This window comes from Actinocrinis sp. (genome assembly GCF_035605935.1).
Classification (GTDB): domain Bacteria; phylum Actinomycetota; class Actinomycetes; order Streptomycetales; family Catenulisporaceae; genus Actinocrinis.
The window spans coordinates 1-53535 of the sequence record NZ_DATNGK010000306.1 but is presented as its reverse complement, the minus strand read 5'-3'; the positions used below and the strand labels follow the sequence as shown (position 1 = coordinate 53535).

The 53535-nt window shown below is 68.9% G+C and carries 46 protein-coding genes; 24 read left to right on the top strand and 22 right to left on the bottom strand.

Annotated features, from left to right (window positions below):
• Together rhaD and rhaI are read right to left on the bottom strand one after the other, a co-directional pair.
• On the bottom strand, nt 1–1434 hold a 1434-nt coding region (rhaD, locus tag VN779_RS24980; RefSeq protein WP_325727551.1), incomplete at its 3' end, for a bifunctional rhamnulose-1-phosphate aldolase/short-chain dehydrogenase.
• Between the two features lie 8 nt (nt 1435–1442).
• A complete protein-coding gene (gene rhaI / locus VN779_RS24975; RefSeq protein ID WP_325727549.1) occupies nt 1443–2609 on the bottom strand; it encodes an L-rhamnose isomerase in 1167 nt (388 codons plus the stop codon).
• Between the two features lie 274 nt (nt 2610–2883).
• On the opposite strand from rhaI, the gene VN779_RS24970 reads away from it, so the two are divergent.
• The 5 genes from VN779_RS24970 to rhaS all read left to right on the top strand — a co-directional run bounded on the left by VN779_RS24970 (nt 2884) and on the right by rhaS (nt 9040).
• Nucleotides 2884–3900 (top strand): LacI family DNA-binding transcriptional regulator, encoded by a 1017-nt coding sequence (locus VN779_RS24970; RefSeq protein ID WP_325727555.1) that lies wholly within the window; start codon nt 2884–2886, stop codon nt 3898–3900.
• A 257-nt stretch (nt 3901–4157) separates the two neighbouring features.
• Nucleotides 4158–5744, top strand: coding sequence for a sugar ABC transporter ATP-binding protein (locus tag VN779_RS24965; protein WP_349260935.1), 1587 nt, complete (start codon nt 4158–4160; stop codon nt 5742–5744).
• 68 nt (nt 5745–5812) lie between these two features.
• A complete protein-coding gene (locus VN779_RS24960; RefSeq protein ID WP_349260934.1) occupies nt 5813–6844 on the top strand; it encodes an ABC transporter permease in 1032 nt (343 codons plus the stop codon).
• A 55-nt stretch (nt 6845–6899) separates the two neighbouring features.
• Entirely contained in the window at nt 6900–7892 is a 993-nt protein-coding gene (locus tag VN779_RS24955; RefSeq protein WP_349260933.1) for an ABC transporter permease, read from the top strand.
• A gap of 71 nt (nt 7893–7963) precedes the next feature.
• Entirely contained in the window at nt 7964–9040 is a 1077-nt protein-coding gene (gene rhaS / locus VN779_RS24950; RefSeq protein ID WP_325727540.1) for a rhamnose ABC transporter substrate-binding protein, read from the top strand.
• A gap of 88 nt (nt 9041–9128) precedes the next feature.
• Here rhaS and VN779_RS24945 read toward each other — a convergent pair whose 3' ends face one another.
• Complete coding sequence (locus tag VN779_RS24945; RefSeq protein ID WP_325727538.1) at nt 9129–10304, bottom strand: cellulose binding domain-containing protein; 1176 nt, start codon at nt 10302–10304, stop codon at nt 9129–9131.
• A 371-nt stretch (nt 10305–10675) separates the two neighbouring features.
• On the opposite strand from VN779_RS24945, the gene VN779_RS24940 reads away from it, so the two are divergent.
• The gene (locus VN779_RS24940) at nt 10676–12145 is read left to right on the top strand and encodes a cellulose binding domain-containing protein (protein ID WP_325727536.1); all 1470 of its coding nucleotides are present in this window, start codon (nt 10676–10678) and stop codon (nt 12143–12145) included.
• A gap of 74 nt (nt 12146–12219) precedes the next feature.
• On the opposite strand, the gene VN779_RS24935 is transcribed toward VN779_RS24940, so the two are convergent.
• From VN779_RS24935 to VN779_RS24925, 3 genes are all read right to left on the bottom strand, one after another.
• The gene (locus tag VN779_RS24935; protein WP_325727553.1) at nt 12220–14016 is read right to left on the bottom strand and encodes a carbohydrate-binding module family 20 domain-containing protein; all 1797 of its coding nucleotides are present in this window, start codon (nt 14014–14016) and stop codon (nt 12220–12222) included.
• Nucleotides 14017–14169: 153 nt separating this feature from the next.
• Nucleotides 14170–15285, bottom strand: coding sequence for a substrate-binding domain-containing protein (locus VN779_RS24930; RefSeq protein WP_325727534.1), 1116 nt, complete (start codon nt 15283–15285; stop codon nt 14170–14172).
• Nucleotides 15282–17192: a heparinase II/III domain-containing protein gene (locus tag VN779_RS24925; RefSeq protein WP_325727532.1), complete on the bottom strand. Its 1911-nt coding sequence runs from the start codon at nt 17190–17192 to the stop codon at nt 15282–15284. The genes VN779_RS24930 and VN779_RS24925 overlap by 4 nt, the downstream gene beginning before the upstream one ends.
• 193 nt (nt 17193–17385) lie before the next feature.
• On the opposite strand from VN779_RS24925, the gene VN779_RS24920 reads away from it, so the two are divergent.
• From VN779_RS24920 to VN779_RS24875, 10 genes are all read left to right on the top strand, one after another.
• Entirely contained in the window at nt 17386–19521 is a 2136-nt protein-coding gene (locus tag VN779_RS24920; RefSeq protein WP_325727530.1) for a DUF2264 domain-containing protein, read from the top strand.
• The gene (locus VN779_RS24915) at nt 19518–20834 is read left to right on the top strand and encodes an ABC transporter substrate-binding protein (protein WP_325727528.1); all 1317 of its coding nucleotides are present in this window, start codon (nt 19518–19520) and stop codon (nt 20832–20834) included. The genes VN779_RS24920 and VN779_RS24915 overlap by 4 nt, the downstream gene beginning before the upstream one ends.
• Before the next feature lie 180 nt (nt 20835–21014).
• Complete coding sequence (locus VN779_RS24910) at nt 21015–21944, top strand: sugar ABC transporter permease (protein ID WP_325727526.1); 930 nt, start codon at nt 21015–21017, stop codon at nt 21942–21944.
• Nucleotides 21944–22852 (top strand): carbohydrate ABC transporter permease, encoded by a 909-nt coding sequence (locus tag VN779_RS24905; RefSeq protein ID WP_325727524.1) that lies wholly within the window; start codon nt 21944–21946, stop codon nt 22850–22852. The genes VN779_RS24910 and VN779_RS24905 overlap by 1 nt, the downstream gene beginning before the upstream one ends.
• Before the next feature lie 2 nt (nt 22853–22854).
• Nucleotides 22855–23532 carry a hypothetical protein gene (locus VN779_RS24900; RefSeq protein WP_325727522.1) on the top strand — a complete coding sequence of 226 codons (678 nt, stop codon included), beginning with the start codon at nt 22855–22857 and terminating at the stop codon, nt 23530–23532.
• 97 nt (nt 23533–23629) lie between these two features.
• A complete protein-coding gene (locus VN779_RS24895; RefSeq protein ID WP_325727520.1) occupies nt 23630–24814 on the top strand; it encodes a glycoside hydrolase family 88 protein in 1185 nt (394 codons plus the stop codon).
• Between the two features lie 57 nt (nt 24815–24871).
• A complete protein-coding gene (iolB, locus tag VN779_RS24890) occupies nt 24872–25699 on the top strand; it encodes a 5-deoxy-glucuronate isomerase (RefSeq protein WP_325727518.1) in 828 nt (275 codons plus the stop codon).
• Between the two features lie 14 nt (nt 25700–25713).
• Nucleotides 25714–26478, top strand: a complete 765-nt coding sequence (gene kduD / locus VN779_RS24885) for a 2-dehydro-3-deoxy-D-gluconate 5-dehydrogenase KduD (protein WP_325727516.1) — start codon at nt 25714–25716, stop codon at nt 26476–26478.
• Nucleotides 26479–26546: 68 nt separating this feature from the next.
• Nucleotides 26547–28037, top strand: coding sequence for a ricin-type beta-trefoil lectin domain protein (locus VN779_RS24880; protein WP_325727514.1), 1491 nt, complete (start codon nt 26547–26549; stop codon nt 28035–28037).
• Nucleotides 28038–28153: 116 nt separating this feature from the next.
• The gene (locus tag VN779_RS24875) at nt 28154–28513 is read left to right on the top strand and encodes a VOC family protein (RefSeq protein WP_325727513.1); all 360 of its coding nucleotides are present in this window, start codon (nt 28154–28156) and stop codon (nt 28511–28513) included.
• A gap of 35 nt (nt 28514–28548) precedes the next feature.
• On the opposite strand, the gene VN779_RS24870 is transcribed toward VN779_RS24875, so the two are convergent.
• Complete coding sequence (locus VN779_RS24870; protein ID WP_325727511.1) at nt 28549–29715, bottom strand: MalY/PatB family protein; 1167 nt, start codon at nt 29713–29715, stop codon at nt 28549–28551.
• A gap of 186 nt (nt 29716–29901) precedes the next feature.
• Between VN779_RS24870 and VN779_RS24865 the strand changes: the two genes are divergently transcribed.
• Entirely contained in the window at nt 29902–32139 is a 2238-nt protein-coding gene (locus VN779_RS24865; RefSeq protein ID WP_325727509.1) for an alpha-galactosidase, read from the top strand.
• A gap of 164 nt (nt 32140–32303) precedes the next feature.
• Here the strand turns inward: VN779_RS24865 and VN779_RS24860 are convergent, their stop codons facing one another.
• Entirely contained in the window at nt 32304–33053 is a 750-nt protein-coding gene (locus tag VN779_RS24860) for a DUF6518 family protein (RefSeq protein ID WP_325727507.1), read from the bottom strand.
• Between the two features lie 63 nt (nt 33054–33116).
• Nucleotides 33117–33836 (bottom strand): SGNH/GDSL hydrolase family protein, encoded by a 720-nt coding sequence (locus VN779_RS24855; RefSeq protein WP_325727505.1) that lies wholly within the window; start codon nt 33834–33836, stop codon nt 33117–33119.
• A gap of 23 nt (nt 33837–33859) precedes the next feature.
• Here VN779_RS24855 and VN779_RS24850 point away from each other — a divergent pair, with 23 nt between their 5' ends.
• Nucleotides 33860–34606, top strand: coding sequence for a 4'-phosphopantetheinyl transferase family protein (locus tag VN779_RS24850; RefSeq protein WP_325727503.1), 747 nt, complete (start codon nt 33860–33862; stop codon nt 34604–34606).
• An 883-nt stretch (nt 34607–35489) separates the two neighbouring features.
• Here the strand turns inward: VN779_RS24850 and VN779_RS24845 are convergent.
• From VN779_RS24845 to VN779_RS24785, 13 genes are all read right to left on the bottom strand, one after another.
• A complete protein-coding gene (locus VN779_RS24845; protein ID WP_325727501.1) occupies nt 35490–35780 on the bottom strand; it encodes a phosphopantetheine-binding protein in 291 nt (96 codons plus the stop codon).
• A gap of 40 nt (nt 35781–35820) precedes the next feature.
• Nucleotides 35821–36747, bottom strand: a complete 927-nt coding sequence (locus tag VN779_RS24840; protein ID WP_325727499.1) for a 3-oxoacyl-[acyl-carrier-protein] synthase III C-terminal domain-containing protein — start codon at nt 36745–36747, stop codon at nt 35821–35823.
• 50 nt (nt 36748–36797) lie between these two features.
• Entirely contained in the window at nt 36798–38423 is a 1626-nt protein-coding gene (locus tag VN779_RS24835; protein ID WP_325727497.1) for a class I adenylate-forming enzyme family protein, read from the bottom strand.
• Between the two features lie 54 nt (nt 38424–38477).
• Nucleotides 38478–39473 (bottom strand): alpha-ketoacid dehydrogenase subunit beta, encoded by a 996-nt coding sequence (locus VN779_RS24830; protein WP_325727495.1) that lies wholly within the window; start codon nt 39471–39473, stop codon nt 38478–38480.
• Entirely contained in the window at nt 39473–40435 is a 963-nt protein-coding gene (locus VN779_RS24825) for a thiamine pyrophosphate-dependent dehydrogenase E1 component subunit alpha (protein WP_349260931.1), read from the bottom strand. Before VN779_RS24825 ends, VN779_RS24830 begins: the two co-directional genes overlap by 1 nt.
• 7 nt (nt 40436–40442) lie before the next feature.
• Nucleotides 40443–41351, bottom strand: a complete 909-nt coding sequence (locus VN779_RS24820) for a phytanoyl-CoA dioxygenase family protein (RefSeq protein ID WP_414639750.1) — start codon at nt 41349–41351, stop codon at nt 40443–40445.
• Nucleotides 41352–41383: 32 nt separating this feature from the next.
• Nucleotides 41384–42517, bottom strand: coding sequence for a 4-hydroxyphenylpyruvate dioxygenase (gene hppD / locus VN779_RS24815; RefSeq protein ID WP_325727489.1), 1134 nt, complete (start codon nt 42515–42517; stop codon nt 41384–41386).
• A gap of 122 nt (nt 42518–42639) precedes the next feature.
• Complete coding sequence (locus tag VN779_RS24810) at nt 42640–43914, bottom strand: beta-ketoacyl-[acyl-carrier-protein] synthase family protein (RefSeq protein ID WP_325727487.1); 1275 nt, start codon at nt 43912–43914, stop codon at nt 42640–42642.
• Nucleotides 43911–44465 (bottom strand): beta-ketoacyl synthase N-terminal-like domain-containing protein, encoded by a 555-nt coding sequence (locus VN779_RS24805; RefSeq protein ID WP_325727485.1) that lies wholly within the window; start codon nt 44463–44465, stop codon nt 43911–43913. The genes VN779_RS24810 and VN779_RS24805 overlap by 4 nt, the downstream gene beginning before the upstream one ends.
• Nucleotides 44466–44533: 68 nt before the next feature.
• Nucleotides 44534–45709 carry a beta-ketoacyl synthase N-terminal-like domain-containing protein gene (locus tag VN779_RS24800; protein ID WP_325727483.1) on the bottom strand — a complete coding sequence of 392 codons (1176 nt, stop codon included), beginning with the start codon at nt 45707–45709 and terminating at the stop codon, nt 44534–44536.
• Nucleotides 45702–45941 carry a hypothetical protein gene (locus VN779_RS24795; protein ID WP_325727481.1) on the bottom strand — a complete coding sequence of 80 codons (240 nt, stop codon included), beginning with the start codon at nt 45939–45941 and terminating at the stop codon, nt 45702–45704. Before VN779_RS24795 ends, VN779_RS24800 begins: the two co-directional genes overlap by 8 nt.
• Nucleotides 45942–45943: 2 nt before the next feature.
• Nucleotides 45944–46213 carry an acyl carrier protein gene (locus VN779_RS24790; RefSeq protein WP_325727479.1) on the bottom strand — a complete coding sequence of 90 codons (270 nt, stop codon included), beginning with the start codon at nt 46211–46213 and terminating at the stop codon, nt 45944–45946.
• A gap of 168 nt (nt 46214–46381) precedes the next feature.
• Nucleotides 46382–47857 (bottom strand): class I adenylate-forming enzyme family protein, encoded by a 1476-nt coding sequence (locus VN779_RS24785; RefSeq protein ID WP_325727477.1) that lies wholly within the window; start codon nt 47855–47857, stop codon nt 46382–46384.
• A gap of 802 nt (nt 47858–48659) precedes the next feature.
• Between VN779_RS24785 and VN779_RS24780 the strand changes: the two genes are divergently transcribed.
• The 6 genes from VN779_RS24780 to VN779_RS24755 form a co-directional block, all read left to right on the top strand.
• Nucleotides 48660–49586 (top strand): methyltransferase domain-containing protein, encoded by a 927-nt coding sequence (locus VN779_RS24780; RefSeq protein WP_325727475.1) that lies wholly within the window; start codon nt 48660–48662, stop codon nt 49584–49586.
• Complete coding sequence (locus tag VN779_RS24775; RefSeq protein ID WP_325727474.1) at nt 49583–49930, top strand: hypothetical protein; 348 nt, start codon at nt 49583–49585, stop codon at nt 49928–49930. Before VN779_RS24780 ends, VN779_RS24775 begins: the two co-directional genes overlap by 4 nt.
• A complete protein-coding gene (locus VN779_RS24770; protein ID WP_325727472.1) occupies nt 49927–51135 on the top strand; it encodes a glycosyltransferase in 1209 nt (402 codons plus the stop codon). The genes VN779_RS24775 and VN779_RS24770 overlap by 4 nt, the downstream gene beginning before the upstream one ends.
• 46 nt (nt 51136–51181) lie before the next feature.
• Entirely contained in the window at nt 51182–51946 is a 765-nt protein-coding gene (locus tag VN779_RS24765) for an ABC transporter permease (protein WP_325727470.1), read from the top strand.
• Between the two features lie 52 nt (nt 51947–51998).
• The gene (locus VN779_RS24760) at nt 51999–52955 is read left to right on the top strand and encodes an ATP-binding cassette domain-containing protein (RefSeq protein ID WP_325727467.1); all 957 of its coding nucleotides are present in this window, start codon (nt 51999–52001) and stop codon (nt 52953–52955) included.
• 1 nt (nt 52956) lies between these two features.
• Nucleotides 52957–53535, top strand: a 579-nt coding sequence (locus VN779_RS24755; protein WP_325727465.1) for an NAD-dependent epimerase/dehydratase family protein, incomplete at its 3' end; no start/stop codon positions are given.

The window sequence follows — 53535 nt, the reverse complement described above, 5'->3', positions numbered from 1 at the left end:
GACCGCCTTGTCGCTCCCGCCCAGCTCCTTGGCCACGGCCGCGGCGCCCTGCGCGTTGAGATCCGCGACGACGACGCACGCGCCTTCGGCGACCATACGGTGCGCGATCGCCTTGCCGATGCCGCTGCCCGCGCCGGTGACGAGCGCGATGCGTCCGGCCAGCGGCTTGGGCTTCGGCATCCGCTGAAGCTTGGCCTCCTCCAGCGCCCAGTACTCGATCCGGAACTTCTCCGACTCCGGAATCGGGGCATAAGAGGACACTGACTCGGCGCCGCGCATCACGTTGATCGCGTTGACGTAGAACTCGCCGGCCACGCGCGCGGTCTGCTTGTCCTTGCCGAAGGAGAACATGCCGACGCCCGGTACCAGCACAATCGCCGGGTCAGCGCCGCGCATCGCCGGGCTGTCGGGCGCGGCGTGCCTGGCGTAGTAGGCCGCGTAGTCCTCGCGATAGGCGGCGTGCAGCTCCCGCAGTCGTGTGATTGTCTCGTTCAACCGGACAGTCGGCGGCAGGTCGAGTACGAGCGGGCGGACCTTGGTACGCAGGAAGTGATCCGGGCACGATGTGCCGAGCGCCGCGAGCCGAGGGTGCTCGGCGCGAGCCAGGAAGTCGAGCACGACCTCGCTGTCGGTGAAGTGACCGACCTGCCGATGGTCGGTGGAGGCCAGACCCCTGAGGACGGGCGCTAGCGCGGCGGCGCGCTCGCGGCGCTCGGTCTCCTCGAGCGGTTCGAATCCCGCGACAGTCGCGCCGAACGGCTCGCTCTTGCCGCGTTCCACCAGGAATCGCTGCGCGGTCTGAATGATGCGCAGCGAGTTGGCCTCGCACTCCTCGCTCGTCGCGCCCCAGGCGGTGATGCCGTGACCGCCGAGAATGCAGCCGATCGCCTGCGGGTTCTCCCGCTTGATCGCCGCGATGTCCAGCCCGAGCTGGAAACCGGGGCGCCGCCACGGCACCCACACGACCGTCTCCCCGAAGCACTCGGCGGTCAGCTTTTCCCCGTCGGCCGCGGTCGCCAGGGCGATTCCGGAGTCAGGGTGCAGATGGTCTACGTGCGCGGCGTCCACGAGCGCGTGCATCGCGGTGTCGATGGAGGGTGCCGCGCCACCCTTGCCGTGCAGGCAGTAGTCAAATGCGGCGACCATCTCGTCTTCGCGCTCCACGCCGGGATACACCTCGACCAGAGCGCGCACCCGGTCCAGCCGCAGCACCGCCAGGCCCGCCGCAGTCAGCGTGCCCAGATCTCCACCGGAGCCCTTGACCCACAGCAGTTCCGCCTCAGCGCCAGTCACCGGGTCGATCGCGGCGCCCTTCGCCGAGGTGTTGCCACCGGCATAGTTCGTATTGCGCGGATCAGAACCCAGACGGTTCGACCGTCCGAGCAGCTGCTCGACAGTGCTCGTATTCGCGTTGTCCACGCTCGCGGTGCTCATCTTCGGGCTCACGCTCCCCAACCAGCCTGGGTACCGCCGACGCGCTGCGCCACGATCTGCTCCCGCCAGCCCGAGGCTCGGTAGGCCGTGACAGGCGCTGGATCAAGGCCCTGCTCCTCGCGCAGTTCGGCGAGCAGCGGGCGAACATCCGTGTTGTACGCGTCCATCAGCACCTCGTATGCGCCGAGCACGTCGCCCGCCTGCTGCGCCGCACGCAGCGCTTCGGTGTCGACGAGCAGCGCCTTGGCCGCGGCCTCCTGCACATTCATCACCGAGCGGATCACCGCCGGGATCTTCTCCTCTATGTTGTGGCACTGATCGAGCATGAACGCGACACCCGCGTCCGGCTCAAGCCCGCCGCCACGCACCACCTCGTGCACGATGCGGAACAGCTGGAATGGGTCGGCCGCGCCCGCCATCAGGTCATCATCGGCGTAGAAGCGGGAGTTCAGGTCGAACGCGCCCAGCTTCCGCTCGCGCAGCAGGAACGCGACGATGAACTCGATATTGGTGCCCGGCGCGTGGTGCCCGGTGTCCACGACCACTGAAGCTTTCTCGCCGAGCTTGAGCGTGTGCGCGTACGCCGTGCCCCAGTCCGGCACATCGGTGTGATAGAACGCCGGCTCGAACAGCTTGTACTCCAGCACCATCCGCTGGTCATCCCCAAGGCGCTCATACACAGCCGACAGCGCCTCGAACAGCCGGTCCTGGCGCGCCGCGATGTCGTCCTGGCCCGGATAGTTGGTGCCGTCGGCGAACCACAGCTTGAGCGCGCTCGAGCCAGTGGCGTCCATCACGTCCACGCAATCCAGCAGGTGCTGCAGAGCCTTGCGACGCACTGCCGCATCCGGATGGCAGACGCTGCCGAGCTTGTAGTCCTCGTCCTGGAACGTGTTCGAGTTGATCATCCCGATGCGCAGGCCGAGCGAGGCCGCGTGATCGGCCAGCTTTCCGTAGTCCTCCACCCGGTCCCACGGAATGTGCAGCGAGACGGTCGGCGCGGCCCCGGTGAACTTGTGCACCTGCGCTGCGTCCGCGAGCTTCTCGAACGGATCGCGCGGCACCCCTGGCTGCGGAAAGACCCGGAAGCGGGTCCCCGAGTTGCCGAACGCCCACGACGGCAGTTCGATCTGCAACGCGGCCAACCGCGCTTTGACCGTCGACCGGTCACCCATCACCGTCACCCTGCCCTGTCGCCGTAAGCGTCTTGCGCGCACCCAGGTGCCGCGCAGCCGCCGCGCTTGCATGAATCGTTTCAGTGACGCAACCTAGATCCAGTGCCCGGGGCTGTCAAGCAGACGCGGGCCAACCGTCCCACCTCTTCGATTTAGACCCTTTCAAAAGCCCGGTTCAATTCGAGCCCGGCCCTACCATGTGAGCGGACGCGGTTCGCTCGAAACGGGCCGCGCGCAACAGCTCGCGACCCGGTGAGGAGCCGTCTTGGCGCGCATGGTGGGCATCAAGGACGTCGCGCGGCAGGCGGGTGTCTCGGTCGGCACGGTGTCCAATGTGATTAACAGGCCCGACTTGGTTTCGGAGCAGACGCGTATTCGGGTTCAGGCGGCCATCGACCTGCTCGGCTTCGTGCGCAGTGAATCGGCCAGGCAGTTGCGGGCCGGGCGCAGCCGGATCGTGGCGATGCTCGTGCTTGACATGGCCAACCCCTTCTTCGTCCAGGTGGCTCGGGGCGCCGAACGCGAGGCGCGGGCAGCCGGCCTTGGCGTGATGCTCTGCAACAGCGCCCAGGACCCCTTCGAAGAAGCCGAGTACCTGTCCCTGTTCGCCGAGCAGCGGGTACGCGGCGTGCTCGTCACCCCGGCCGATCCGACCGGCGCGAACCTGGCCGCCTTCCGCCGCCGCGAGATCCCGTTCGTGCTGGTGGACCGGTCAGCGCCGGTAGGGGAGTGCTGCTCGGTCTCGGTGGACGACGTCGCCGGCGGATACCTCGCGGCCGATCACCTGCTCGACAAGGGTCACGTCGGGCTCACCTACGTCAGCGGACCGATGCACCTGGCGCAGTGCCGCGACCGACGCACTGGAGCACTGGCCGCGCTGAAGGACCGGTCGCTGCCTGAGGACGCGCTCACTCACATCGAAGTGCCGCGGCTCGACGTCGACGCCGGTCGTGACGCGGGAGCGCGGCTGCTCGCGCTGTCGCGTCGGCCGACCGCGGTGTTCTGCGCGAACGACCTGCTCGCTTTAGGCGTGCTCCAAGCCCTCTACGCGGCGGACGTCGCAGTGCCCGACGATGTCGCGCTGGTCGGGTACGACGACATCGAATTCGCGGCCGCCGCCGCGGTACCGCTGACCTCGGTGCGTCAGCCGGCCGTGCAAATGGGCCGTACTGCCGCGTCGCTGCTGCTGGAAGAGACCGGCGACGACCCGGACACGCACGCCCATCAGCGCGTCGTGCTTCAGCCCGAACTCATCGCGCGCGAGTCCACCGGACACGCCTCGCGTCCGTGAACTGCACGCGCAGTGAGCCGGTTCTTACCGCGCGACCTGCGCTGACCTGCTCGTGATCGCATCGTGACCAACTGCGCCGCACTCACCCCTTGACGGGCCAGCAAACCCGGTCTTACGTTGCTCGCACGTCAAATGAAACGTTTAAAGGCCCAAAATCTGCAGCACACCGCGCCCAGTGCGCCCGGGTGGAGATAAGAGTGAACGATTCAACCGAGAGGGGCGGCAGCGTGGCCGGCCCCGATGCGGTGGACCCAGGCATGGTCGATACCGGACCGCCGACGCCAGCGCCCGCCGCGACAGCGTCCGCGCCGATCCTCGCCCTCGATGCGGTGAGCGTGTCGTTCGGCGCAGTGCGCGCGCTGCGATCGGTGTCGCTGGCGCTCGATCCCGGCTCCGTGCACGCGCTGGCCGGCGAGAACGGCGCCGGGAAATCGACCCTGGTGAGGGTGCTCGCGGGCGTGCAGCGCCCGGAGACCGGCCGCGTTCTCGTGGACGGCGAGCCCACTGTCTTCCACGGACCCGCCGACGCGCGCGCCGCCGGCATCGCGGTGATCTACCAGGAGCCGACCGTCTTCCCGCACCTGTCGATCGCCGAGAACATCTACATGGGCCGCCAGCCCCGATCAACCTTCGGCCGGATCGACCGGGCCGCGGTGCGCCGGTGGACTGCCGACCTCTTCGCCCGGCTCGGCGTAGCGCTCGACCCGGATCAGCCGGCCCGTGGCCTGTCCATCGCGGACCAGCAGATGGTGGAGATCGCCAAGGCGCTCTCCTTCGACGCCCGCGTGCTGATCATGGACGAGCCGACCGCCGCGCTCACGCCGGCCGAGGTCGACCGGCTCTTCTCGGTGGCCCGCGCGCTCAAGGCACAGGGCGCCGCGATCCTGTTCATCTCGCACCGCCTCGATGAGATCTTCGACCTGTGCGACACGGTCACCACGCTGCGTGACGGCGGCTGGATCGCCACCGAGCCGGTCTGCGGCCTCGGCCCGGACGACCTGGTGCGCCGGATGGTCGGCCGGGACCTGGACTCGCTCTACCCGAAGCAGGACGCGCAGATAGGCGAGGTCGCGCTCGAGGTGCGGCGGCTTACCCGCGAAGGCGTGTTCACCGATGTCAGCTTCCAAGTGCGCCGCGGCGAGATCGTCGCGCTGGCCGGACTGGTCGGCGCGGGACGCACCGAGGTCGCCCGCGCCGTATTCGGCATCGACCGCTGGGACGCCGGCAGCGTGCAGGTGGACGGCCGGACGCTGCGCCCGGGCTCGCCTTCCGCCGCCATGTCCGCCGGTCTCGCGCTAGTACCCGAGGACCGGCGCGCGCAAGGCCTGGTGATGATCCACTCCATCGAGCGCAACAGCACCCTCACCGGTGTGCGCACCCTTACCCGCGGCGGTCTGGTCAGCCGCGCCGCCGAACGATCCCGCGCGGCCGACTGGGCCGCACGGTTGGAGCTCAAGTACGGCCGGCTGTCCGACGCGGTCGCCACCCTCTCCGGCGGCAACCAGCAGAAGGTCGTGCTCGGCAAGTGGCTGTCCACCGCCCCGAAAGTGCTGATCGTGGACGAGCCGACCCGCGGCATCGACGTCGGCACCAAGGCCCAAGTGCACCGGCTGCTCTCGCAGCTGGCCGCGGACGGCGTCGCGGTGCTGATGATCTCCTCCGATCTGCCCGAGGTGCTCGGCATGGCCGACCGGATCCTGGTGATGCATGAAGGACGCCTCGCGGCCGAACTGCCGCGCGAGGGCGCCACTGAGGAGGCCGTGCTGGCTGCCGCCACCGGAGCCTTGCCCACGCCAGGACTCAGCGCCGGATCCGGACAGGACGCTGCGGAGGTGTCGCAATGAGCTCGACCTCCGCACCCTCCGCGTCCAACACCGAGACGTCGAACACCTCGGGGTCGGCGGCCTCAGCGATGCGTGCCACGCGCGAGGGCACCGTGCCCGGGGCAGACACCGCGCCGCGCCGCTTGGTCGCCTTCATCGCCCGCGCCCGCCAAGCCGCCATCCTGCTCGTGCTGGTGTTGTTGCTGCTGGCCACCGAGCTGGACAACCATCGCTTCCTCAGCAACCAGGGAATCAAGGACCTGCTGCTCGACGCGGCGATCCTGATGCTGGTCGCGGTCGGCCAGGCGGTCGTGGTGATCACCCGCAACGTGGACCTGTCCGTCGGCTCCGTGCTCGGCATCAGCGCCTTCGCCGCCGGGAACCTGCTGGCCGGCGGGGCGAACCCGGTGTGGGCCGTGGTCGCCGCGATCCTGCTCGGCGCCGGCTTCGGCCTCGTCAACGGCTTGCTGGTCAGCTTCGGCCAGGTGCCCGCGCTGGTGGTCACCCTCGGCATGCTCTATGTGGTGCGCGGCCTCGACTCGATCTGGGTCGGCCCGCGCGAAATCACTTCGCAGAGCTTGCCTTCTGGTTTCACCGACTTCGGGCACGGCGGCCTAGGCCCGATCCCGTACCTCGCGCTGATCGCCGTCGCCGCGACCGTGGCCGTCGCGTACTACCTGGCGCGGTACCGCTCGGGCCGCGAGTTCTACGCGATCGGCTCCAACGCCCAGGCAGCGCGCCTGGCCGGAATCGGGCTGCGCAAGCGTGTCGTCGCAGCGTACATATTCGCCGGGGCGCTGGCCGGCCTGGCCGGAGCGTTGTACGTGGCGCGCTTCGCGTACGTCGATGCGACTACAGGCGGCGGCTATGAGCTAACCGTGATCAGCGCGGTCGTGGTCGGCGGCGTCGCGATGACCGGGGGAGTGGGCACCGTTTACGGCGCCGCGCTCGGCGCCCTCCTGCTGACCTCGATCAACAGCGTGCTGCCCGCGCTGAACGTCAGCTCGGTCTGGGAGGAGGCGATCGACGGCTCCCTGCTGCTGCTCGCCATCGCCGTCGACCGGATCGTGGCGGGGCGCGTTACCAGCGCGCTGCGCGAGAGGAGCCCGCACCGTGGCTGACAGAGATGTTTCGAACAGCGGTCTTGCCAGCTCGGCGTCCGGCCAGCTGCTGCCGCTGCACCGGCGGACGCTGCGGCCGCGCTGGGATGTAGCCGTCGCCGCGCTGCTGGTCCTGCTCGTCGCCTACGGCCTCGGGACCGAGAGCACCTTCGGCAATACCCTGAACGTCTCCTTCCTGCTGGGCAACACCACCACCATCGCGATCGTCGCACTGCCGATGACGCTGCTGGTCGCGGCCGGGGAGGTGGACCTCTCGGTCGGCTCGATGGCGGGCCTGTCCGGGGCGCTGATGGGCGCGCTGTGGAACGCGAACTGGCCGATTCAGCTGATCATCCCGGTGTGCCTGCTGGTCGGGCTGGCCGGCGGGTTGCTCAACGGACTGCTGGTCACCCGGCTCGGCCTGCCCTCGCTCGCGGTCACCATCGGCACCCTGGCGCTGTTTCGCGGCGTCGCGCAGATCGTGCTCGGCGCGAACGCGGTCTCTGATTTCCCGCAGAGCTACCTGGACTTCGGCACCGGCCGGATCGGCGGCACCGCGATCCCGGACATCTTCGTGCTCTACCTCGTGCTGCTCGCGGTCGCCGCGATCGTGCTGCACGCCACCGCGTTCGGCCGCAGGCTGTTCGCGATCGGGGCCAACCCCGAGGCCGCGTTCTTCGCCGGGGTGCGGGTCAAGCGCACCAAGCTGATCATGTTCGCGATGACCGGCCTGGTCTCCGGCGGCGCCGGGGTGATCTGGGCGCTGCACTACACCAGCGCCCGCTACGACAACGCCACCGGGCTCGAACTGTCCGTCATCGCCGCGGTACTGCTCGGCGGCATCGACTTCGACGGCGGACGCGGCACCATCGGCGGCGCGGTCGCCGGCGTGTTCCTGCTCGGCACCGTGCAGAACCTGCTGAGCCTGAAAAGCGTCTCGGCCGACTCGCAGACCATCGTCACCGGCCTGCTGCTGATCGCCTCGGTGCTCGGACCGCGCGCCGGACGCCAGATCGCCGAGGCCTTCCGCCGCCGACGCGCCAGACCGGCGGCGGCCGGCTCGCCCTGAACCCCTTCCGTCTTACTCCGCTCGAAATCCACATCACCGCACCGCAGTTCTCAACGACGAGAGGCACCTCCATGTCCGTATCCACCCGCCTGATGGCAGCCGCTTCCGGCGCCGCGGTGGCCGCCTTGCTCCTGAGCGCGTGCAGCGGCACCACTAAGAGCAGCAACGCGGCCGCCAACAGCGCGGCGCCCTCCGGTAGTGCGAACGCGAACGCCAACGCGGCGAGCAAAACCGGGCTGACCGTCGCCTACCTGCCCAAGCAGGTCAACAATCCCTACTTCACCATCTCCGACACCGGCGGCCAGAAGGTGCTTCAGGGCCTGGGCGAGACCTACAAGGAGGTCGGGACCACCAGCGCCACCGACACCGCGGGCCAGGCCAACTATGTCAATACACTAATCCAACAGCAGGTCAACGCGATCGTGGTCTCGGCGCAGGATCAGAACGCGCTGTGCACGAACCTCAAGCAGGCCATGAGCGACAAGATCTCGGTGGTCACCTACGACTCGGACACCAACCCCGACTGCCGGAACCTGTTCATCAGCCAGGCCAGCTCCGAGGCGCTCGGCCGCACCGAGGCGGACCAGCTGGCCGGACAGATCGGCGGCTCCGGTCAGATCGCGATCCTCTCTGCCGCGCAGACCGCGACGAACCAGAACGCGTGGATCGGCTTCATGAAGGACGAGCTGACGGCGAAGTACCCGAACATCCAGCTGGTCAAGATCGCCTACGGCAATGACGACGCGCAGACCTCGTACCAGCAGACCCAGGGCCTGCTGCAGTCCTACCCGAACCTCAAGGGCATCATCTCGCCGACCACCGTCGGCATCCTGGCCGCGGCGCAGTACCTCGACGGCTCCTCCTACAAGGGCAAGGTCAAGCTGACCGGCCTCGGCACGCCCAACCAGCTGCGCAAGTACGTCAAGGACGGCACCATCACGGCCTTCGAGCTGTGGGACCCGGCCAAGCTCGGCGCGCTGGCCGCCTACGCCGCGGTCGCGCTGCAGTCCGGCCAGATCACCGGCGCGCAGGGGCAGACCTTCAAGGCCGGCGACATGGGCCAGTACACCGTCGGCGCCAGCGGCGTGGTCACCCTCGGCGACCCGACCGTGTTCAACGCCGCGAACATCGACCAGTACAACTTCTAGGCGCCAAGCCTGATCTGATCCGGGCCGCTGGCCAGGCGCCGTATCGCGCCCGGCCAGCGGCCTTGTGGGTGGAGCGACTGATGGCCGGTCAGCCGGAAAGGGTGCAGCTGATGGACGGCACCGCGTTGGTTCCATTCCAGCTTGCGAGGAAGCCGAACGACGTAGACGCGCCAGCCGCCAGGCTGCCGTTGTACGCGGCGTTGTTCGCGGTAACCGTGGCACCGCTTTGGCTGAGCGTGGTGTTCCACGATTGGGTGACCTGCTGGCCGTTGGCGAAGGTGAAGGTGACTGTCCAGGCCGAGGAAGCGGCGGCCGAACTGTTGGTCACCGTGACGGTGCCTTGGAATCCGCCGCCCCACTGGGATGTCACCTGATAGGCCGCGGTGCACCCGGAGTGCCCGGCAGACGAGGACGGGGAAGCGGAAGTCGATGGCGACGACGACGGCGACGACGATGGCGAGCCGGACGGTGACGCGCTCGGCGAAGGCGGCGGCGGGATGATGCCGCTTAGAACCTGGGCCAGCGGCGGGTACCAGCGGGCAGCCATCTTCGCGAAGCCGGCGTCGTTCGGATGCACGCCATCGCCGCCGGTGTCGGTCGCGTCGTCGAAGCCGGTCCACTGATCCACCACGACGATCGGGGACTGCGCGGTGGTCAGCCCGGCCGCCCAGCCGGGGATCGCCTGGTCCAGCGACTGCACCTCGGCCGCGCAGGTCGGGCAGCTCGGCGGGTTCATCGGGATGATCTGCGCGACCAGGATCTTCATGCGCGGATTGTTCGCGCGCATCTGGCCGATCAGCGTGGTGTAGGCCGCCAGCACCGAACTGACCGGGATGCTGCCGCCCCACATGTCGTTGGTGCCCAAGTGCATCAGCACGATGTCGGGATTGGCCGCGGACAGCCACGCGGGCAGCTGGTTCTGGTTGGCGATGCCGGTGGCCGAGTAGCCGCCGTGGCCCTCGTTGTCGCCGTCGTAGGTGTAGCCGTAGTTGCAGCCTCCGTCTGGCACGCTGCCGACGAAGTCGATGTTGGTGTAGCCGTTGGTCTGCAAGTCGTGCCAGAGGATCGCGCGCCAGCAGCCTGGGCCCGCGGTGATCGAGTCACCAAGCGGCATGATCTTCACCGGCGCCGTCGTCGCGGCCGTGTCGGCGGACGTGGCCGAGCGCGCCGGTCGAGCGAGGGCGAAGGCGGCTGTCACGAGCAGCGCCGCGAGCGCGATAAGCACGGTAACTGCGGATAGCGGTGTTCTGCGATAGGTGGGCACGGCCGGCTCCTCGCGCGCGGTCCCGGGTCGGACGGGGCTGGGTTGGACAGGGCTGGGTTTGTACGGCTGGGGTGACGGTGCGGCACTGAACCGGTTCAGTCAACCGGATGCACGGGCTTGGCTGAGCAGTGCGCTGCGACCCGACCGTGTGCGTCGTGAGATTGCCGTGGTCCTAGCGAGGTAGCGCGCAATCCCGCGGCGGGAGCGCGACGCAGATCGGTCGAAACTTTCTGGCGCTCAGCGCGAGCGCACCCCTCGCATCAGTTCGAATCCGGGCAAGGGTTTTCCGCTGCGGCGACCTGCTTGACTTAACCGATTAAGTCATTCAGGGTGCAGATACGCCGACCCATCCCACACCCCGAGGAGTCCCGATGAGCCTTAGACGCGGTTTGCTCGCGATCGGCGCGGCCGGCAGCGTGATCGCGGGCACCGTGACCGCCATGACGCTGCCGGCCTCCGCCGTGGCGGCCGGATGTAAGGTCACGTATACGGTGCAGAGTCAATGGCCCGGCGGATTCCAGGGCAACGTCGCGATCACCAACCTGGGCGATCCGCTGAGCAGCTGGACCCTGACGTGGTCGTTCTCGGCCGGTCAGACGGTCACGCAGTCCTGGGGCGCCACGGTCACCCAATCCGGCAGCGCGGCCACCGCCGTCAACGCCAGCTACACCGCGAGCCTGCCCACCAACGCCAGCCAGTCCTTCGGCTTCACCGGCACCTGGAACAACAGCAGCAACCCGGTGCCTGTGAGCTTCAGCCTGGATGGCACGGTGTGCAACGGCGTCGTCTCCTCCGTCTCCCCGACGCCGCAGCCGCCCGCCCCGGCGCTCGCTAATGCGCACACCGTCGGTCAGACCGAGACCTCCGGCAACTACGTGTCCTACACGTGGCCGGGCATCTACTTCGAAGGTCGCTTCCACGGCACCGGCGTCGGCATCGTGCTGAACGACTCCGCGAACGACTACGACGTCGCGATCGACGGCGCCACGGTCGCCGAGATCGTCACTCCCGGCCAGAGCACCTACTGGGTCAAGAACCTCAGCAACGCCGACCACACCGTGCGCCTGGTCAAGCGGACCGAGAGCGCTTGGTCGGCCGGGCAGTTCGGCGGATTCGTCGCCGCGCCCGGCGGATCGATCCTGAGCAAGCCCGCCGCGCGCACCCGCCAGATCGAGTACATCGGCGACTCCTACACCGCCGGCTACGGCAACATGGCCACCCAGCACGACTGCTCCAGCATCGGCGGAGTGACCCCCAACTCCAACGCCGACGACAGCTTCGGCGCGCTGACCGCCCACGGCCTGAACGCCGACTATCAGATCAACGCCATGTCGGGCATGGGCATGGTGCGCAACTACAACGGCAGCAGCGCGGGCACCGACTTCCGCACCTACTACGGCAGGACCCTGCAAGCGGTCAACAACGACGTCTGGTTCAACCCGGGCACCTGGCACCCGCAGCTGGTCGTGGTCGGACTGGGCATCAACGACTTCTCCACCGCGCTCAACTCCGGCGAGCAGTGGAGCACCACCGACCAGCTGGTCGCCGCGTACAAGACCGCGTACCAGGGCTTCATCAACACCCTGCGCACCCAGTACGGCCCGAACACGATCATCGTGGTCAGCGCCACCGCCCTGTCCAACACCACGCTGTTCGCGCAGACCGCGCAGCAGGTCGTGACCGACCGCAACGCCATGGGCGACAAGAAGGTCTACTACTGGTACTACGACAGCCCCAGCCTCGACCACCTCGGCTGCGACTGGCACCCCTCCCTGCACGACGACCAGATCATCTCCGGGCTACTCAACAACTTCATCGCCACGCTGCCACTGACCTGGTAGCAGGCGCCAGGCCTGTCTGACGGCCGCCGTCGCGGTCCGGTCCGATCATGCCTGATCGGACCGGACGGACCGGATCAGGAGCGCCAGGTGTCGTTGAAGGTGATCGATCCGGAAGCGCCGGTGGTGTAGAAGCGGTTGCTCCCGCTCTCCCAGACGACGTTTCCACTCGAGTCGATCTTGATGTACTTGTACTCGAAGTAGGTATTGGCCGGCACGCTGAGCGTGGCGGTCCACTGCGGATAGTTCTGCGAGGAGAGCGCGACGGCGTGGGCGGTGTTCCAGCTGCCGAGCGCCGGGATCGAGCCGACGAGGTAAACGTTCTGGCCCCAGCTCGTCGTCGCGTTCGCGTTGATGTTCACGGTGAATGTGGACGCTGACGAACCTGACACCCGGCTGTTGCGGTCGATGGCGACGGCGTCGTTCGCCGGGACCGTGACTGTCGCGCGGTTGCCGGAGACGGTCACGGTCGGGCCTGCGCAGGTCCCGCCGCTGACCGAGCCGTGGATGATGTCGCAGTACGTTCCGTCCGGCAGACCGGTGGTGAAGGTGCGGGTCTGCGCTGACGACTCGTTGTTCAGCGAGATCCACGCGTCTGGTCCGCGGGAGAACGCGATCAGGTTCGTGCCGTCGGTGTACCAGTTGGCCACCGGGTCGTTGCCGGCCAGCGCGAGGTTGTGCCAGCCGACCATGTTCGCCACGCCGGTGATCCGGTCGGTGCAGTACCAGCCGCTGCCGCAGTTGGTGTTCGTCACGAACCCGTTGGCGTCCGAGGGCGGCGAATCGTTGGTGTTGTTCCAGGTGAAGCTCGCGTACACCTGCGGCGTGCCGAAGCCCCAGGCCAGCAGGAACTCGTTGGCCAGCGCGTACGTCGCGCCGTTCTTGTAGCTCAGGTTGGAGCCGTCGCGCTCGGTGTCGTGGTTGTTGACGAAGGTGGAGGAGTATGCGCTCGGAATCAGGCTCCATGTCGAGAAGCCGCCGAAATTGGCCAGATCGCCGCCGCTGCTGAACTGGGTCTTGAGCGCGTCGGCGTAGTCGAAGCCGATCAGGCTGCCGGTGTTCTCGAAGGCGGCCGGTTGCAACTGCGTGTTGGTGCTGCCGAGCGCCACTTCCTGGACGATGTAGACCGGCTGGCCGCTCGTCGTGTCCTTGTTCAGCATGCCTTCGAGCGCGGACAGGTCGGCGTGCGCCATGTGCTTCGCGGCATCGAGCCGGAAGCCGTCCACGCCATAGCCGATCAGCTTGTTGAGGTACGCGGCCTCGGTCGTGCGCACGTAGCTCGACTCAGTGCGCAGATCCGGCAGCGCGTCGAGTTCGCATTCGGTGACCTGCTGGTAGTCGTTCCAGTCGGTGATCTGGTCCGAGGAGACCGGGCAGTCGTTCGGGTAGTTGTGGAAATCCGGGGACGAAAACGCCGGATACGCCGAGCCGGGGGTGTAACTCGAGCCGCCGTAACTGGTGTCGTTTCCGTCCTGCCTGGCCATATGGTTCAGCACGGCGTCGACGTACACCTTCACGCCGGCCTGGTGGCACGCGGTCACCATGGCCCGGAACTGCGCGTCGTTGCCCATGCGGCTGGTCAGGTTGTAGTCGACCGGCTGGTAGATCTCCCACCACGGATGCCCGTCCGCGGCATCGGTCATCGAGTCCTCGGGCGGGGCGACTTGGACGGCCGCATATCCGTCCGGGCCGAGCACGCTGGTGCACTCCGCGGCGACCGAGTTCCAGTTCCACATGAACAGGTTCGCGGTCACGTCCTTGGCCGGGCTGCTCGCCTGCGCCGGCGCGGCGGCACCGACCAGGCTCACGGGAACGGCCGTCGCGGCGACCAGGGCGGCGGCGACGGCGAGCGATTTTCCGGGGTGACGACGCATCACCTAAGTGAGCATACGAACGGAACTCGTGGTGAACTAGGCCGAAGCCGGTGTTTTTGCCTGGCGAGTCGTCTCCAGTGCTTCTTCGCCCTTGCAGCTCCCGGTCCGGCCGCGCCGCCGCAATCGGATTCGGGGCCAGGGCGGCACCGCCGATCAACTCGCTGACTTGGGTGGCGCCGAGGACTCACGCACCGTCAGCGACGGGCTGATGATCACGCGGTGGGTCGGCAGCTCGGGGTCCGCGAGGCGGTCGGTGATCAGTCGCACCGCGGCCCGGCCGATCGAGCGGCGCGGCGGGCGCACGGCGGTGAGCGGAGGGCTGCACAGCACCGCGATCTCGTCGTCGTAGGCGACCACGGACAGGTCGCCGGGCACCGAGAGGTGACGCTCTTCGCACCGCTGCACCAACGCGATGGCCTCGGCGTCCGCGTGCACGACGAGCGCAGTGGTGCGCGTCTTGAGGCAGCGGTCCAGAACCTCGTCCAGCGCGGCCTCCCACACCGCCGGGCGGGACGGCACCCGAGCATCAACGGTCGCTGCGGGATCCTGCCCGCAGTCGGTGACCGCCTCCAGCCAGCCGCGGTGCAGGTGCGGGCTGGTCGGGCTGTGCTCGCCGAGCACCACGCCGACCTTGCGGTGGCCAAGGGAGACCAGGTGGCGCACGGCCATCGCGGCGCCCAGGGCATGATCGGTCACGACCGACTCGACCACGGCGTGGTGCGGTCCAAGGGTGGCCGTGCGCTCGATCAGCACCACCGGCATGCCCGCCGCGGCCAGCCATTCGAGCGTGTCCTCGGCGGTCGGCGCGTCCATCCGCGGGGCCACGATCAGCCCGTCCACGCTGAGCTGTTCGACCAGCCGGATCAGCTGCGGCCGGTCGTCCTCGGTCTCGTAGGAGGAGCCGCGCAGCACTATGCGCGCGCCGACCTCCCGGGCCGCTTCTTCAGCGCCGCGCGCGACGTCCGGCCAGTAATAGTCGAGCGAGGGCACCAGCATGCCCAATGTCCGGACGCCGGCTGACGGCGCGTTACTCGCCGAGTCCTCGGCCGCGACGTCCTCGTCGAATTCCGGCAGCGCCACGCCTCCGTGCACCCGGCGTACCAGCCCCTCGGCGGCGAGCTGGGCGATGTCCCGGCGGATGGTCACCGCGGCCGCGCCGAGCCTGCCGCTCAGATCGGAGATCCGCAGCACACCGTCGTGCCGCAGCGCTTCGAGCAGCTGCGCGCGGCGAGCGACCTGAAGCGGTCCGCGAGTATCGGGTGCGCTCACCGCAGTTCCTCCACTGTCAGTTCGAGGGCGCCGACCGGTCCCAACGCCGTGACGTCGATTTCCAGCCGGGTCAGCCGATCCCCCCACGCTGCTCGGAGCATGGGGTCGTCGAGGTCGCGCACCGTGCTGGTGCAGGGCGCGTGCGCCGGGTTCCAGGTCAGGCATACCGTACCGGCGCCATCGAGCGCGGTGATTTCGGCGCGTCCGGTGCCGAGGCGCACCTCACCCGCGGCGATCAGATTGATCCGGCTTCGGTTGAGCGGATCGTCAGGCGTCGAAGCAGATTTGGGAGCCGCAGCCGGGCTGAGCTGCCATGAGTCGCGCACGGTGACCCGGCCGCTGGCCCGGTCCAGCCGCGCGGTGCGCCACCAATGGCGCACATCGTCGCGCGGGTAAGCCGCCGCGAGGTCGAGGGTCAACTCGCAGCCCTCGGCATCGACGAGAGCTGACACATCGCGGGCCGCATACTTGCTACCGGGCGCCTGCGCGCTGCCGCGGATCTCCGGGACGTTGTGCCAGCTGCTTTGCATCGTCCAGATGCCGTACCGATCCGGTCCGAACGTCTGCGCGGTGTACGTGGGACGACCAGGATCAACGAGCACGGGCACGCCATCGAGGGCGATGATCACGCTGCCCACGTCGTTGTGGTTGTGGTGCTCGCCGTTGTGGCCGCCCTTCGCGGCGAGCGTCAGGCCGGACGGCGAGCCAGCCGTGCGGCGGCCCACCAACACCTGGGTCGATGCGAGCCAGACCTCGCGGGGCAGCGGTGAAGTGTCCGGCTGCGCCCGCCGCCACTGCGGATCCGTCAGAGCGCGTAACAATCGGCCAAGCCCCTGATTCTCATGGGCGACCGGCGTTCCAGGCTGTCGATGCGCGGCTGCGTGCGCCTGCGCGTCGAGATCGCCCACCCGGCGTGCCGCGCGGTACAGCGCGTGCCACGGCTGATCGCTCGACGGCCGCGCTGGACCGTCCGCGTGGTTGACGTACCAGGCGCCGCCCAAATGCATCCGATGCGGAAAGGCGACGGTCTCGCGCAGGGCGGCCGCGGTGCTTGTGCTCAACTCGCGCCCCGTCGCGTAGTCGAGCACATCGATGGCTTCCAACAGCCGGCACGCGCCGTTCCACCAGTACGCGTATCCCTCGTCGATAGCCCCGTCGTCCGGAAGGGACGCGCGATACCGGTCGAGTCCTTCGATGACCAGCTCTACGAGTTCGGCGCGGCGTGCCCGGTCCTCGACAAGACGCAGGGCCGCGATCAGTACGTTGCCGTGAATCCACGGGTTCCAGTTGTGCACGTCACCGTCGAGGCCGAGCCAGTGCCAGTCGCGCCGCTCGGCGAACGGTGTCAGAACTCGGCGATCGACCTCGTAGCGGATGCGGGCCCGCAGGCCGGGAATCCGCTCGTCGAGTCGGTCGCCGAGCAGCTGATCGATCCAGGCCAGTTGGGCGGCTACCTCTCCGGCGCCGAGGTCCAGGCACGGGTCAGTGACGGTCGGCACCACCGCGCCATGCCGCAGCAAGGTGTCGTCATGGGCGGGCCAGCACCAGCTGCTCTGTTCGCATAGCAGAGTCACGCCGTCGGCCACCTCGTCGAGCCAGAGGTCGTTGAGCTTCACGGTTTCGAGCGTGACCGCGGCGAGCACGGCGGCGCGGCTGAGGCGATACTCCCGGGCCCAGAGGACCTGCTCATACCCGTCGCGGTCGCCGTCGCGAAAGTACCGGGCGTAGGCGGTGGCGAGGGGCATCGGCCATGGTGAGCCGAGATCCGCCTCGGCGCGTTCTCGCAGCACTCTGATCGTCGCCTCGTCGAGCTGCTCGGGCGCCCAGGTGCGCCGATCGGCGGCTGACGGGACCGGCAGGCAGTCCTGTGGGGGAGCGAGCACTTCGGCTATCCGCGTCCGCGACATCTCTCCCTCTCGCGCATCCGGGGCGGTTGATCGAAGCTGGCTGATCGAATCTGATCGTATCAGATCACAATGGCGTGGGAAGGCTGCTTTTGATCATATGAGTCGCCTGTTGGTATTGACATGCTCACTTCCGATCGATTTTATGTCCCTGCAACAGACTCGTTCACCTTTCGAACACCAGCGGAGGAGGGACATGCCAAGCGATCCAGCACGGGCCGCCCGCTCCGCGCAGGACGCGGACTGGACTCGGCAGGACTGGACACGATTCGCCGACCTGCTGCTCACCTCCGCACGGCGTTTCGCATCACCTGGGCACGCACGCATCACGCCGCCCGGCCCCGAGGGCGGTTTCGGCCGGGCGGTCGACGGGCTCGAAGGTTTCGCGCGCACGTTCCTGCTGGCCGGCTTCCGCATCGCCGGAGAGCGCGGCGCCGGGCTCGATGAACTGGCCGACTGGTACGCGACCGGGATCGCCACCGGCACCGACCCCGCCTCGCCCGAGCGCTGGGTGCGGCTCGACGAACACGCGCAGGCCAAGGTCGAGGCCGCATCGATCGCGCTGATGCTCGACCTGACCCGGCCGTGGATCTGGGACCGGCTCGACCAAGGCGTGCAAGAGCGTGTCGTCGAGTACCTGTCCCCGGCCGTCGGCGACCCGACCTATCCGCGGATCAACTGGGTCTGGTTCCGCCTCGTCGTGCAGACCTTCCTGCGTTCGGTGGGCGGCCCCTGGTCGGCCGACGACGTCGCCGAGGATCTGGCCACACACGACACGTTCCGCCGCGCCGACGGCTGGTTGTCGGATGGCCAGGAACGGGCGTACGACCACTACGCGGGCTGGGCGCTGCACCTGTATCCGACGCTCTGGGCGCGGATGGCGGGCGCTGCGCAGCTGGCGGCCGGACGGCGCGAGCGCGATGTCGCCGCACTCGACCGGTTCCTCCAGGACGCGGTGGCGCTCATCGGCGCGGACGGCTCGCCGCTGATTCAGGGCCGCAGCCTGACCTACCGCTTCGCGGCGGCGGCGCCGTTCTGGGTCGGGGCGATCGCCGAGGTGCCGTCGCTGACGGCTGGTCAGCTGAGGCACGCCGCCAGTCGCATCGTCACGCACTTCGCGCAGCGGGGAGCGCCTGATGAGCGCGGAGTGCTCTCGCTCGGCTGGCATGACGCCTGGCCGCGGCTGGCCCAGGCCTACTCCGGGCCGGGCTCGCCTTACTGGGCGGCCAAGGGACTGCTGGGCCTCGCGTTGCCCGCGGACCACCCGGTGTGGACCTCACCCGCGCAGCCGCTGCCGGTGCAGACCACTGACATCGTGCGCGCGGTACGCGCGCCGGGATGGCTTATCTCCGGCACGCGGACCGACGGCATCGTGCGCATCATCAATCACGGCACCGATCACGCCACCGAAGGTTCCACAGTCTCCGACTCCCCGCTGTATGCGCGCCTCGGCTATTCCACCGCGACGGCGCCCGTGCTCAACGACGACGGATGGACCGGACCGGCCGACCAGTGCGTCGCAATACTGGATGACCAGGGCCGCGCCAGCCATCGCAGCGGATTGCGAACACTGATCGTGCGAGTCGATCGCGGTGAGGCTGGACCCGTGGGCGTCGCCGGGTCGGTGACGCTCGCGCACTGGGTCACCGCGGATCCGGCCGGTCAGCGCGACCACGGCAGCGGCAGGTCCGGACCGTCCCGGCTGGCCGGCCGGCTTACCGTGTACTCGCTGGTGCGCGGCCCTTGGGAACTGCGCCTGTGCCGGATCGATGATGTGCCCGAGGGGCTCGATCTCACTGCGTTGCGAGTCAGGATCGCCGGGTGGCCGGTCGCCGGCGAGGGCGCAGCCGACGTCCGCGGCTCGGGTTGCGCGATCGCGACCGGTGCCGACCTGGTCTCCGCCCTGCGCAACGTGCCGATCGACGACGCGGGCCGCGAAACAGACCCAGCAGCGTTGACAACCGCTGCTGGCTTCGAGAATGCCGCGGGCGTGGCCGTCTACCACGACGCCGGTCCACTCGGCAGCCCGACGCGCGTCCCGTGGCTCGACCACGCCGTTCGCCCGGGCGCCTGGATCGCCGCGCTCGTAGAACTCTCTGGCGGCGAGAGCCACCAGGACCACGGTGCCTGCCGGGTTTCGCTCAACCGGGCAGATCAGGGCGCCGGATATCAGGGCTCTGCCGACCGCGGTCGCGGCGTCGGAGTCGAGTGGCCAGACGGCCTCAGCACGTTCACGCACCTATCCACGCGCACACGCCGAGGAAGCCGCAGCGGCGACCCGGCGGCGATCCGGGCCCGGCGACGGGCCCTTGTCTCAAAGGAGAGAGGATGAAGCGCCTCATATCCACCGTGCTCGGTGTCACGGCGGCGACCTCGCTGCTCGTCGGCGGATGCAGCAGCGGTTCCCCGGCGGCCTCGGCCAGCGCGGGCGTACCCAGCGGCCCGGTGACGTTGACACTGGCCGGCTGGAGTCTGTCGACCACTCCGGAGTTCAAGACTCTGGCCGACGGCTTCCACGCGGCTCATCCCAACGTGACCGTGCAGCTGAAGGAATACGACGCCACCAACTACGACACGCAGATGGTCGCGGACCTGGCCGCCCACTCCGCGCCGGACATCTACGTGCTCAAGAACCTCAAGAACTTCTACACCTACCAAAGCGGCGGCCAGCTCGTGGACGTCTCCGACGTGGCGAAGAGCCTGGGCAGCCAGGTCGGCGGCCTGTCCGACTATCAGGTCGACGGCAAGACCTACGCGATCCCGTACCGGCAGGACTCGTGGGTGCTGTTCTACAACAAGGCCCTGTTCGACAAGGCCGGGGTCGCGTACCCGGACGGTTCATGGACCTGGGACAAGTACGTCAGCACCTCCGAGCAGCTGACCACGTCGCTCAAGGCCAAGGGCTCGAAGGCGGTCGGCGACTACCAGCACCTCTGGCAGTCGACCGTGCAGGGCTTCGCCCTCGCCCAGACCCCGGGCGCGAAGCTGACCAGCGGCGACTTCGGCTACCTCAAGCCGTATTACGACCGCGCGCTCGCCCTGCAAAGCGCCGGGGCGCAGCCCACCTTCGGCACGGTCAGCACCAACAAGCTGACCTACCAGGCTCAGTTCGGCAAGCAGCAGGCCGCGATGATGCCGATGGGCACCTGGTACATCGCAACCTTGCTCAAGCAGCAGGGCACCGGTGACGCGGACACCTTCCCGTGGGGCATCGCGCCCGCGCCGCAGTTCGACGCGAGCACCACCGGGACCTCGGCCACACCGGTCACCTTCGGCGACCCGACCGGCCTGGGCATCAACCCGGCCATCAGCTCCGACAAGGTCTCCGCGGCCAAGGCGTTCCTCGAGTACGCAGCCGGTGTGCAGGGAGCCAAGTCGCTGGCCGCGATCGGCATCACCCCGGCCGACACCGCCGCGGTGGCCGCCGACTTCTTCTCGCTCAAGGGCATGCCGAGCGACTCGCTGTCCAAGTTCGCCTTCTCCACGCACGACACCAAGCCGGAGAACCCGGTGTCCAAGTACACCGCGCAGTTGCAAGACCTGCTCAACAACCTGCACACGGCGGTGATGTCAGGCAGCAAGGGCATTGCCGGCGCGATCAGCGACGCACAGTCGCAAGCCAAGAGCCAGATCCTCAACCAATAGGGCTGTAGGCCGTGTGTAAGAAGTCTCGCCGGGACCGCGGCGCCTGCCACGGCCTTGCACTGAGAAACGCGGCACCGAAGCAGTGATTGCGTGACCGGGTGCGGCGTGCGGTGCGCGCCGCACCCGCGCACCGCACCCCGGACCCGGTCACGCGACGCCGACTGAACCGAGAGAGCCCCCATGGCAACGACGATCCAAGCCCCCACCCAGCCGGGGCGGCCCGCGCGGCGCCGACCCAGCCGGCTGGTGTGGCGCAACACCGCGGTGGGATGGTCATTCCTGCTGCCCAATTTCATCGGCTTCGCGGTGCTGACCTTGGCGCCGGTGTTCGTGCTGTTCTACCTCGCCTTCACCTCCTGGAACGTGTTCGGCGCGGCGAAGTGGACCGGCGTCGCCAACTTCAAGCGGCTGATCCACGACCAGAGCTTCTGGACCGCGCTGGAGAACACGCTCTACTACACGGCCCTGCACATTCCGCTCACGCTCGGCGCGGCCCTCGGCCTGGCGCTGCTGCTCAACCGGAAACTGCGCGGCGTGGCCTTCTTCCGCACCGTCGCCTTCTTCCCCTACATCACCTCGATCGTCGCCGCGGCTCAGGTCTGGAACATGCTGTTCAGCCCGCAGTACGGCCCGATCGACGCGATGCTGCGGCTCGTCGGGGTGTCCCACCCGCCGGGCTGGACGGTGTCCACCACCTGGTCGATGCCGGCGGTGATCCTGGTCGGCACGTGGCGGGAGATGGGCTACTACATGCTGATCTTCCTGGCCGGGCTTCAGACCATCCCGGCGCAGTTGTACGAGGCCGCCCGCGTGGACGGCGCGAACGCGTGGCAGCGCTTCCGCGCCGTGACCATCCCGTCGCTGCGGCCGACGACCTTCTTCGTCACCGTGATGCTCACCATCGGCAGCTTCAAGGTGTTCGACCTGATCCTGCTGCTGACCAACGGCGGGCCCGGCCAGTCGACGCTGGTGCTCTCGCAGTACATCTACCAGACCGGCTTCCAGGAGAATCAGTTCGGCTACGCCTCGGCCATCTCGGTCGTGCTGTTCGTGCTCTGCTTCCTGGTCACCATCGTCCAGTTCACGGTGAACAAGCGCAGGAGCGTGTGATGAACGGCCGTGTGATGGACCCAGTGCTGGAGCCCGCCCCGGCGGACGCCCTGCTCACGCCGATCCCGCGCCGGCGAACCGGAAAGCGCGCGCGTCCCGCCGTCAGGGTGCTGATCTACGTGCTGCTCGCCGCCGCGGCGGCCGGGGTGCTGCTGCCGTTCTACTGGATGGTCGTCTCGTCCCTGAAGACGGACAACGACGTGTTCACCGTGCCGATCAAGTGGCTGCCGCACAGCGTGATCTGGCACAACTACCTGGACATCTGGCGCAAGTCGCAGATGACCACCTGGCTGAAGAACACGCTGATCCTGTCCTTCGTCGTGACGGTGCTTCAGCTGTTCACCGGCAGCTTCGCAGCTTACGGATTCGCCAAGGTGCGCTTCCCCGGCCGGGACGCGCTGTTCATCGCGTACGTCGGGACCATCGCAGTGCCCTGGCAGTCCTACATGATCCCGCAGTTCATCCTGATGTCGCACCTGCACCTGTCCAACACGCTGTGGTCGATCATCGCGCTACAGGCGTTCGGGGCGCTCGGCGTCTTCCTGATGAAGCAGTACTACGAGTCGATCCCCGAGGAACTGAGCGAGGCGGCCCGCATCGACGGGATGAGTGAATACGGCATCTACCGCCGCATCATGCTGCCGCTCTCGGCTCCGGCGCTGGCCAGCCTGGCGCTGCTCACCTTCGTCAACACCTGGAACGACTATCTCGGACCCCTGATCTACCTGCGCAGCCCGAACCTGCGCACCATCCAGCTGGGCCTGAGCACCTTCATCTCCCAGTACAACGCCGAGTACGCGCTGATCATGACCGGCTCGGTGCTCTCCGTGCTGCCGATCGCGGTGATCTTCCTGCTCGGGCAGCGCTACTTCGTCGAAGGCATCGCGACCACCGGCCTGAAGGGATGAGCATGCGGATCAAGCACGAAACCCTCGGCGCCGTCTTCGACATGGTCTACGTGGCGCTCATGACCAATCTGCTCCTGGTCCTCAGCTGCCTGCCGCTCGTCGTCGGCCTGCTGACCACTGACCCCGCACGATCCTGGCCGCTGCTCGCGCTGTTCGCGCCGCTGTGCGCGCCTGGACTGTGCGCGGCATTCGCGGTGCTCTCCGCCTTCAGCGATGAGCGCAACAACACCGCACTGCGCACGTTCGCGACGGCCTGGCGCGCCTCATTGCGCAAAGCCACCGCGTTGGGGGCCCTCGCTACCGCAGCGCTCGTGGTCTTAGGCGTGGACGCGCGTGCCGCGTGGGGCCACTCGATCGGCGCCGCCGCGATCCCGGTGCTCATCACAGCCATGGTCCTGGTTACCGCGACCTCGCTGCTGACGCTCGTCGTGATCGCGGAGCGGCCGAAAGTCCGCCTGCGCGACGCGCTGCGCGCCTGCCTCTACCTGGCGCTGCGGCGCTGGTACCTGACCGCGTTCTCGCTGGCCATTCTCACGATGCTGGAAACGCTCATCGCGAGCCGGCCCGCGATCGCGTTCGGTCTCGCGATGGCCCCGCTGCTTTACGTCGTCTGGGCCAACAGCCGCTTCACCCTGCGGGAGGCGCTGGGACCGATCCCCAGTGCGTCGGCCACGAGCTGAGCCGCACCGCCCGACCGACCCACCAGCGCCGCACCCGGCGCGCAAGTGCGGACCCGTACATCGCGCGGGCCCGCGGACGCACGAGGAGAGGACAGCAATGACGGCGATCGACGTCCGTCCCAGCCCCGACGCTGAAGCGACGGGGCCTGCGGTGGCCGCCGCGCTGCGCACGATCGACGCGAACATCGCCGAGTTCGGCGAGCGCTATCCCGGCGACACGACCGTACACGGCACATATCGGTTGCGGCCCGCGGCCCGCGGTCTGCCCGAGGGATCGAACCTCGGCTGGACCACCAGCTTCTGGCCGGGCGCCCTGTGGCTCGCGTTCGATCTGACCGAGGACGAGGCGTATCTGGCCGCCGCGACCGCTCATATACGCAGCTTCGTCGAACGCGTCGAGCGCCGCATCGACCTGGACACTCACGACCTCGGATTCCTCTACACCCTCGGCTGCGTGACCGCGTGGCGCCGCACCCGCGACGAAACCGCGCGCCGCGCCGCGCTCACGGCCGCCGATCACCTGCTCACCCGGGTGCTCGAACCGGCCGGAATCATCCAGGCCTGGGGGGACCTGAACGACCCGCGCCAGCGCGGCCGCACCATCATCGACAGCCTCATGAACACGCCGCTGTTGTTCTGGGCGAGCCAGACCAGCGGGGATCCCCGCTACCGCGAGGCCGCGCGGCGGCACACCGCCCAACTGCGTGACAATATCCTGCGACCGGACGGCACCACGTTCCACACCTTCTACTGGGATGTCGAGACCGGCCGGCCGCTGCGCGGAGAGACCGAACAGGGCAGCTCCGACGACTCATGCTGGGCACGTGGCCAGGCCTGGGGCATCTATGGTTTCACCCTGAACTACCGGTACACCGGCGATGCCTCGCTCCTGAAGGCCGCGCAGCGCTGCGCTGACTACTTTCTGGCCCACCTACCCGCCGACCACGTCGCGTACTGGGACCTGGAATTCACCGACGGCAGCGGACAGGAGCGCGACAGCTCCGCCGCCGCGATCGCCGCCAACGGCCTGATCGAACTGGCCGACCAACTCCCGAACGGCCCGCAACGCGAGGCCTACCGCGCCACCGCCGCCAACATCCTGACCTCACTCATCAGCGAATACGCCACCGCCGGGGACCCGAGCTCCAACGCGCTGCTTCTGCACGGCGTCTACGACAAGCCCAAAGGCATCGGGGTCGACGAAGGCACGCTATGGGGCGACTACTTCTACCTCGAAGCCCTGACCCGAGCCACCCGCCCGGACTGGTCAGACCCCTGGTAACCCGTCGACCCTGACAACGCGGTGACGCACTGAAGCCACGCACGAGAGACAGGACCCATGGACTACCGGTATCACTGTGACATCCCGGCCGAGAACGGCCTCAACGCTCTGCCGGTCAACCCGTGCCGGCTACTCGATCTCAGCTTCCTGAAACTCGACGCGGGCGATTCCTGGTCGGGAGAATCCGGCGAGCGCGAGATCCTCGCCGTCATCCTCGGCGGAAGAGCCACCTTCACGGTGGGCGATCACAAGTTCGCTGAGATCGGCGGCCGCGCCGACGTCTTCTCCGGCAAACCGCACTCGGTCTACATCCCGGCCGGATCCCCGGTCACCGTCGAGGCGGCCTCCGGGCCGGTGGAGATCGCGCTGCCGAGCGCACCGAGCGACCTGGCCGTCGATCCGTACGTCATCGAACCGGCGCAGGTGGCGGCGGGCCGCTGGGGAGCGGCGAACTTCGGCCGCACCTACCACCAGATCCTCACCGAGATCTCGCAGCCGGATCTGCCCGCCCGCCGCCTCATCGTCGGCGAAACCTATACGCCGTCAGGGAACTGGAGCACCTACCCACCGCACCGCCACGCGTTCGACAACCTCCCGGCCGAGGCGCAGCACGAGGAGATGTACTACTTCCGCACCAAGCCCGGCGACGGCTTCGGCATCAGCCGCGTCTACACCGACGACGGATACGAAGAGAACTACACGGCCCGCGATCATGCCGTGCAGATGATGCCGTCGGGCTATCACACCGTGGTCAGCGCGCCCGGATACACGACCTACTACCTCTGGTTCCTCGCCGGCACCCAACGCACGCAAGGGGCAACCGAAGACGCCGACCTCGCCTGGGTGGGGCGCACCGTCCCGACGCTGCGCGACCTCGGACTGTAGAGGCCGGGCAGACGATGATCCTCGACAGCTTCCGGCTCGACGGCCGCGTCGCCCTGGTCACCGGCGGCAATCGCGGCCTGGGCCAGATGTGTGCGCTCGCTCTCGCCGAGGCCGGAGCCGACATCGCGGTGCTGGGCCGCACGGAGCCGGCAGAAACGGCGTCCCTGATCAAGGCGCTCGGCCGGCGCGTGGCGGAGGTGCCGTGCGACCTGGCGCTGGCCGACCCCGCGCAACTCGCCGACGCGGTCGCCACGGTCGCCGCGCAACTTGGCCGCATCGACATCCTGGTGAACAACGCCGGCATCATCCGCCGCGCCCCGGCCGCCGAGGTCACCCCGACGGACTGGGACGAGGTCATGACCGTCAACCTCGACGCCGTCTTCCACCTCTCCCAGGCAGCGGGCCGCCGCATGCTCGCCCAAGGCGGCGGCCGCATCATCAACGTCGCCTCGATGCTCTCCTTCCAGGGCGGATTGCGGGTGCCCGCCTATACCGCGGCCAAGCACGCGGTGCTCGGCCTGACCAGGGCGCTGGCCAACGAATGGGCCGGGTCCGGAGTGAACGTCAACGCGATCGCGCCCGGTTACATGGCGACCGACAACACCGCGCCGCTGCGCGAGGACCCGATTCGCGCCGCGAGCATCCTCGAACGCATACCTGCCGGCCGTTGGGGCGCGCCCGAGGACGTCATGGGCGCTGTCGTCTTCCTCGCCTCCGACGCGGCGCGGTATGTGCACGGCGCCGTGCTACCCGTCGACGGAGGCTGGCTCGCCAGATAAGTACTTCCCCTAATCCAACACAGTGCCCGGAGTACAACGAAGTACCCACGCTGAAAGGATCACGCACAATGAGCAAGGAGAGATCATCGATTAGCACCGCGGGCCGGCCTACCGGCCTGCTCACCGCGTTCAGGCTGCTGATGGCCTGCGCGCTCGCCATCGCAGCGCTCGTGACCGTCGGCCAGCACCAGGCTCGCGCCTCCACCAGTCAGCTGCATGGGGTCAACTGGGCCGACCAGCGGGACAACTTCGTCAACGGAGTGCTATACCCGTCCGGACTCAGCTCGTCCGACACCTACTCCTCGGCCGCGACCGTGGCGAACCAGGTGGTCGGCCAGCTCTACTCGATCACCGGAGCCAACACGGTCCGGATACCCGTCAACGAACCGACCGTCTCCACGTTCTGGGGCACCTACACCGGAGCGATCGACACCGCGCTGACCAAGGGCAACGTCATCCTCGCCTACTGGGCATACAGCGGTGGCAAGCCGGCCAGTACGTCAGCGTTCTACTCAATGTGGGACACCATCGTCGGCAAGTACGCCAGCAACCCGAACGCGTACTTCGAGGTCATCAACGAGCCCTACTCGTACAGCGCGACCGACCTGGACAACCTCTACAACACCTGGCTGACCAGGTACCCGAGCGTGCCGCGCGGCCGGGTGATCCTCGACGGCACCGGCTACGCCCAGAACGCGTCGTCGGTCGGCAACGACAGCCGGCTTAGCAACACGCTGATCGGCATCCACGACTACTCGTTCTTCGTCAGCCCGCCGTACACCAGCGAATCCCAGTGGGCCGGCCACCTGGCCGGCGAGATCGGCTCCTTCGCCAGCCGCACCGTGGTGACCGAATGGGGCGGCCCGATGAGCCCCGGCACCAAGAACGGCGTCTACTACAACACCATCGACTACACCGTCCCCGGCACGAACTACTTCGACGACTACATCCGCGGCGAAAGCAGCGAAATGCGCACCCTGGGCGTCGGCAGCGTCTACTGGCCGGGCCTGCGCGACGGCGACTGGTACAGCATGACCAGCAAGACCGGCAGCGGCTCATCGATCAAGCTGTCCCTGGTGAACGCCTCGGGTCTTTCGCGGCTGCAATACGCGTGGGGCATCGGCGACGGTGGCGGAGGAGGCGGCGCGACCTACGTGCAGCTGCGCAACGCCGCGACCGGTCTGTGCATCGACGGCGCAGGGAGCACCACGAACGGCGCCAACGCCGAGCAGTCCACCTGCAACAGCGGTAACGCCAACCAGCAGTGGGCGGTCGTGGCCGACGGCAGCTACCAGCGGATCCAGAACCGGGCCACCGGCCTTTACCTCGACGGGATGGGCCGCACGACCAACGGATCCGCGGTAGGCCAGTACAGCAGCTCCACCAGCAACAACCAGCAGTGGACGGTGACGACCGACGGCAGCAATGTGCGCATAGCCGACCGCGCCACCGGCTTGTACATCGACGGCATGGGCCGCACCGGCTCCGGCTCCGACCTGGGTCAGTACAGCTCATCCAGCAGCACCAACCAGCAATGGCAGTCCGTGCCAGTAAGTTGATCTGACTGCTGATCCCGCCGCGCACCAGCGCTAAGACCCACTGACCAAGCGCTGGTGCGCGGCACGCGGGATGCTGCCGTGCCGCTGATGTCAGAGCCTTGTGCAAGGCTGACATCATGGCTACCGCGCGACGCATTGCACCGATCTTCCCTGTCCGCGACCTCGACGCGGCGCTGGCGTTTTACCAGCGGCTGGGCTTCTCCGTGCGCCCGTACTCCGGAGGCGGCTACGGCTTCGCCTCCCGCGACGGCCTCGAACTCCACCTGGGCGTCGTGCCCGCCGACGAGCGCCGCTCCGGCGCGGCGTACCTGTTCGTCGACGATTCCGACGCGATGGCCGCCGCCTGGCGGGCCTCGGGTGTCGAGGTGCACACGCCACAGGACACCGAGTGGGGCCAGCATGAGGGCGCTGTCGTCGATCCTGACGGCAACGTCATCCGATTCGGCTCGCCGATGCGGGGCGAGACCGAAAGCTAATGCCCCGGCGCTGGCGGTAGCGCTCGCCCGCGCAGTCAGGACCCGATCTCGCGCAGCCGGCGCAGGATCTCGGTCAGGACCGGCTCGGAAGTGGCGAAGTTGAGCCTGGCGTACCCCTGCCCGCCGGGTCCGAAGTCCGGACCGCTGCTGAGCATGACCCGACTGCCGGTGAGCAGCGTGGCGGCGGGATCGTCGCCCAATCCGAGCGCGCGCCAGTCCAGCCAGGCCAGGTAAGTCGCCTCGGGCAAATGGTGGCGCACCGCGGGCGGCAGCCCGGCCGCGACCAGCTGCCGGTTGCGATCAAGCAAGGCGCGTACCTCGGTTAGCCAGGATTCGCCGTGCCGCCACGCGGCGAGAGTCCCGAACACGCCAAGGCTGCCGGGCTGGCCGAGCAGGAGCGGCGGCAGGGCGTCGAGCGCGGCGCGGACGCACGCGGGCGCGACGTCGGCCACCGAGCAACGCAGGCCGGCCAGATTGAACGCTTTGCTCGCGGAGGTGAGTGTGACCGTCCGCGCGGCCACGTCGGGCGCCAGCGTGGCGAACGGCACATGCTGATGCGGCTCGTAGGCCAGCTCGGCGTGGATCTCGTCGGCGATGACGAGCAGATCGTGCCGCTGCGCGACCTCGGCGAGCGCGGACAGTTCGCCGCGCGAGAACACCCGGCCGGACGGATTGTGCGGGTTGACCAGAATCAACGCCCGGCATCCGTGCTGCGCTACATCCGCGGCGAGCCGGTCAGCGTCGAAGAACCACCCATCTTCGGTATCGACCATCGGGATCGGCACCAGCCGCCGGTCCATCTTTTCCAGCGTCTGCACGAAGGGCGGGTACGCGGGCGTGTGCATCGCTACCGCATCGCCGGGCTGCGTCGCGACGTGCAGGACGGCCTGAAGCGCCTGGATCACCTCCGTGAACACGCGCACATGTTCCGGCTGCGGCGCATATCCGTACCTTGTCGTCATGCGCTCGACGAACGCTTCGACGAGCGGATTGGCGGTCACACCGTCGTCCCACACCGGGTATCCGAGATCGCTGTGCACCGCCTCAGTGAGCGCGTTGCGGATCGGCTCGGCCACCGGGAAGTCCATGTCGGCGATCCAGCCGGGTAGCGCTCCGCGGGCGGTGGCCAGCGCCCACTTGACGCCGGGACGCTTGGCCAGTGTGGAGACTTCGAGATTGTCCAGTTCGAGATCGTCCAGCATGAAGCCAGCCTAGAGCGGCGACGCCAGACACCGGTGTGCGCTCTTAGCGCGCCAGAAGACATTCGACTACTTGACGCCTTGCAAGGTTGCGTTTACTTTCGTTTAACAATTTTCAAGAGTGTTGTGATGTTTGTTTTTCTGTTCGATTCTCGGCGGCCCCCGACACCTGTCCACGAGGAGTTCAGCATGCGCATCCCGTCAGCCCCGCCGACCCGATCCAGACCGCGCCGCCTTGTCACTGCTGCCCTGGCGATCGCCCTCGCCCTGTTCGCGCTCGCCGCCCCCCGAACTGCGGCCCGCGCGCAGGCCAATGGCGCCGCCCTCACCCCGCTGATGGGCTGGAGCAGCTGGTCGTTCCTGCGCGGCTCACCCACCGAGGCCAAGATGAAGGCCCAGGCGCAGGCCATGTCCACCTCCGGACTGGTCGCCGCCGGCTATAAGTACGTCAACCTCGACGACTTCTGGTACCTCAATCCCGCGAACACCGTCGACAGCTACGGCCGCTGGGTGACCGACACCACCACATTCCCCGACGGCATGGCGAATCTGGGCGCATACATCCACGGCCTCGGCGAGAAGTTCGGCATGTACCTCACACCTGGCATCCCAGTCGCCGCGTACAACCAGAACACCCCGATCGAAGGCACCTCGTTCCATGCCCGCGACATCGTCTCCAACACCAGCGGCCACGAGACGAACTACAACTTCGGCAACGTCATGTACTACATCGACTACGCCAAGAACCCCGCGGCCGCGCAGGCCTACCTCAACTCCTGGGCTAACCAGCTGGCCGGATACGGCATCGACTACCTCAAGGTGGACGGGATCAGCCCCAACGACGGCGACACCGAGGCCGTCGCCGACGTGCAGCACTGGGCCCAGGCGCTCAACCAGACCGGCCGCACCATCCACCTGGAGCTGTCCAACTCGCTGACCACCGCCGACATCGCGTCCTGGCAGCAGTACTCCAACGGCTGGCGCATCGACGGCGACGTCGAGTGCTACTGCGGCTCGAACGGCTCCTCCTTCCCACTGACCGACTGGAACAACGTCAAGGGGCGCTTCACCGACGTCGCCCGCTGGATCGGCGACGGCGTCACCGGCGGCTGGAACGACCTGGACTCCATCGAGGTGGGCAACGGAAGCAACGACGGCCTCACCCTCGATGAGCGCAAGACCCAGCTGACCCTGTGGGCGATCGAGAATTCGAACCTCACCCTCGGCGTGGACCTGACCAACCTCGACTCCACGGACCTCGGGCTGATGACCAACTCCGAGGTGCTGGCGGTGGACCAGGCCGGCCACCCGGCGCGCCCGGTCGACGCCACCACCTCCGCGCAGACCTGGTACGCGCCGAACGGCGACGGCAGCTACACGCTCGCCCTGTTCAATCTCGCCGACTCGGCCGCGACGGTCTCAGCGAACTGGCAGGACGTCGGCTTCACCGGCTCCCCGGCCACCGTGCACGACGACTGGTCCCACACTGACCTCGGCAGCTTCTCGACCGGCTACAGCGCTTCGCTGCCGGCGCACGGCTCGGCGCTGCTGAAGGTCACGCCGACGAACGCCGTCACCTACACGGCCATGTCCTACAACCTCAGCAATGTCAACAGCGGCATGAATCTCGCCGTATCCGGCAACTCGACCGCTTCCGGAGCGGCGATTGTGCAGCAGAGCGCGGACAACGCCCTGGACCAGGAATGGCAGCTCGTCCCGGTCGGCGACGGGACCTACCAGGTGATCAACCGCACCAGCCGACTGCAACTGACCGCTCCCTCCTCCGCGCAGGGCGCGCAGCTGATTCAGAAGGCTGACGACAACGCCGCCGACTCGCGCTGGCGGTTCACCCCGACCGGCAGCGGCTCTTACACGCTGGCCGCGGTCTCGAACGGGATGCTCGCCGACGTCTCCGGCGCATCAACGAGCGCGGGCGCCCCGGTGATCCAGTGGTCCTCGAACGGCGGCGCCAATCAGCACTGGACGCTGACGCCGGTCCCGGACCCCAACCAGAGCTACCGCGTCGAGAACTGGCTGACCGGCGGACGCCTGGACGTGAACAACGACTCCACCGCCAACGGCGCGCAACTGCTCGAATGGTCCGACAACGGCCGCACCGACCAGCGCTGGAGCTTCGTCAAGCAGGCCGGCGGCGCGTACACGATCGTCAACGTGAACAGCGGCAAGCTCGTCAACATCCCCGGCCCGACGACTACTCAGGGCACGCAGCTGATCCAGTTTCAGGACGACGGCAACAGCAACTCGCGCTGGACGCTCGTCGACGAAGGCCCCGGCGAGATCGCGTTCCAGAGCGCGTATGACAGTCAGCTGATCGATCTCTCCAACGGCGGTACGGCGCCCGGCACCGCCGTGCTTCAGTGGCCCGCCAACGCAGGTCCCAACCAGCGCTGGACGCTGGCACCCTAAGCCCGCGGCGCTGCGTTGATCACCGGCACGCAGCGCCGCGGCAAGACCGCGCGACCGCACTCGCGTGGACGGGCGTGTGGCCGATCGGACAAGGGGTCGGCCACACGCCCTCGGCCGCTTGACACGGCTGACGGTGTGGTCGCTGCGCTCGGCGCGGCCAGCGATCAGAACGTCTGGCTGTAGACCAGGTGCAGCAAGAGTTCGCCGACCACGGCCGCCGGAAGCGTCACGAGCAGCCACGCGCCGGTCCGCACGTGCTGGCGGCCGCGCGCACCGAGTGTCGCGATAAGAGCGAGGCCGATCGCGGCGAACAACGCCGCGCTCGAGTAGTAGTGCAGGAACAGCGCGTACGCGATGGCCGCCTCGCCGAGGAACGCGCTCGCGAGCAGCGCGAGCCCCAGCCCGCGCAGCGGTCCCCGCGCCGCGCGCCACAATCTGCCGGCCACGCCGAACGTCGGCCCGCCGATCACACCGCACAGCGCCCAGAACGCGGTGATTCCACTGCTCACCGCGACCCCGCGCAGATGCGCCGTCATGTCGTAGGCGAGCAACTGCACCACACAGGTCACCAACCCTGCCACGGCCGCGTGCCAGTAGCGCCGCGCCGCGACCCCGACCGCGAACGCCGGGGCGAGCCACGGACTCGCCGCGTTCACCAAGCCGAGCCACGGCGCGTTCAGGTGAGCCTGGAGCAGATCCGTGGCGACCCCGACCACCACGCCGACGAGAACCGCCAGCGCGAGCAGTGTGCCGAAGCCCGCATGCCAGCCAGGCTCCTGACGTGGCCCGAGGCGAAGGCCGATAACTCGTCTTGCCAGCAAAGCCTGAATCGGGCGGGACGCTCCAAGCGTGTCTTCGGACGCAGCCGTCAGCGTGGGTTCGTCCGGCGTGGTCATCGAGGCATCGGCGGTCACGCGATCGACAATAGCCGCAGTGTTCCCGCCGCGCCGTCGACGGTCCGGCCGATTGACGGGCCGTCAGGCGGCGAGCGCGCGAATGATCTCAGCCGCGGCGATCGCCTGGCTACGGCCGTTGCCGTGCAGTCCGTCGGTGCTGATGGTGCGCGGGTCCCGGGCCGTGGGATGGTCGGCGAGGTCGACATGCGTCGTGCCGAGCCGCGCGGCGATCGCGTTCGTGCGGCGGGCGAGCGTGGCCATGCGTTCGGTCGGCGGCGGCGTAAGCCAGGCGGGCAGGCTTGGATAGGCGCTTCGCACGAATATGGACACGGTGATCACGCGCGCGCCGTGCGTCTGTAAGGCCTCGATCATCGCCGCTAGGTCATGGTCAACCGCGTCAGCGCGCGTCTCATAGCCGGGGCGCAGCGCGTCGTTCGCGCCGCACACGACGAGCGCCAGGTCCGGCTCGAACGCGAGCGCGGGGTCCAGCTGTGTCGCGCGGACCTCGTGCGTGCGCAGACCCCGGCGGCCGAGGTTCAAGTACGCGGTGCCCGGACCGCTGCGGTTCAGCTCTTCGGCGACCCGGTCCGCCAGTGGCAGCGGGCGGTAGCCGGGCACCGGCTCCGTGACGCCCTCCGCGATACTGTCTCCGAGTACTGCGAAGCGGCGCCAGGGATGCCCGGCGAGCAACGTCCGCGCCTCGCCGAGACGCAGGCAGTACGGATCGGCGGCTTCCGCGAAGCCCGCGTCGCGCTGGCTCCGGGTCACTCGGTTCTGGGTCGCGGCGTGGTCGCTGGTCATCAGAATTGGGATACTTCCGTTTCGTGAGCGACGGCGCGGACCCGGTGGAAGTGTGGCTGATTGACTGCCGCACGGCATACCCGGCCGTGGACAGCCTGCTTGCGCTGCTCGGGCCGCAGGAGCATAGGCGCGCCGAAGCCTGCCTCTCGCCGCAGGATCGGCGCGAGTACGTCATCGCACACGCAGCCGTGCACTGCATCGTCGGCGAGCGGATCGGTATCGCTGCGGCGCAGGTCACCTGGCGGATCGGGCCACACGGCAAGCCGCACTTGAGCGGATATGCGCGCAGCGTCGAGGTCAATCTCTCGCACTCGGGTGATCTTTGCATGGTCGCCGTGTCGGCCTCGCGATCTGTGGGCGTTGACATCCAACGTCTCGCGACAGGAACCACGCCGGTGGCTCTGGCCCGGCGGTATTTCCCGGCGGACGAGGCACGGCTCGTGCTCGAAGCCGAGGACGCGATGGCGCAGTCCGAGCTGTTCGCGCGGCTCTGGACCCGCAAAGAGGCCTTCGTCAAGGCGGTCGGCTCCCGACTGACGACCGGTCTCGCCGTGTCGATGCAGGGCCCAGCGCCGCTGACGGCGCACCCTCGGGCCACCGGGCTTGGACCTGTCCGCGTCGATGATCTCGAGGCTCCGCCTGGTTATCGCGCCGCGATCGCGTTGACCGGCGCCGAGCCCTTCAGCGTCGTCCCGAGGACGTGGGAGTGGCCCGTCGAGCTGTCGCAGCCGAGAGCGGCCACACAGACGCAGCCTTGTAAGGGGTCGTAGTCACACAGCACGATGCTTCGCCGTGAACCGCTTTGTGCGTCTAGCTCATCTGCGAATTCCCACCACAGGCCGGTAAGCGGACGCCCCGGCGGCGCCAAGCGCACCCGGCCCAGGCCCGCTGCCGACAACCGATTCGCGATGCCGGCTAGCGCGGATCCCAAAATCACTGTTGTATTGGGGGGATCGGGACACAGCGTGCTGATTTCCTGCTCGATCGCATCCTCGCGGGCCCCGACCAGCGTGACGATCCGTCCGAGGTGCGCAGGCGCAGCGGATTGCGGGACGTGCGAGGCGTCCCCGAGAAGCAGTGCGACGCCGGTGTGCCCCTTCGGCATCGCGGCCGAGGTCACCCTGCGCGCCTGGTAGGGGAGTGCGGCCTGCTCGACCACGAGCAGCAGGGCACGGCGCAGCCCGGCGGTCCGCGCGTACTCCCGGATCAGGCGAAGGCCGGTGAACGCAGACGCAGCGCCCTGATCGGTCAGCCCGAACGCGAGCGGCGCGCCCGGGCAACGCTCGCTGAGCAGCGCCGCCATGTTGCGGCCCGGATTGATATCAGGAGTCGCGTACGCGAGTACGAGCAGATCGACCGTCTCCTGCGCCGGCACACTGCGCTCGATCAGCTCGGTGGCGATCTCGCTATAAGACCAGCCCGCGCGAACGCGATCGTCCGGCAGTGAATCGAGCGCGTGCTCGCGCAGCATGTCCCGGACGTAGCGGTCGAGCCGCGCGGCGTACTCGGCGTCGTGAACGCTGTCCGCGGGCTCCGGGAAGGCGATCCGCGCGGCCGAGCGCACGCCCCAATGCCGTGCCCGTTCGTCGTCCGCCGGATCCGGATCATCGAGCTCTGCGTCGTAGCGTCGCGGCGGGAGCGCCGCGAAAACCATCAATCCTCCTCGGGCAGCAGATTCGCGGCGATGTAGCTAGCCAGCGTGCCGATCGTGGCGAAGTCCTCCCGGCCCATGTCCTCGACGCTGATCTCCCGCTCCAACCGCTCCTCGAGTTCGAGCACGAGCTCAAGCGCCGCGGTCGAACTCAGGCCGAGCGCCTCCATGAGCGTGGTGTCGGCGGTGGCCCCGGCGACTTCACGCTTGAGAACGCGCGGCAGCAGCGCACATATCTCCTCGACCACCCGATCGCGCAGCCCTGGATCCGCGGCGGTGTCCAGCTCGGTCATGTTCGCTCCCTCATTCGGTCCGTGGACTCGGACTCGTCCGTCAGTGCTCGAAAACCATCGCCGCGAAGGCAGCGCCACGACCGGCGCCTGCCGCCATCACGTAGTGATCGCCGGGCCGCAGCAGCTCCCGCTGCACCGCGGTGCGGTAGTTGATGAAAGCGTCTGCGCAGAACACGTGGCCGTAGCCGGCCAGGTTGTCGAGCACGACCCGCTCCAGCGGGAAGTCGAGGATCCGGCAGACCTGCCGCCAGATCGGCGCGTTCACATTGTGCGGAAGCAGCGCGCTGACCGCGGCGAGAGGTAGCGCTGCACGGTCCAGCGCGGCCCGGATCGTGTCCGAGAGCAGCTGCGCGTAGTCGCGCTGGAACGCCAGCGCGACCTCCTCCGCGTCGTCGTCGTACTCGCCGCGCTGGTCCACGGCATAAGCCAGCATCCGGTCACGTGGACCATCGTGTCCGACCAGGCAGGCCGATGCGCCCTCGCTGAAGAACGTGGTGTCCCGCAGGATCTCGGCCTCCGCCGTGAACGTCTTTTCCCCGGCGACGACCAGCGCGAGAGCGTCGGGATCCGGATCCGCGGCCAGCAGGCGGCCGACGACGTCCAGCGCGAGCAGCCCCGAGGCGCAAGCGTGATGCCCGACGGAGAACGCACTGGCCTGCGCCAACCCGAACTCGCGGCACAGATCGTGCACCGGATGCAGCGGGTAGGGCACGACCGAAGGGAACGTGCGCGCGTGCACGACGTACCGGACCTGCTTCTCGCGGCCGCGCAATCCCTCGAGCCCGGCGATTGCCGCACGCAGCAGGTCGATCAGGCCGCCGCCCGGATCCCGGCGCACCTCGCCGAGCTTGTGATACCGGCGGAACACCTTCACCTGCATCGGCGTGAGCCCGTACCGCGACGCGACCTCCTCGACCGCGACCCGCTGTTCGGGCAGGTGGACCGCGACGTCCAGCAGCGCGGTCACCGCGTGCCCCGGTATCGCTCAGCTTTAGGCCGCTCAGCTTTGCTCGACATTCACGCGACCGTTTCGGCCAGGTGCCGCTGCCGCATCAGGAATTTGCGCACCTTGCCGGTGGGACCGAGGATCAGCTGCCCGTCATCGACCACGATGACCTTGCGCAGCGTGGCCGCCGCGGCGCTGGACAACGCGGCCCGGATCGCTTCGGTGCGATCCACGCTCGAATCAGCCCACGTATGCAGGCTCAGCAGGACGTCGGTGAACACGCCGTCGTCGGAGGGCGCGGCGACGATCGTGCAGTCGCGCACATCCGGACAGGCCTTGAGGATGCGCTCCTCGGACATGGCCGTGTACAGCCACTCGCCGCCGCCGAGGTCCACCGAATCGACCGCGCGATCGACGTGGTAGTAGTAGCCCTCCGCGTCGCGGTACATCAGGTCGCCGGTCAGGTAGTAGCCGTTGAGCCGGTTGCGATACGTGTTCACCGAGTCGTTCCAGTAGCCAGGCGCCAGCGTCGGCGCCTTCAGGCCGAAGTGGCCGACCTCGCCGACCGGCACCTGCTGACCGGTCGCCAGGTCGAGCAGCGCGATGTCGGCGAACACATGCGGCAATCCGACACACCGGCCGTACCGCTCGGTGTCGGAACGGTGCGTGATGTGGAAGGCCGAGTGACCCATTTCGGTCGAGCCCAGCCCGTCCACGAAGCTGGATCCCGGAACTCGCCTGACGCCCTCTCGGGTGACCGTGTTGCGCGAACCGGCCGCGACCAGGTGCCGCACGTGCGGTTCGTGTACGCAGTCCCCGGTGTTGAACCACAGCGACACCGACTCGAGGTCGTACTCGGTCAGGTCGTATCGGGCCAGTTCGGCCCAGGTGACCGCGAAGCCGAAGACCCCGCTGGGCCGCCAGCGCGCGATCGCGTCCAAGATCGCGGCGCCGTCGCGCTGCTGGGAGAGGTAAAGCAGCTCGCTGCGATTGCATAAAGCGTGATTGACGGTCATGATCCCGGCCGCGTGCGCGGACGGCAGAGCGCTGAGAATCCGCTCGGTACCCTGCGCGCGCGGTGAGCCGAGCCGAATGATCCGGGTCGCGGCGAACAAGCTGCCATGCGAGTGCACGACCGCTGCAGGCATCCGCGTCGTGCCGGATGAATGGGTGATGGCGATCGGATCGTCATAGTGCAAGCGGTAGGGCGGGGGAGCGGCGGCCGGATCGCCGGTGCCTGTCTCGGCGGCGTCGATCAGCAGGCCGACGCCCAGATCCTGGCCAGCCAGCCGCTGCCGGTGTTCGCCGTCCGTGAGCAGGGCCGTGGCTCGCAGCCGCCTGATGTACTCGGCCGCGACGTCGGCGGGCAGATCCGGATTCATCAGGGCCGCAATGGCGCCGAGCCAGTTCAAGGCCAGGGTGTTCAGGAAGCAGTCGGCCGAGCTCGACACGTGCACGGCGACCGGGTCGCGCGGACCGACGCCCTGGCGGCGCAGCCACGCGGCGCGGGCCGCGACTCGCTCGTGCAACTGCCCGAGGGTGAGTCCGTGCCAAGCCGGTAGGCCGTCCACCGCGCGATCGAACGCGAGGCCGGGGCCGTCGAGTGGGGCGCCGTGCTCGATCAGCTTCGGCAAAACGTTGCCCGCGCCGAGTTCGGGATCCGCGGCCAGCGCCGCCCGGATGCCGGCGATGCTCATGACGTTTTCTCCCTCTGGTTCGCAATCGGGACCGCGCGCGAGCGTGCTGTCTCCTCAGCCATGCGCCGCGCCTGCCAGCTGCGTCGATCCGACGCTCGCGAGAATCGCCGCGCGCAACTGCTCCCGGCTCGGCTGCAGGGCCCGATCGAGTTGCAGGGCGAACGGCAGGACCGCACCGTCCGGCCGGGTCACCCGCCTCGGCGGCGCGATCAGCCGCATCCCCTCGGCCGCCGTGGCCACGACTTCCCCGCCGATCCCGCAGGACCGGTTCGCATCGTCGAACACGACGAGCCGCCCGGTGCGCTCGAGGCTGGCCGCCAGCCCGGACCAGTCGAAGGGATGCACCGTCCTGGGGTCGAAGACCTCGACCGAGACCTCCTCGGCCAGCTCGTCGGCCACCGCGAGCGCGTCGTGTACCAGATGCCCGATGGCGACGACGGTGACCTGCGTACCGGGCCGCTGCACCCGGCCGACCCCGAGCGGAACCGGCGCCACTTCGGCGAAGTCCACATCCTCGCGCCGGCGCATCGCACCAGACGGCGCGAAGAGCACGACCGGATCGTCATCCCGGATCGCCGAGACCAGCAGGCCATACGCGTCCCGGACCGTGGCCGGGACCACGGTCTTCACGCCGATGTGCGCGAACAGGCTGTAGGGATGATCGGAGTGCTGCCCGGCCCAGCCCTCCCGCGAACCGGAGCCGGTCACCAGATACGTCACCGGCACCCGCGCCTGACCGCCGGTCATCAACGACACCTTGTGCGCCTGGTCCGCGATCTGCTCAAAGGCAAGGAAGAGCAGCGCGGGAATCTGATACTCGATCAGCGGACGCAGCCCGGCCAGCGCTGCGCCGGTCGCGAAGCCGGTGAACGCCTGCTCGCAGATCGGCGTGTCGAGTACCCGCTGCGGCCCGAACCGTCCCAGCAGGCCTGCCGTCACGTTTGTGGCCGCGGACCTGACATCCTCGCCGAAGACACAGACCGCGGGATCGCGCGCCATCTCGTCGCCGAGTGCCCGATTGAGGGCCTTGAGATACGACTGGTTAGCCATCAGCCCACCCCGCTCCTGGTCCGGGTGCCGTCGGCGTAAAGGTAGTCCAGCGCTGAATCAGGGTCCGGATGTGGGCTGCCGGTCGCGAACAGCACCGCCTCCGCGAGCAGCTCCTCGATCTCGGCATCGATCCGCGCCCGCGCGGCCCCGGACAATCGCGAGCCCTGGATGTCCAGCGGGTCGCGCGCCCGCGCGGTCTCCACCTCCTCGGCACTGCGATACCGGGGTCGAGCGGCGTACTCGAAGGTGTGATGCGCGTCGAACCGATAGGTCACACACTCAAGAAGTGACGGCCCGTCACCCGCGCGGGAGCGGGCCACCGCCTCGGCCGTGGCTTCGTAGACCGACTCCGGGTCCATGCCGTCTACCGTGCGCGCTGGGATGCCGAATGCCTCGCCGCGCCCGACGATCGTGCCCGCCACCGCGTCGCCGGTCCGCGTCGAGGTGGCGAACCCGTTGTTCTCGCAGACGAACACGACCGGCACCCGCCACAGCGCCGCCAGGTTGAACGTCTCCAGCAGGACACCCTGGTTGACCGCGCCATCGCCGAAGAACGCGGCGGTGACCCGATCCGCTCCGGCCTGCCGGGACGCCCAGGCGGCGCCCGCCGCGATCGGAGCCGCGGCGCCCACGATCGCGTCGGCGCCGAGAATGCCCACGGCGAAATCGGCCGCGTGCATCGATCCGCCGCGCCCGCGATTGAGCCCGGTGACTCGGCCGGCCAGTTCCGCCAGCATCCGCGCTGGATCAGCGCCCTTAGCCAGCACGTGCCCGTGGCCGCGATGGGTGCTGGTGATGAAGTCATCGCGGCGCAGCGCGGCGCACACTCCGGCCGCGATCGCCTCCTGGCCGATATAAGGGTGAATGCCGCCGACGATCACGCCGGATCGAACCAGCTCGATCGCCCGCTCTTCGAACCGGCGGATCAACCGCACGGTCCGGTACAGATCGGCCCGGTTCAGATCGGCGCTAGAGGGCTTCGGCACCATCGCTCCAGATCACCGGGCAGTACTCGGGATCGGCGTAGTCGGGCCGGCCGTCCGCGAGCCGGCGCACCAGCGTGTCGTGGTTGTACGCCACGGTGCTGCCGTCGCTCAGCTCGAACCGGCGGTATTCATTGGCCGAGTCCTGAAGGTGCAGCGAGACGGCGCGCCGTGGCCGGTCGCTGCGGTTCGGTCCGCTGCCGTGATAAGTGCGGCAGTGATGGAAGCTCAGGTGCCCCTTGGGGATCTCCATCTGCACCTTGCGGACCTCGGCGTTGTTGAAAGCGGCGTTCTCCGCGAGGACCCGTTCGAGGTCTGACTTGTCGCGGTCCGCGAAGTGCTTGGTCATGGAGTCCTCGCGGCCCACCTCCTTCCACCGGTGGCTGCCGTCGATCATGGTGATCGTGCCCATGCGCGGGCCGCAGTCGTGCAACGGGATGAACGCGGTCAGCATCCGCTCGGAGGTGCTGGTGGCCCAGTAGTGCTTGTCGAAGTGCCAGGGCACGATGTTGCTCGGCTCGTCGGGCACCGGCGGCTTGTAGATGAGCGTGGACTGGAACACGCGGATTGCCTCGGCCCCGGCCAGCCGCGCCGCGACCGCGCCGATCAGCGGCTTGCGCAGGATCCGCGCGATCGGGTCGCTCTCGACGTGGACGTAGTCGTTGTGCCGCTGCACCGCGCCGTGGCCGGGCTCCCAATAGGCCAGGCGCGGCGGCCGCAGCGGCAGGCTCCTGCTTCGCTCGCCGGCGTAGTACCGCTCGCTCGCCTCAACCAGCTCGTCGACCTCCTCGTCGGTGAGCAGCTTCTTGGTCAAGTACCAGCCGTGCTCTTCGTAATGGGCCACCTCGTCATCGGTGGGGAGCAGGGCCCGCTGCGCCTCGGTGAGCGGCGGGATCGGCGGTGACGAGAGGGGCGGGGATGAGACGGTCACGCGGGCCTCCGCACGGTGTTGATCGACGCAGCGTTGGTAGACGCAGTGTCGGCTAACGCGGCGTCGCGCACGGCGCACAGCTCCCGCTCCTTCGCCGCGTACAGGGCGGGAATGTTGCTGGTGCCGAACGTGCGCGCGCCGTGCCGCTCGATCAGCTCCCAGAAGAAGGTGTTGCGCACGTGCATCGACCGGGCGAAGATCTGGTACATCAGGCCCCAGTGATCGCGGTCGGCCAGGATGCCGCGCGAACTGAGCCGCTCTACCGGGATGTCGATCGGGCCGAGCCGCGCGCCGAGTTCCTCGTAGTAAGCGGCCGGGGTGGGCGCGAATCCGGCTCCGCGCGCGCTGAAGGCGTCCACCGCCCCGGCGATGTCGCCGGTGCTCAAGGCCACATGCTGCACGCCCGGTCCACCGTGCCAGGCCAGGAAGTCGTCGATCTGGCCGCGGCGGCGGCTGGTGTCCGGCTCGATCAACGTGAAGGTCACCGCGCCGGACGCGCTCTGTACCACCTGCGAGAACATGCCCTGGTCGCCGACCGCCACGTACTCCTCGAAGATCGGCTCGAACCCGAAGGTCTTGCGGTAGTGGCGCACCGTCGGCTCCAACTCGCCGGCGGGCACGCAGAAGGCGGCGTGGTCGATCGCGGTCAGCAGCTGCGTGCTGTCCGCGGCCGGCGACTCGGCCATCTCGACGAGACCGGGCAGGAACTCGGCGCCGGGACCGCTGCGCTCCACGAAGCGGTGCGCGACGTCGCCGAACCCTGAGACAACCGCCGTGACAACCCGCTCGCCGTCGCGCTCGCGCACGAGCGGCTGCTGCAGCGGTATCGCTCCGGCCGCGACGGACTCGGCATAAGCGGCCGCGGCGTCCTCCACCCGGAACGCGATCACCGCGACGCCGTCGCCGTGCCGGGCCACATAGTCGGCGGCCGGGTGATGCGCGGCCAGCCCGGAGGTCATCAGCACTCTGCTGCCGCCGTGCCCGACCAGCAGGCTGCGCCGCCCCGGCGCGCCGGTGTCCGGCCCGCCCTGGCCGAGGATGCGGAAGCCGAACGCGCGGCACAGCACGAAAGCCGCCTGCCGGGCGTCGCCCGTGAAGAATTCGACGTGGTCGACTGCGAGCACATCCACTTCGCTCACCTTCCTTTCGCCGGCGGCCGCGCGGTGTCGCGGCACGGAACGGTCGTTGTCACGAATCTGGTCTCGGTTCTCGGGTCTCGGTTCTCAGGTCTCGGATGCACGGTTTGCTCGCGTCAGACCTCGCGGACGAGCCGGGTACTCGGTTGGCCGAAGACGAGGCTGATGTTGTGGCCGCCGAAGCCGAACGAATTCGACAAGGCGTAGGCCGGCTGCGCCTGCCGCGGCGCCTTGCGGATGTGGTCGAGTTCGCAGTCCGGGTCCGGATCGTCGAGGTTCTGCGTCGGCGGAAGCAGTCCGCGCCGCAGCGCGAGCACCGTGACCGCGGCCTCCGCGACGCCGGAGGCGCCGAGCATGTGCCCGGTCACCGCCTTCGTCGAGCTGACCGGCGGAAGCTGCGCGCCGAACGCGGCGCGGATGGCCCGCGCCTCGGCCACGTCGCCGAGCTTCGTGCTCGTTCCGTGGGCGTTGAGGTAGCCGACGTCGCCGGGCGTGATCCGTGCGTCGGCCAGCGCACGGCGGATGCATTCGGCGGCGCCGCCTCCCTCCGGGTCGGGCATCGTGGGATGGTGCGCGTCGTTGGTGGCGCCCCAGCCGGACACGTCCGCGTAGCCCGCCGCGCCGCGTGCGTTCGCGTGCTCGACCCGTTCGAGCACAAGGATGCCGGCGCCCTCGCCGAGCACGAGGCCGGCCCGCCGCCGGTCGAACGGGCGGCTCGCGGCGGCCGGGTCGTGTCCCCAGCCGCGGGCCAGCGCGCGCGCGTTGGCGAAGGTGTCAGCCAGCGTCGGGAACAGCGGAGCCTCGCTGCAACCGCACACGACCACGTCGGCCTCTCCCGCGCGCAGCAGCCGCGTCGCCTCCCCGATCGACTGGGCGCCGGCCGCGCAGGCGGTGCCGATCGAGGAGCTGTAGCCGCGGATGCCGTACTTGATGGCGATGCGGGCCGCGCCCATGTTCGGCAACATCCCAGGCAACAGATATGGACTGACGCCCAGTCGTCCGCGCTGCGTTCGGATGACTACCTGCTCTGCCAATGTGGCCAGGCCCCCGGTGCCCGACACGATCACCGCGATCCGGAAGGGGTCCACATCGCGGCCCACGACGAGGTCGGCGTCGGCCAACGCATCGGCGGCGGCCTTGAGCGCCATTACGACGTACCGGTCCACCACTCGGGTCTCAGGCGGAGGCAGCACGCTCGTCGGATCGATAGGCGGCGCGAAGCCAGCGACCTCCAGCGACTCGGCGAGCGGGTGATCCCGCGGCGGACGGCTGAGTCCCGACCGTCCTTCGCACATCGCCGACATGATCGCGTCGGCGCTCTCACCGACCGGCGTCACCAGGCCGATGCCGGTGATCACCACGCCGCGGTTGCTTTCACTGCGGTCGCTCATGCCCGACTCCTCTCGTGCGCCGGAGCGCTCGCGGTCAGCAGGACCGCCTCGGCGCGGTCGGGCTCGTCCGCGGTCGCCGCCTGCTCGACCCGAATCAGCAACACCGCGCCGGCATCTACGTCTTCGATCAGCAGCCCAGCGGCGTCGAGCGCGGATCGCTCATCACCGAGGCAAATAACAGGCCCGACGAGCCCCCACCGCGCCGCGATATGACCAGCTACCGCGTTCGGCACGCACTGGAAAAACAGCAGCGGGCCGACCCGCGTCCCGGCATCGACGGTCTGCGCCACGTGCCGCGCCCCGGCGATGTCGCCGAGCGAGCTGGCGATGATTACCGCCGTGGACGACGCTTCGGTCTCGGCTGTGCCTGCCATCGAATTCGCCCGCTGCTCGAGGCAGCGCCGGGCGACCTCTATGGCGAGCGGACTGAAGGAAGAGGTCACGAACCCGGCCACCGCTGGCGGCGCGATATCTGCCGGGGATTGCGGCCAGGTCGACGCCGCCACCACCGCGAAACCGGCCGCTTCGGCGCGGCCCGCCAAGCTCGTCACCGCTGGGGGAGTTGCTATGACGCGCACTGACGGCGCGTCACCGATCGTGTTCGGGCTGACCAGGGGTATCACGGCGCACCTACCAGCAGGGCGGTGTTCGCTCCGCCGAACGCGCTGTTGATGCTCAGCGCATAGTCGATCGAGCGAGTCTGACCGGGTGCCAGCACCAGATTCAGACGGCATTCCTCGTCCGGCCCGAGATAGCCGGCGTTGACCGGGAGCTGCCCGGCGCGCAGCGTGTGCAGCGTCACGATCAGCTCCACCAGCGCACCGGCTTCAAGTGCCTGACCGTGCACTGATTTGGTGGAGCTGACCGGTACTGTCTCGGCCGACTCGCCCAGCGCCGAGTGCAGCGCGGCGGCTTCGGCCGCGTCGCTGTGTGCGGTGCCCGAGCCGTGCGCGTTGACGTAGCCGATCGCCTCGGCGCGGATCGATGCCCGCTGCGCGGCAGCCGTGATCGCTCGCGCGAGACCGGCGCCGTCAGGTCGCGGACGACACACGTGATACGCGTCCCCGGTGCGTCCCCACCCGGCCAGCCGAGCCAGCGGCTTGACACCCCGGCGCGCGGCAGCCGAAGCCGACTCGATCACCACTGCGCCCATGCCGTCGCCCAACAGCAGCCCGCCGCGCCGCGCGCTGAACGGCCGCACTCTGCCGTCGGGGGCCAGCGCGCGACCGGCGTCGAAGAGTGCGAATTGATCCGGATCGACCAAGTAACCGGCCGCGACAACCACCCTGCTCACCCGCCCCCTGGCGACGGCCGCCGCGGCATCGGCCACCGCCGTGCTCGCGGCGACGCAGGCCGAGGTGTACGCGCGCGCTGTCTCGTCTGACAGCCCACTGCGTTTCGCGACCGATCGCGCGAACGCGTCCGCGCCATGCCTGCCTGCCTCGGCTCCACTCACCCTTGGCAGGTCCGGATCGCCGTGAACCGCGAGGTAGAGCGGAGATTGCGCGCGTAGAGCGGGGGAGAGCACAGCCTCGTCGCAGGCTTCGCCGATGACCCGGTCCAACTCGTCGCCCAGCGAGGGCGATCCCGGCAATGTGGCGGCCACGCCGACCCGCCGTTGCGCGACATCGAAGCGGCGCACCGCCCGGAACCCGGGCGCACCGTCGAGGACCGCGGACAGCAGTGGCTCGACACCGCGTCCGAAAGCGCTGGCCACGGCCGCGGCACTGATCACAACGGGCTCGGGGCCGCGCAACGCGACCGGGTGTCGGGCAAGGTGGACCGCGTCAGTCATCGGCCGCCTCAAAGACGTGGTCGCGCAGCACCTGCTGCGCGCTGGTGACGCTCGTCATGCGGGCCAAAGCCGCGTCGTCCAGGTCGATCCGCCGCCCGTAGCGCTCCTCGACCTGATGAATGAGCCAGGCCAGCTCCATCGAATCGAGGTTCTCCGGCACCTGCTCCGGTCTGCGGCCGCCGAAGGCCGCGAGCATCGTCAGGAGTTCGGCGCGCTCAGGGAAGCCGGACACGGTCAGCGTCCCGCCGCCGATGCGGACTCGAGGCGCTCGGCCACGGCGCGGGCGAACTCGCCGATGGTCATCGCGACCAGCTTCTCCGCCTCGTCGTCGTCGAACCTGACGCCGTACTGGTCCTCGACCCGTACCGAGAGCTCGGCCAGAGCAAGCGATTCCAGATCGGCGCCGGCGGGACCGAGCAGGGTGTCGGCGCCGACGTCGGTGACGTCGTAATTCATCGCGCTCAGCGACTGGATGATGAACTCGCGGATCTCGTCATCGCTCATCTCGCGGAGACGTCCTTTCGAAACGGTGGGGGAGCGGCGGCAAAGCGGTGGCAGGCGTGGAAGTCGGAGGCGATAGGGAAGCCGCCGCCGGGGTTGAACCGGGTGGTGGACGCGGATCGGCGGGTTTGCTCGGACAGCGTTTGCGGTGGTGGTCGGCCCGCGCGCGGCTCAGCGGGCGAGGTTCAGTTCGGCGGCGCCGGCTTGCGGCGCGCCGCGCGTCGCTGCCTCCTGCGACTGCGTCTGTGGCGGCTGCTCCTGCTGCGGCGCGGTCTGTTGCAACACCGTCTGGTCCCGCACGAGCTTCCCGGTCGCGGTGCGCGGCAGACGCTCGACAACGTGCAGGACGCGCGGTCTCTTATACGCGGCGAGACGCTGGGCGAGCAGCTCCCGAACTCGGGTCTGCGCATCCGGATTGCGCAGCACGACGTACGCCTCGACCGCCTTGTCGAACACGACCACCGCGCCCTCGACCTCGGGCAGATCGGCGAGCGTGTGCTCCACCTCGGTCAGATCGACCTTGAGACCGCCGACCGAGACCTGCGAATCACGACGGCCGAGCACACGCATGAGCCCGGTGCGCGGATCGACCGAACCAGCGTCGCGAGTGTGCAGCCAGCCCTCAGACCAGCGAGCCGGATCCGTGTCGCCGAGGTACGGAGAGCGGGGCATCGCGAGATGCAGCTCGCCGCCCTGCTCGCGCACCGTCAGGCCAGGTGCCGGGCGCAGCGCGGGACGATCGGCCGCGAACAGGTCGGTCGCGATCACCCCGGCCTCCGTCATGCCATACATGTTGCCCAGCCGGACCCCGTACCGATTGACGAAGGACTCGTACACTCCGGACCGGACCAGCTCGCCGCCGGTCGTCATGCCGGTGAGCTGCGGCAGCGGCGGAGGATCGGCCACGGAAGCGAGCAATTCGATGTGGAAGGGCACGCCCAGCAGCGTCGTGGGCTCGAGGCCGGCGGCCACCGTGTCCAGGATGCCGAGCGGCGTCATGCGCTCCGGGACCGCGAGCTGCACACCGGCCGCCAGCCCGTAGAGCAGCCCCCCGACCAGCCCCAGCACGTGGACCATCGAGGCCAGCGACACGATGCGTTCGCCTTCGCGCGGCACCCCGTCGATTTGCCGGTAGCGGTCGATCTCGGCGACTAAGTCGGCGGCGGTGCGGCCGATCACCTTGGAGGGGCCGGTGGATCCGGAGCTGAGCTGGACGAGCGCGTGCGGGCCGGCGGCTGGCAGGCCCGGGTAGGTGGACACCTCGGCCGTGACCTGTGCGAAGCCGCGCAATGCTCCGTCAGGCGCCTGCTTCGCCCGCACCACGACTTGGGGAGTGAGCCGCGCGAGCGCCCGCTCGGTCTCGTAGGCGGTGAGCCGGTGATCGAGCAGAATCGCCTGCGCGCCGATCCGCCACGCCGCGAACAGGGTGCTGATGAACGCTAGGGACGGCGGAAGACACAGCGCGATCACGCCGCCGCGGCGCAGGCCGGCCTCGGTGAGCCGGGCCTGTTCGCCGGCCACCAGCGCGCGCAACGATGCGCGGTCGGTCGGGGCGCCGAGGACCAGGCAGTGATCGGCCGCGCGACCGGCCAGGAGCACCTCGTCGACCCATCCCGGATCCAGCGGCGGTTCTGCGTCCTCGATCACGAAACACCTTCCCCCTTCGCGCGCCGGCGCATGACGAACTGGAGACCGGGCGCGGTCTGAGCCGTACGGCTGAGTTGCGTGAGCTTGCTTGAACTGCCTGACACCGGGTGCGTTCCGCGGCGCGCGGGTTGGAGAGCGCAAAAGGCCCGGCGTACCACCGGGCCCGGCGCGTGCCGTCGCGGGTACCCGCCGTCCTGAGCGGCCGGCGGGCCGAAAGCCGGTCCTTCGTCGGATCGGCGAGGTGACGGGGGTTCAGCGGTGGCCAACCCCCCGTTCGGCGCCATTCTCACCACAGGAATTGGGGCGCCGCAAGACCCTGCGACTGATCGATTTTCTTTGCGCAGGTCACGACCTGCCGGACAGCCGCTGCTTCTCTGAACGGATTGGGGAATTGACGGCGGAAGGCACTCGTGGCAACCTCGTCGCTGACCGACAGCACTGATTTAGTGTTCGTCATCGCGTTGACGCGAGGTCAGCACGCAGGCAGTCAAAGGTAAGCCACTAACTTATCTGAGCTGCTGAAACGCCGAAATCTTCTCAGATCACAAGCTCTGGAGATCCGGCACTTACGCTCGCTGAGATTGGTATATACCAGATCTGCCCCGGCTTTCCGGGTCGAATGTAAGTTTCACGGCCGCCGCGACTTAGCCGTCACCGCGGCCGCATCAAGCGCCTGATTCGATCGCTTACGAAATATGCGGTTCCTTTTTGGCATGCTTATTTCTCGGGACAGCTGGGTCTCTTTTCCTGCGCCCGAGCAATAGTGATTTCGAATGCATTCATCCCAGGGAGACTGGCCGTCGTGGATGTCGACATCAGCGCCGCGCCCGCCGCCGCGCAGTCCGGGCTCAACGCGGCGGTGGAGCGGTATTACGACACGACCCTTGATCTATATGAGGATCTTTGGGGAGAACACGTTCACCACGGATATTGGGACCCCGGCGAGTCACCCGGCACCGAGGGCGCGGACCGCCGCACCGCCACCGATCGCCTGGTGCGCGAGCTCGTCGCGTTCGCCGGCATCCAGGAGCGCTCGCACGTCCTCGACGTCGGCTGCGGGATCGGCGGCTCCGCGCTGTATCTGGCCGGCAGCTTGGGATGCACCGTCGACGGCGTCACACTCAGCGCCGCCCAGGCCGAGCGCGCCCGGCAGAAGGCGCGCGACGCGGGCCTCGCCGACCGGGCACGGTTCCACCAGGCGGACGCGCTGCGCACCGGATATCCGGACGCTTCCTTCGACGCGATCTGGGCGCTCGAGAGCCTGATGCACATCCCGGACCGGGCGGCGTTCTTCGCCGAGACACTGCGGCTGCTGCGGCCCGGCGGCGTACTGGCGGTGGCGACCTGGGCCGTACGCGACGGCGAGCTGACCGCGGACGAAGACGCCCTGGTCAAGCAGATCCTGCGGCACCAGGTGATGCCGAGCTTCTCCTCGCTGCCCGAACACGAGCGGCTGGCTCGCGCGGCCGGCTACGAGCAGGTCGGCGCGGTGGACTGGACGGCCGCGGTCGCCAACTCCTGGGATCCGGCGTTCGCGCTCGTCCCGAAGGTCGACGGTCCGCGCGCGATGCGCGAGCTGGCCCGGGACCGCGGCGTGGACGTGCTCGGGTTCTTCTACGCCGGCCCGCTGATGTTGAAGGGCTTTGAGACAGGTGCCATGACGTACGGCGCGGTGCGCGCCGTGAAGCCCGAGCCGGAGCCCGAGCGGGCGGAGGCGGCGCGCCTGTGACACTCGGCGAGTCGCAGGCAGCGACCGTGTCCGATCCGCGCGCGGCGATCGACCTGAGCGCGCAGGATCCGCTGATCACGCAGATCGCCGCGCTCCTGCAGGAAGTCACCGGAGAGGGCCAGCAGTGGCTGGCCGCACTCGGCCCGCACACCCGCCTGGACGCGGATCTGCTGTTGGAGAGCGTCGAACTCGCGGAACTCGGCGACGCACTGGCCCGCCGATACGGCGAGCAGGTGGACCTGGTCGGGCACGTGGCGACGCTGGAGCTGGACCAGATCATCGCGCTCACCATCGCCGACGTGGCCGTTTATGTCGCCTCCCGCACCACCGGAGGCCGTCGGTGAGCAGGTTCCTGTTCGTCACGCTGCCGCTGATGGGCCACGCGCACGCGATCGCCGCGGTCGCCGCCCAGCTTGAAGCGCGCGGCCATGAGGTGACATGGGCGGGTTCGGAACGCTTCCTGCGTCCGCTGATCGGACCGGACGCACGCGTGCACCCGATCCCGCTGCGCGCCCACCGCGGCGGCCAGGGCGAACTGGGTATGGCCGCCGTCAAATCGCGATGGGCCGGATACATCGTCCCGCACGCCCGCACCACGCTGCGCGGCATCGACCAGGCAGCCGACGCCTTCCGGCCGGACGTCCTGGCGGTGGATCAGCACGCTGTCGCCGGAGCGCTGATCGCGCATCGCAGAAGCCTGGCATGGGCGAGCCTCGCGCCGACCACGATGGAGCTGGCCCGCCCCTACCGGGCGCTGCCTACAGTGGAGTCCTGGATCCTCGGCCTGCTCGACGGCCTGTGGACGGAAGCGGGTCTGCCCGGTCTGCCACCGCACGACCTTCGCTTCTCGCCGCACCTGCTGATCGCGTTCACCGGCACCGCGCTGGTCGGCGCACGGACAGCCGATGAGCTGCCCTGGCTGCGCGATGCCGCCTTCGTCGGCCCGGCACTCGGGCAGCGCGTCTCGGACGACGCGTTCCCCTGGCAATGGCTCGACCCCGACCGCAAGCACGTGCTCGTCACGATGGGGACGCTCTCGATGGACCTGGCCGAGAGCTTCTACCGGCGCATCACGCAAGCACTCGAACCGCTCGGGGACCGGCTTCAGGCAGTCGTCGTCGCGCCGCAATACGCGATCCCTGATCCGCCCGAGCATGTGCTGGTGGTCCGTCAGGTGCCGATGCTCGACCTGATGCCGCGCCTCGACGCTGTGGTCAGCCACGGCGGCCTGAACACCGTGTGCGAGGCCTTGGCGCACGCGCTGCCCCTCGTCATCGCGCCCATCAAGGGGGACCAGCCGATCAACGCCGCGCAGGTCGCCGCGGCCGGCGCAGGCGTGCGCGTGCGATTCGCCAGATCCACGCCCGAGGCGCTGCGCGAGGCACTTGTCGCAGTGCTCGACGACCCCTCCTATCGCGCGGCGGCGCGACGCGTGCGCGACTCGTTCCGTGCGGCCGGAGGCGCTGCGGCAGCGGCCGGTCTGCTCGAATCCCTGGCCCTGGCCGCCCGCGGCGCACCGCGATCCGCACCGGCGCCGGTGCTGCTGTGAACAGTCCTGCTGACAAGCGTTCCACCCGAATACAGCGAGGTGACCGATGAAGGTGTCGCGTGACGTCTGGATCGTCTTCCAGCGGCATCTGTTGTTGATGGTCCGCTCGCCGCTCTGGGTCTTCCTGGGCGTGGCGCAGCCGGTGGTGTACATGGCGCTGTTCGCGCCCTTACTCAAGCCGGCCCTCTCCTCGCTCGACAACGGATCGATGGCCGCCGCCTACCGCATCTACATCCCGGGCATGCTGGTCGCGCTGGCCCTCGGCGGCGGCCTGTACGTCGGCTTCGGACTGCTGGCCGAACTCAGCTCGGGCGTCATCGAACGCGCCAGAGTCACGCCGATCAGCCGGATCGCGCTGCTGCTCGGCCGGGCGCTGCGAGACGTGGTGACGCTCGCGATCCAAGCGGCCATCATCATCCTGCTCTCGCTCCCGCTCGGGCTGTTCGTGCACGTCGGCGACCTGCTGCTCGCCTACGCGCTGCTCGCGCTGATCTCGCTGACCAGCTCGGCGATCTCCTACGGCATCGCGCTCAAGATCAGCAACGCCGGAGTCCTGGGCCAGGTGATCAACAACCTCGCGCAGCCGCTGATGCTGCTGTCCGGCACGCTGCTGCCGCTCGCACTGGCCCCGCTGTGGCTGCGCCGCGTCGCCGACTGGAACCCGTTCAGCTGGGCGGTTTCCGGGATGCGCGCGCTGTTCGCCGGACACGCCGCCGACGCCGTGGTCTGGCAGAGCATCGTGATCATGGCGGGCATCGCCGTGCTCACCCTGGCCTGGTCGGCCCGCCTGTTCACTCGGTCCGTGCGGTGACCGGGTCAGTGGCTCCCCTGCTGTCGAACGCGCTGAGCGAAGGAGGATCCCCGTGATCGAGGCCAAGGGCCTGCGCAAGTCGTTCCAAACCCGGCGCCGGCGCAAGACCGCCGTGGTCGAGGCGGTGGCCGGGGTGGACCTCAAGGTCGCCGAGGGCGAGATCTTCGGCTTCCTCGGCCCGAACGGCGCGGGAAAGACCACCACGCTGAGAATGTTCGCCACCTTGCTGTCGCCCGACGACGGCGAGGCCCGGGTGGCCGGCGCGGACCTGCGCACCGAACCGGCGCGGGTGCGCCGCAGCATCGGCTACGTCGCGCAAGGCGGCGGCACCTGGGACGACGTGACGGCGCGTCAGGAACTCGTCCTGCAGGCGCGGATGCACGGTATCGGCAAGGCCGCGGCGCAGGAGCGGGCCGCCGCCGCGCTGGAAGCCTTCAACCTGACCGAATATGGCGACCGCAACTGCAAGACCTACTCGGGCGGCCAGCGCCGCCGCGTGGACATCGCGCTCGGCGTCATCCACCAGCCCAAGGTGCTGTTCCTCGACGAGCCCACCTCAGGGCTCGATCCGCAGAGCCGCGCGCACATGTGGGACCTCGTGCGCAAGCTGCGCGACGAGGGCATGACCGTATTCCTCACCACGCACTATCTCGACGAGGCCGACGCCCTGTGCGACCGGATCGCGATCATCGACCACGGCGAGGTCGTCGCCGAGGACACGCCCGACGCGCTCAAGCGGGCGATCTCCGGCGACGTGGTGACTGTCGGGCTGACCGGCACGGCGCAGAAGGCGGCGGAGCTGCTGACCGGCCAGCCATACCTGCGCTCGGTCGAGGCCCGCGACGACGACGAGCTGCGGCTGACCGTCGAGGCCGGGCAGACGGCGATCCCGCAAGTGATGCGGACGCTCGAGGGCGCCGGGATCGAGCTGTCCACCATCGAACTGCACCGCCCGACGCTCGACGACGTGTTCCTGACCAAGACCGGTCGCTCGCTGCGGGAGTCGTGACGTGAGCAGTCTTCAGCCCGGCGGGGGCCGGGTCGTGGTGACCGGCGGGGCCGGCTTCGTCGGCTCCCATCTGTGCGATCGCCTTCGGGACGAGGGCTTCGCGGTGGTCGCCGTCGACAATCTGCTCACCGGCTCGGCCGACAACCTCGCGGCGCGTCGCGACGATCCGGGCTTCACCCTGGAGGTGTCCGACGTCTGCGATCCCTTCGATGTCTCGGGGCCGCTCGACACGGTCCTGCACCTGGCCTCGCCCGCGTCACCGCGTGACTACGCCCGCTTTCCCATCGAGACGCTGAAGGCGGGAGCGCACGGCACGCTCAACGCCCTCGAACTCGCGCGGCGCAAGAATGCGCGCTTCGTACTGGTCTCCACCTCCGAGGTCTACGGCGATCCACTGGTGCATCCCCAAGTCGAGAGCTACTGGGGCAACGTGAACCCGGTCGGCCCGCGCAGTTGCTACGACGAGGCGAAGCGATTCGCTGAAGCGCTGACGGCGGCGTACCGGGCGAATCTGGGTGTTGACACGGCGATCGTGCGGATCTTCAACACGTACGGGCCGAGGATGCGCGCCAACGACGGC

Excerpts from the sequence above, each read along its gene's own strand:
- rhaI (WP_325727549.1), bottom strand. The coding sequence starts at position 2,609 with ATGGGTGACCGGTCGACGGTCAAAGCGCGGTTGGCCGCGTTGCAGATC.
- VN779_RS24970 (WP_325727555.1), top strand. The coding sequence starts at position 2,884 with ATGGTGGGCATCAAGGACGTCGCGCGGCAGGCGGGTGTCTCGGTCGGC.
- VN779_RS24965 (WP_349260935.1), top strand. The coding sequence starts at position 4,158 with ATGGTCGATACCGGACCGCCGACGCCAGCGCCCGCCGCGACAGCGTCC.
- VN779_RS24960 (WP_349260934.1), top strand. The coding sequence starts at position 5,813 with ATGCGTGCCACGCGCGAGGGCACCGTGCCCGGGGCAGACACCGCGCCG.
- rhaS (WP_325727540.1), top strand. The coding sequence starts at position 7,964 with ATGTCCGTATCCACCCGCCTGATGGCAGCCGCTTCCGGCGCCGCGGTG.
- VN779_RS24940 (WP_325727536.1), top strand. The coding sequence starts at position 10,676 with ATGAGCCTTAGACGCGGTTTGCTCGCGATCGGCGCGGCCGGCAGCGTG.
- VN779_RS24935 (WP_325727553.1), bottom strand. The coding sequence starts at position 14,016 with ATGCGTCGTCACCCCGGAAAATCGCTCGCCGTCGCCGCCGCCCTGGTC.
- VN779_RS24925 (WP_325727532.1), bottom strand. The coding sequence starts at position 17,192 with ATGTCGCGGACGCGGATAGCCGAAGTGCTCGCTCCCCCACAGGACTGC.
- VN779_RS24920 (WP_325727530.1), top strand. The coding sequence starts at position 17,386 with ATGCCAAGCGATCCAGCACGGGCCGCCCGCTCCGCGCAGGACGCGGAC.
- VN779_RS24915 (WP_325727528.1), top strand. The coding sequence starts at position 19,518 with ATGAAGCGCCTCATATCCACCGTGCTCGGTGTCACGGCGGCGACCTCG.
- VN779_RS24910 (WP_325727526.1), top strand. The coding sequence starts at position 21,015 with ATGGCAACGACGATCCAAGCCCCCACCCAGCCGGGGCGGCCCGCGCGG.
- VN779_RS24905 (WP_325727524.1), top strand. The coding sequence starts at position 21,944 with ATGAACGGCCGTGTGATGGACCCAGTGCTGGAGCCCGCCCCGGCGGAC.
- VN779_RS24900 (WP_325727522.1), top strand. The coding sequence starts at position 22,855 with ATGCGGATCAAGCACGAAACCCTCGGCGCCGTCTTCGACATGGTCTAC.
- VN779_RS24895 (WP_325727520.1), top strand. The coding sequence starts at position 23,630 with ATGACGGCGATCGACGTCCGTCCCAGCCCCGACGCTGAAGCGACGGGG.
- iolB (WP_325727518.1), top strand. The coding sequence starts at position 24,872 with ATGGACTACCGGTATCACTGTGACATCCCGGCCGAGAACGGCCTCAAC.
- kduD (WP_325727516.1), top strand. The coding sequence starts at position 25,714 with ATGATCCTCGACAGCTTCCGGCTCGACGGCCGCGTCGCCCTGGTCACC.
- VN779_RS24880 (WP_325727514.1), top strand. The coding sequence starts at position 26,547 with ATGAGCAAGGAGAGATCATCGATTAGCACCGCGGGCCGGCCTACCGGC.
- VN779_RS24875 (WP_325727513.1), top strand. The coding sequence starts at position 28,154 with ATGGCTACCGCGCGACGCATTGCACCGATCTTCCCTGTCCGCGACCTC.
- VN779_RS24870 (WP_325727511.1), bottom strand. The coding sequence starts at position 29,715 with ATGCTGGACGATCTCGAACTGGACAATCTCGAAGTCTCCACACTGGCC.
- VN779_RS24865 (WP_325727509.1), top strand. The coding sequence starts at position 29,902 with ATGCGCATCCCGTCAGCCCCGCCGACCCGATCCAGACCGCGCCGCCTT.
- VN779_RS24855 (WP_325727505.1), bottom strand. The coding sequence starts at position 33,836 with ATGACCAGCGACCACGCCGCGACCCAGAACCGAGTGACCCGGAGCCAG.
- VN779_RS24845 (WP_325727501.1), bottom strand. The coding sequence starts at position 35,780 with ATGACCGAGCTGGACACCGCCGCGGATCCAGGGCTGCGCGATCGGGTG.
- VN779_RS24835 (WP_325727497.1), bottom strand. The coding sequence starts at position 38,423 with ATGAGCATCGCCGGCATCCGGGCGGCGCTGGCCGCGGATCCCGAACTC.
- VN779_RS24830 (WP_325727495.1), bottom strand. The coding sequence starts at position 39,473 with ATGGCTAACCAGTCGTATCTCAAGGCCCTCAATCGGGCACTCGGCGAC.
- VN779_RS24810 (WP_325727487.1), bottom strand. The coding sequence starts at position 43,914 with ATGAGCGACCGCAGTGAAAGCAACCGCGGCGTGGTGATCACCGGCATC.
- VN779_RS24800 (WP_325727483.1), bottom strand. The coding sequence starts at position 45,709 with ATGACTGACGCGGTCCACCTTGCCCGACACCCGGTCGCGTTGCGCGGC.
- VN779_RS24790 (WP_325727479.1), bottom strand. The coding sequence starts at position 46,213 with ATGAGCGATGACGAGATCCGCGAGTTCATCATCCAGTCGCTGAGCGCG.
- VN779_RS24765 (WP_325727470.1), top strand. The coding sequence starts at position 51,182 with ATGAAGGTGTCGCGTGACGTCTGGATCGTCTTCCAGCGGCATCTGTTG.